54 protein-coding genes (1 of these 54 only partly in view) are annotated in these 57,247 nt (G+C 68.4%); 21 read left to right on the top strand and 33 right to left on the bottom strand.

The genetic code is table 11. The annotated features are described in order from the left end of the window. Positions 1-1,602: 1,602 nt before the first annotated feature. The 10 genes from EV648_RS43405 to EV648_RS27095 form a co-directional block, all read right to left on the bottom strand. Entirely contained in the window at positions 1,603-1,761 is a 159-nt protein-coding gene (locus EV648_RS43405; protein WP_199240151.1) for a DUF6760 family protein, read from the bottom strand. After that, positions 1,758-2,225, bottom strand: coding sequence for a hypothetical protein (locus tag EV648_RS27055; RefSeq protein WP_132297527.1), 468 nt, complete (start codon positions 2,223-2,225; stop codon positions 1,758-1,760). The genes EV648_RS43405 and EV648_RS27055 overlap by 4 nt, the downstream gene beginning before the upstream one ends. After that, on the bottom strand, positions 2,225-2,668 hold the full coding sequence (locus tag EV648_RS27060; protein WP_132193769.1) for a phage tail protein: 444 nt from the start codon (positions 2,666-2,668) through the stop codon (positions 2,225-2,227). The genes EV648_RS27055 and EV648_RS27060 overlap by 1 nt, the downstream gene beginning before the upstream one ends. Positions 2,669-2,697: 29 nt before the next feature. Then, a complete protein-coding gene (locus EV648_RS27065; RefSeq protein ID WP_132297530.1) occupies positions 2,698-4,254 on the bottom strand; it encodes a phage tail sheath C-terminal domain-containing protein in 1,557 nt (518 codons plus the stop codon). Positions 4,255-4,528: 274 nt separating this feature from the next. Beyond that, positions 4,529-5,149, bottom strand: a complete 621-nt coding sequence (locus EV648_RS27070) for a hypothetical protein (RefSeq protein ID WP_132297533.1) — start codon at positions 5,147-5,149, stop codon at positions 4,529-4,531. A 146-nt stretch (positions 5,150-5,295) separates the two neighbouring features. Beyond that, positions 5,296-6,045 carry a DUF4157 domain-containing protein gene (locus EV648_RS27075; RefSeq protein ID WP_132297536.1) on the bottom strand — a complete coding sequence of 250 codons (750 nt, stop codon included), beginning with the start codon at positions 6,043-6,045 and terminating at the stop codon, positions 5,296-5,298. Between the two features lie 32 nt (positions 6,046-6,077). Next, positions 6,078-10,028, bottom strand: a complete 3,951-nt coding sequence (locus EV648_RS27080; protein WP_199234845.1) for a hypothetical protein — start codon at positions 10,026-10,028, stop codon at positions 6,078-6,080. A 197-nt stretch (positions 10,029-10,225) separates the two neighbouring features. Further along, on the bottom strand, positions 10,226-12,745 hold the full coding sequence (locus EV648_RS27085; RefSeq protein ID WP_132297539.1) for an Hsp70 family protein: 2,520 nt from the start codon (positions 12,743-12,745) through the stop codon (positions 10,226-10,228). Positions 12,746-12,773: 28 nt separating this feature from the next. Then, positions 12,774-14,837 carry an ATP-binding protein gene (locus EV648_RS27090; RefSeq protein WP_199234846.1) on the bottom strand — a complete coding sequence of 688 codons (2,064 nt, stop codon included), beginning with the start codon at positions 14,835-14,837 and terminating at the stop codon, positions 12,774-12,776. Beyond that, positions 14,834-15,493 carry a DUF4255 domain-containing protein gene (locus EV648_RS27095; RefSeq protein ID WP_132297541.1) on the bottom strand — a complete coding sequence of 220 codons (660 nt, stop codon included), beginning with the start codon at positions 15,491-15,493 and terminating at the stop codon, positions 14,834-14,836. The genes EV648_RS27090 and EV648_RS27095 overlap by 4 nt, the downstream gene beginning before the upstream one ends. 198 nt (positions 15,494-15,691) lie before the next feature. Here EV648_RS27095 and EV648_RS27100 point away from each other — a divergent pair, with 198 nt between their 5' ends. Then, positions 15,692-17,272: a hypothetical protein gene (locus EV648_RS27100; RefSeq protein WP_132297544.1), complete on the top strand. Its 1,581-nt coding sequence runs from the start codon at positions 15,692-15,694 to the stop codon at positions 17,270-17,272. Here EV648_RS27100 and EV648_RS27105 read toward each other — a convergent pair. Next, positions 17,269-18,369: a hypothetical protein gene (locus tag EV648_RS27105; RefSeq protein ID WP_158294075.1), complete on the bottom strand. Its 1,101-nt coding sequence runs from the start codon at positions 18,367-18,369 to the stop codon at positions 17,269-17,271. The genes EV648_RS27100 and EV648_RS27105 overlap by 4 nt on opposite strands. Positions 18,370-18,403: 34 nt before the next feature. Between EV648_RS27105 and EV648_RS27115 the strand changes: the two genes are divergently transcribed. Next, complete coding sequence (locus EV648_RS27115) at positions 18,404-20,608, top strand: dynamin family protein (RefSeq protein WP_158294076.1); 2,205 nt, start codon at positions 18,404-18,406, stop codon at positions 20,606-20,608. After that, the gene (locus EV648_RS27120; RefSeq protein ID WP_132297553.1) at positions 20,601-22,064 is read left to right on the top strand and encodes a dynamin family protein; all 1,464 of its coding nucleotides are present in this window, start codon (positions 20,601-20,603) and stop codon (positions 22,062-22,064) included. Before EV648_RS27115 ends, EV648_RS27120 begins: the two co-directional genes overlap by 8 nt. A 17-nt stretch (positions 22,065-22,081) precedes the next feature. Here the strand turns inward: EV648_RS27120 and EV648_RS27125 are convergent, their stop codons facing one another. The 6 genes from EV648_RS27125 to malQ all read right to left on the bottom strand — a co-directional run bounded on the left by EV648_RS27125 (position 22,082) and on the right by malQ (position 27,448). After that, positions 22,082-22,708, bottom strand: coding sequence for a response regulator transcription factor (locus EV648_RS27125; RefSeq protein WP_132297556.1), 627 nt, complete (start codon positions 22,706-22,708; stop codon positions 22,082-22,084). Positions 22,709-22,777: 69 nt separating this feature from the next. After that, the gene (locus tag EV648_RS27130; protein ID WP_132297559.1) at positions 22,778-23,374 is read right to left on the bottom strand and encodes a GNAT family N-acetyltransferase; all 597 of its coding nucleotides are present in this window, start codon (positions 23,372-23,374) and stop codon (positions 22,778-22,780) included. 102 nt (positions 23,375-23,476) lie between these two features. Beyond that, complete coding sequence (locus EV648_RS27135; protein ID WP_241995631.1) at positions 23,477-23,875, bottom strand: DUF5130 family protein; 399 nt, start codon at positions 23,873-23,875, stop codon at positions 23,477-23,479. Continuing rightward, positions 23,862-24,143, bottom strand: a complete 282-nt coding sequence (locus EV648_RS27140) for a hypothetical protein (protein ID WP_132297773.1) — start codon at positions 24,141-24,143, stop codon at positions 23,862-23,864. Before EV648_RS27140 ends, EV648_RS27135 begins: the two co-directional genes overlap by 14 nt. 308 nt (positions 24,144-24,451) lie before the next feature. After that, positions 24,452-24,955 (bottom strand): hypothetical protein, encoded by a 504-nt coding sequence (locus tag EV648_RS27145; protein WP_132297562.1) that lies wholly within the window; start codon positions 24,953-24,955, stop codon positions 24,452-24,454. Positions 24,956-25,333: 378 nt separating this feature from the next. After that, a complete protein-coding gene (gene malQ / locus EV648_RS27155) occupies positions 25,334-27,448 on the bottom strand; it encodes a 4-alpha-glucanotransferase (RefSeq protein WP_132297565.1) in 2,115 nt (704 codons plus the stop codon). 198 nt (positions 27,449-27,646) lie between these two features. On the opposite strand from malQ, the gene EV648_RS27160 reads away from it, so the two are divergent. Continuing rightward, positions 27,647-29,137: a glycerophosphodiester phosphodiesterase gene (locus tag EV648_RS27160; protein ID WP_132297568.1), complete on the top strand. Its 1,491-nt coding sequence runs from the start codon at positions 27,647-27,649 to the stop codon at positions 29,135-29,137. Here the strand turns inward: EV648_RS27160 and EV648_RS27165 are convergent. Further along, entirely contained in the window at positions 29,134-30,129 is a 996-nt protein-coding gene (locus tag EV648_RS27165; protein WP_132297571.1) for a DUF2157 domain-containing protein, read from the bottom strand. The genes EV648_RS27160 and EV648_RS27165 overlap by 4 nt on opposite strands. Before the next feature lie 79 nt (positions 30,130-30,208). On the opposite strand from EV648_RS27165, the gene EV648_RS27170 reads away from it, so the two are divergent. After that, positions 30,209-31,051, top strand: coding sequence for a mechanosensitive ion channel family protein (locus EV648_RS27170; protein WP_132297574.1), 843 nt, complete (start codon positions 30,209-30,211; stop codon positions 31,049-31,051). A 68-nt stretch (positions 31,052-31,119) separates the two neighbouring features. On the opposite strand, the gene EV648_RS27175 is transcribed toward EV648_RS27170, so the two are convergent. From EV648_RS27175 to EV648_RS27190, 4 genes are read right to left on the bottom strand one after another with little or no spacing between them, the layout of a single operon-like run. After that, on the bottom strand, positions 31,120-31,551 hold the full coding sequence (locus EV648_RS27175) for an OsmC family peroxiredoxin (RefSeq protein ID WP_132297577.1): 432 nt from the start codon (positions 31,549-31,551) through the stop codon (positions 31,120-31,122). 21 nt (positions 31,552-31,572) lie between these two features. After that, positions 31,573-31,992 (bottom strand): globin, encoded by a 420-nt coding sequence (locus tag EV648_RS27180; protein ID WP_132297580.1) that lies wholly within the window; start codon positions 31,990-31,992, stop codon positions 31,573-31,575. Between the two features lie 13 nt (positions 31,993-32,005). Continuing rightward, positions 32,006-32,428 (bottom strand): thioesterase family protein, encoded by a 423-nt coding sequence (locus EV648_RS27185; protein ID WP_132297583.1) that lies wholly within the window; start codon positions 32,426-32,428, stop codon positions 32,006-32,008. Then, the gene (locus EV648_RS27190) at positions 32,425-32,871 is read right to left on the bottom strand and encodes a thioesterase family protein (RefSeq protein ID WP_241995632.1); all 447 of its coding nucleotides are present in this window, start codon (positions 32,869-32,871) and stop codon (positions 32,425-32,427) included. The genes EV648_RS27185 and EV648_RS27190 overlap by 4 nt, the downstream gene beginning before the upstream one ends. Positions 32,872-33,004: 133 nt before the next feature. On the opposite strand from EV648_RS27190, the gene fabG reads away from it, so the two are divergent. Together fabG and EV648_RS27200 are read left to right on the top strand one after the other, a co-directional pair. Next, the gene (gene fabG / locus EV648_RS27195; RefSeq protein ID WP_132297589.1) at positions 33,005-33,763 is read left to right on the top strand and encodes a 3-oxoacyl-ACP reductase FabG; all 759 of its coding nucleotides are present in this window, start codon (positions 33,005-33,007) and stop codon (positions 33,761-33,763) included. Positions 33,764-33,789: 26 nt separating this feature from the next. Continuing rightward, positions 33,790-34,245, top strand: a complete 456-nt coding sequence (locus EV648_RS27200; RefSeq protein ID WP_132297592.1) for a MaoC family dehydratase — start codon at positions 33,790-33,792, stop codon at positions 34,243-34,245. 13 nt (positions 34,246-34,258) lie between these two features. On the opposite strand, the gene EV648_RS27205 is transcribed toward EV648_RS27200, so the two are convergent. Continuing rightward, entirely contained in the window at positions 34,259-35,146 is an 888-nt protein-coding gene (locus EV648_RS27205; RefSeq protein WP_132297595.1) for a GNAT family N-acetyltransferase, read from the bottom strand. An 84-nt stretch (positions 35,147-35,230) separates the two neighbouring features. Next, positions 35,231-36,121 carry a GNAT family N-acetyltransferase gene (locus EV648_RS27210; protein ID WP_132297598.1) on the bottom strand — a complete coding sequence of 297 codons (891 nt, stop codon included), beginning with the start codon at positions 36,119-36,121 and terminating at the stop codon, positions 35,231-35,233. 161 nt (positions 36,122-36,282) lie between these two features. Between EV648_RS27210 and EV648_RS27215 the strand changes: the two genes are divergently transcribed. From EV648_RS27215 to EV648_RS27240, 6 genes are read left to right on the top strand one after another with little or no spacing between them, the layout of a single operon-like run. After that, complete coding sequence (locus tag EV648_RS27215; RefSeq protein ID WP_132297601.1) at positions 36,283-37,182, top strand: ABC transporter ATP-binding protein; 900 nt, start codon at positions 36,283-36,285, stop codon at positions 37,180-37,182. Beyond that, positions 37,175-38,059 (top strand): ABC transporter permease, encoded by an 885-nt coding sequence (locus tag EV648_RS27220; protein ID WP_132297604.1) that lies wholly within the window; start codon positions 37,175-37,177, stop codon positions 38,057-38,059. The genes EV648_RS27215 and EV648_RS27220 overlap by 8 nt, the downstream gene beginning before the upstream one ends. After that, complete coding sequence (locus tag EV648_RS27225) at positions 38,056-38,970, top strand: ABC transporter ATP-binding protein (protein WP_132297607.1); 915 nt, start codon at positions 38,056-38,058, stop codon at positions 38,968-38,970. Before EV648_RS27220 ends, EV648_RS27225 begins: the two co-directional genes overlap by 4 nt. Further along, positions 38,970-39,686 (top strand): ABC transporter permease, encoded by a 717-nt coding sequence (locus EV648_RS27230; protein ID WP_132297610.1) that lies wholly within the window; start codon positions 38,970-38,972, stop codon positions 39,684-39,686. The genes EV648_RS27225 and EV648_RS27230 overlap by 1 nt, the downstream gene beginning before the upstream one ends. A gap of 49 nt (positions 39,687-39,735) precedes the next feature. Continuing rightward, on the top strand, positions 39,736-40,500 hold the full coding sequence (locus EV648_RS27235) for a hypothetical protein (RefSeq protein ID WP_132297613.1): 765 nt from the start codon (positions 39,736-39,738) through the stop codon (positions 40,498-40,500). A 34-nt stretch (positions 40,501-40,534) separates the two neighbouring features. Then, a complete protein-coding gene (locus EV648_RS27240) occupies positions 40,535-41,077 on the top strand; it encodes a hypothetical protein (RefSeq protein ID WP_132297616.1) in 543 nt (180 codons plus the stop codon). Here the strand turns inward: EV648_RS27240 and EV648_RS27245 are convergent. Next, positions 41,068-42,045, bottom strand: a complete 978-nt coding sequence (locus tag EV648_RS27245) for a YafY family protein (protein ID WP_132297619.1) — start codon at positions 42,043-42,045, stop codon at positions 41,068-41,070. The genes EV648_RS27240 and EV648_RS27245 overlap by 10 nt on opposite strands. Before the next feature lie 84 nt (positions 42,046-42,129). Here EV648_RS27245 and EV648_RS27250 point away from each other — a divergent pair, with 84 nt between their 5' ends. Continuing rightward, complete coding sequence (locus tag EV648_RS27250) at positions 42,130-42,693, top strand: TIGR03086 family metal-binding protein (protein ID WP_241995633.1); 564 nt, start codon at positions 42,130-42,132, stop codon at positions 42,691-42,693. A gap of 20 nt (positions 42,694-42,713) precedes the next feature. Here EV648_RS27250 and EV648_RS27255 read toward each other — a convergent pair whose 3' ends face one another. The 3 genes from EV648_RS27255 to EV648_RS27265 are packed head-to-tail and all read right to left on the bottom strand — an operon-like array spanning position 42,714 to position 45,878. Further along, the gene (locus tag EV648_RS27255; protein ID WP_132297622.1) at positions 42,714-43,469 is read right to left on the bottom strand and encodes an SDR family oxidoreductase; all 756 of its coding nucleotides are present in this window, start codon (positions 43,467-43,469) and stop codon (positions 42,714-42,716) included. Further along, a complete protein-coding gene (locus EV648_RS27260; protein WP_132297625.1) occupies positions 43,469-44,689 on the bottom strand; it encodes an acetyl-CoA C-acetyltransferase in 1,221 nt (406 codons plus the stop codon). Before EV648_RS27260 ends, EV648_RS27255 begins: the two co-directional genes overlap by 1 nt. Before the next feature lie 43 nt (positions 44,690-44,732). Then, positions 44,733-45,878: an acyl-CoA dehydrogenase family protein gene (locus EV648_RS27265; protein WP_132297628.1), complete on the bottom strand. Its 1,146-nt coding sequence runs from the start codon at positions 45,876-45,878 to the stop codon at positions 44,733-44,735. Between the two features lie 74 nt (positions 45,879-45,952). Here EV648_RS27265 and EV648_RS27270 point away from each other — a divergent pair, with 74 nt between their 5' ends. Next, positions 45,953-46,552: a TetR/AcrR family transcriptional regulator gene (locus EV648_RS27270; RefSeq protein ID WP_132297631.1), complete on the top strand. Its 600-nt coding sequence runs from the start codon at positions 45,953-45,955 to the stop codon at positions 46,550-46,552. Between the two features lie 158 nt (positions 46,553-46,710). On the opposite strand, the gene EV648_RS27275 is transcribed toward EV648_RS27270, so the two are convergent. Beyond that, entirely contained in the window at positions 46,711-47,268 is a 558-nt protein-coding gene (locus tag EV648_RS27275) for a YceI family protein (RefSeq protein WP_132297634.1), read from the bottom strand. Between the two features lie 132 nt (positions 47,269-47,400). Here EV648_RS27275 and EV648_RS27280 point away from each other — a divergent pair, with 132 nt between their 5' ends. Next, positions 47,401-47,859 (top strand): MarR family winged helix-turn-helix transcriptional regulator, encoded by a 459-nt coding sequence (locus EV648_RS27280; protein WP_132297779.1) that lies wholly within the window; start codon positions 47,401-47,403, stop codon positions 47,857-47,859. Between the two features lie 47 nt (positions 47,860-47,906). Then, positions 47,907-48,296 carry a GDSL-type esterase/lipase family protein gene (locus EV648_RS27285; protein ID WP_132297637.1) on the top strand — a complete coding sequence of 130 codons (390 nt, stop codon included), beginning with the start codon at positions 47,907-47,909 and terminating at the stop codon, positions 48,294-48,296. Here the strand turns inward: EV648_RS27285 and EV648_RS27290 are convergent. Next, positions 48,274-49,644 (bottom strand): NAD(P)/FAD-dependent oxidoreductase, encoded by a 1,371-nt coding sequence (locus EV648_RS27290; protein WP_132297640.1) that lies wholly within the window; start codon positions 49,642-49,644, stop codon positions 48,274-48,276. The genes EV648_RS27285 and EV648_RS27290 overlap by 23 nt on opposite strands. 126 nt (positions 49,645-49,770) lie before the next feature. Here EV648_RS27290 and EV648_RS27295 point away from each other — a divergent pair, with 126 nt between their 5' ends. The 3 genes from EV648_RS27295 (at position 49,771) to EV648_RS27305 (ending at position 52,242) form a co-directional block, all read left to right on the top strand. Further along, a complete protein-coding gene (locus tag EV648_RS27295) occupies positions 49,771-50,220 on the top strand; it encodes a MarR family winged helix-turn-helix transcriptional regulator (protein ID WP_199234847.1) in 450 nt (149 codons plus the stop codon). Positions 50,221-50,340: 120 nt separating this feature from the next. Then, entirely contained in the window at positions 50,341-50,736 is a 396-nt protein-coding gene (locus tag EV648_RS27300) for a VOC family protein (RefSeq protein WP_132297643.1), read from the top strand. 201 nt (positions 50,737-50,937) lie between these two features. Beyond that, complete coding sequence (locus EV648_RS27305; protein WP_132297646.1) at positions 50,938-52,242, top strand: M48 family metallopeptidase; 1,305 nt, start codon at positions 50,938-50,940, stop codon at positions 52,240-52,242. 57 nt (positions 52,243-52,299) lie between these two features. Here the strand turns inward: EV648_RS27305 and ettA are convergent, their stop codons facing one another. Further along, entirely contained in the window at positions 52,300-53,982 is a 1,683-nt protein-coding gene (gene ettA / locus EV648_RS27310; RefSeq protein ID WP_132297649.1) for an energy-dependent translational throttle protein EttA, read from the bottom strand. A gap of 381 nt (positions 53,983-54,363) precedes the next feature. Further along, a complete protein-coding gene (locus EV648_RS27315; RefSeq protein WP_132297651.1) occupies positions 54,364-54,885 on the bottom strand; it encodes a single-stranded DNA-binding protein in 522 nt (173 codons plus the stop codon). A 224-nt stretch (positions 54,886-55,109) separates the two neighbouring features. Here EV648_RS27315 and EV648_RS27320 point away from each other — a divergent pair, with 224 nt between their 5' ends. Further along, on the top strand, positions 55,110-55,757 hold the full coding sequence (locus EV648_RS27320) for an SRPBCC family protein (RefSeq protein WP_241995634.1): 648 nt from the start codon (positions 55,110-55,112) through the stop codon (positions 55,755-55,757). A gap of 468 nt (positions 55,758-56,225) precedes the next feature. On the opposite strand, the gene EV648_RS27330 is transcribed toward EV648_RS27320, so the two are convergent. Beyond that, a protein-coding gene (locus tag EV648_RS27330) for a GTPase (protein ID WP_241995635.1) crosses the window boundary here: on the bottom strand, positions 56,226-57,247 show its 3' portion. It continues 649 nt past the right edge of the window; only the last 1,022 of its 1,671 coding nucleotides appear in the window; its start codon lies beyond the right edge, outside the window; its stop codon occupies positions 56,226-56,228.

Raw genomic sequence — 57,247 nt, forward strand, 5'->3', positions numbered from 1 at the left:
ACCACCTCAACGCGGCCCTGCTTGACCGATCCAGCCATCCCGGTTGCACCTTCGACAGCGCGTTGCACCTGGGCACTGCCCTCGGCTGCCTGTTGCACGCCGTCTGCACCTCCGCCGACCCTCTGCACGACCGGGCCAACCCCCACGATGCGTGCCGGATGCCCCTCGGCAGCAGCTTCCCGCCCCATCGACTCGGCCTCAACAACAGCCCTCTGCACTGCCATCTCACGCTGCCCGACAAGCCCAACCTCGCCACGCGTTCCATGCGACGGCTCGTCGACACCTGACCGCTGTACCTCCGGCGCAACCGGCTCGCCGCCATTCACCGTCCGCTGATGGACAGGCAGTACTCCGTCTAAGGCCCGCTGCGCGACCGCCGCATCAGCCACACTGTCCGGCCCCACGGCCACAGGCATCGCAGGCGCGGACGCCGCAGCCCAGTCCCCGGATCCGCCGGACAGGTTCCCGTCAGCTACGTTCCCGCCAGCCACGCTCCCGCCCGACACCAGTCCACCGGATACCACTCCACCGGACTCCGCCGCCCGCTGCACCGCGAACTCGGCCTGCAACCACCGGTGCGCCACCGGGTTCGAGTTCGCATTTACCGACGCCTCCGGCACCTCTCGCTGAACCTCCACAGCCCGCTGCGCCACCGGCCCAACCTCTGCCACCCGGTGCACCACGAGCTCAGCCTCAGCTGCCCGCTTCACCACCGGCTCTGCTTCAGCTGCCCGCTGAACGCTAGGTCCCGGCTCAGGACCACCGAGCGCAGACACGAACGGCGATTGACCAAGCGGCTCCGACAACCCAACCAGCGGCATCTCCCGCACTGGCGCCCCCACCACCTCGCCCCCTTGCCCAGCATGCGTCTGCTCATCAGCCGCGTGCTCGTGCTCGGTGTGGTCGTGCTGGGTGTGGTCGTTGTGGCTGTGATCATGTGACTCGACCGACCTCGAGACCACCGCCGCGGACGGCGCGGGCGGCGCTGATGGGACGGATGGCACGGTCGGCACAGACGTCGACGCCACCGGGTCGGGCGAGGTTTGGACCACCGGCAGGGAGCTCACCGGCACCGTAGTCACCGGGACCGGAGCCGTGAGGGCCGGGGACGCCGGGACCGGGCGTGGTTCTACTGCCGGGAGTTCCGAGGCAAAGAATGTGGTTGCAGCTGGCAACGAATACGCGCGCGGGACAGACGACGAGGAACCCCCGTCGACAGCTCTTTGCAGACCGACCGGCGCGCTGCCGGCCGCAGTACCGGAGATGTCTGCACTCGGCGGATGCGGAAAGCTCACCTTGGGAGCAACCTCCGACACAGGTGTTGCGTATCCACTGACCTCACCGGCCGGCGCGTCGACAACGAGCGAATGACCGAGCGGCGCCAAGAACCGTGGGTCCTGATGGGCGGCCAACGACTCGCGAAACGAAGCCGCCGCCGCGATCGGTGCGAGATCCTCGGTCGACCGCTGCAACGGCGGAAGCTCCCGCCACCCAGCCCGCACTTCAGCCGACCCGGCTCCAGACTCGCCGCCACCTACACCAGCGCGCACCCCGGTATCCGGCGAAGGCGTCGTGTTGCGGTGGAAGGGCCAGCGCATGGGGTCACCTCCCGGACTGGATGCGGGTGTTCAGCGAAGCGATCTCGTCGACGAAGCGGCGGCGTTCGGGGTGTTCGAGGTCGAGGATCTCCTCGCGGGACCAGTGGAAGTGGTAGGCGACGTACGCGACCTCGGAGTACAGCTGGTCGGGCGCGTACGTCACGATTCCCCCAGGCGACCACCGGCCAGGTCGACCGCGAACGCGTGTCCGCATTCGGGGCAGTTCACCCCGGCCCGGGTGTGTCCTTCCTGGTTGACGCGGCGATAAAGGTCCTGCAGGAAGGCGAGATCCGCCGCGAACAGGTCCTCGATCACCCCGGCATGGATGTCGGTGTGACTACCGAGCCGGGTGACGACCCGGCCGAGCAGGACGACCGTCAGGTACGCCGGGTTCTCGCGGACCCGGTCGTCCCGCAACGGCACCAGCTCGTCCCGCGCCGTCGCCAGCCGCATCACCCCGTCGCGATGCACCACGCCCGCCGGGTCCACGTATCCACGAGGCAACACGAACGGAAACTCGGTCCGCAAGGTGTCGCGCGCGGCCGGCGCGGCCGCGAGGTCCGCAGTACCGGCTGGTTGCGCGTACTCCGGGGCCTGGTCGAGCGTGCCGGACGTGGTGCGGCGCATCACTCCACCTCGAGCCGCTCGCAGGTGACGACCAGCTTCTCGGTCATCACCGAGGTGTCGCCGGCCTTCATGGTGCCGATCTCGAGGCTCTTCGGCCAGGCGTTGGTGAGCTTGTACCGCTTCAGCGGCGCGCCCTCGTAGTCGTACACGATGATCGCGCCACCCTTGCGGACCGCGCCCATCTTGCCGAACTGGGAATCCTTGATCCACTTGTCGAAACTCGTGTCCGACGACAGCCCGCGGGTCAGGGTGATCTCCGGCGCCTTCCAGCGGCCGGGCAGCTTCTTGATCACATACTTGCCGTCGGCACCGTTCTCCTTGAGCTCGATCACGTCCTGTTCCATCTTCAGGCCGCTGATCTCGGTGATGCTCTTGATCTGGATGCCGTCGAACTCCAGCCCGAAGGAGTGACCGACACCGGAGTCCATGTCCGGAAGTGGCATGACTGGTTACCTTTCTCGCTGCGTGGAGGTCACTCGCTGACCAGGCTGGTGCCGCCGGAGTACTGGGACAGGCGGAAGATGATGAACTCGGCCGGCTTGACCGGCGCGACCCCGATCTCGCAGACCACCTGGCCGGCGTCGATCCCTTCGGACGGGTTCGTCTCGGCGTCGCACTTGACGAAGAACGCGTCGTCCGGGGTCTGGCCGAACAGGGCGCCGTTGCGCCACTCGTTCACCAGGAACGCGGAGATGGTCCGGCGTACCCGGGCCCACAGCGCCTCGTCGTTCGGCTCGAACACGACCCAGTTGGTGCCGGCGAGGATGGACTCTTCCAGGTAGTTGAACAGCCGCCGGACGTTCAGGTAGCGCCAGGCCGGATCGGACGACAGGGTCCGCGCGCCCCAGACACGATTGCCCCGGCCCGGGAAGGTTCGCAGTACGTTGATGCCGACCGGGTTGAGCAGGTCGTGCTCGGCCTTGGTGATCTGTACCTCGAGGCTGACCGCGCCCCGGATGATCTCGTTCGCCGGCGCCTTGTGCACGCCGCGGGTGTCGTCGTTGCGACCCCAGATCCCCGCCATGTGCCCGGACGGCGGAATGAAGCCCAGCTGCCCGGTAGCGGGATCGGCGGTCTTGATCCACGGGTAGTAGAGGGCACCGAACGCCGAGTCGTAGCCGGCCTTGTCGACCAGCCACTCCTTCACCTGCTGGGCGTTGAGTCCGGGCGGCGAGTCGAGGATCGCGATCCGGTCGCCCATCAACTCGCAATGCGCGAGCATCGCCAGCTGGACCGCCTGGACCGTCTCGAGGTCGATCGAGCCCTGCTGGTACGCGCTCATCAAGTCGGGCACGCAGAGCATGGTGATCTCATCGACCGCCTCCAGCCCGCCGAACCCGGTCCGGTCGGACACGTCCCCGACGTAGTCCTCGGCGCTCAACCGCGGCGACGGTACTGCGGGCGCCGGCGGCGGAGCAGCCAGCGCGACCTCCCCGAGCGCCGGCTTCTCGAGTGCCGCGCCCGTGACCTCCTCGATCTTGATCAGCTTGGACTGCGCGTTCACCACGGTGGCGACATTGGTCTTGCCCCGGGACACGGTGAGCCGGTCGAACTCCTCGACCTGGTTGCCGTTCTGCTTCACCACGATCTTGAACATGTCCTCGGACGGGTTCTCCCCGCCGGCGTCGGTGATCTCGACGCTCACCTCCCCCGGTGCCTGAGCCGGGTCGAGCGCGACGACGCGGAACCGCCCGAGCATCGCCTGCGGACCGGCCGGCAACTCCTTGCGTCCACGGCCACCCTTGGCGCCGTCGCCGGAATCAGCCCCGCCACCGATCCGGACCACGTAGCAGTTGCCGCCGCCGTTCAGGAAGTATCCGTACACGGCCTGCGCCATGTACGACCCGGGGACGAATCCGCCGAACCTGTCCGTGAACGCCGTCCAGTTGCTGATCAGCGTCGCCTGGTTGAAAGGGCCGTCCTCGGCGAGCCCGACAAACGCGGCCACCGCCGTACCGACACCCTCGAGCGGGCGTGCGCCCGATTCGACTTCCTCCACATACACACCTGGTGACAGGTACGTCGGCATGCTGCCCCTCCTCGATCAGGTTTGCTCCAGCCTGAAGCCGCCACCTGCCCCCGTGCGCGACCGAGCGGACGCAGACCAGGGCACTCTCAATTGCCCGAAGGGGAAGTCGGCGGAGCCACCAGGGCAAGCGACAGGGTTGAAAGACGGGACCGCGGACAGGAACCGGGGACCGTGAACAGGAAATAACGTGTCCAACCCCCCCAACTTGGTGTCCGAACCCCCGCTTGGTGTCCGAAGCCCGCCTCGCGTCCAAAGCGCGCTCCGGTACGAGGGCTCAGCAGTCGAGGTCGATGGGCCGCACGAAGGGATCGATCGCGGCCGAGTGATTGTCGGCGTCGGTCGCGCGGTCGGCGGCCTCGGTGTCGTGCATCTCCTGCAGCTTGGTCGACATCTCGGTCTCCAGGCCGGCCTTTCCACAGCCCGTGATCGAGTACGGCCGCCGCGTGGTCCCGTTGTACGTCCGCAGCCGCCGTGCATGGTCCTGCTCATGCGGCCCGAGCACGTCGCGCAGGAACGACCTCACCCGCCGCTGCTGGCATTCGCTCAGTCCGTCCGGCACCGGTGGCATCCGAATGTCCACATCCACGTGGTACGTCACCGCAATCGTTCCAGTAGCCCGCAGACAAGGATCCTCGTCCGGGCAGTCACACCCCTTCGCCCGCACGACCTTCGGCTTGCTCACGACGCTGGTCCCGCCGTCGTAATTCCCCTTGGTCTCCCCATGCAGATTCACACTCACCGGCCCGCCACGAAGCGCGATCGACACAGCCCGATTCCCCACCGTCTGCTGCAACGCCAACACCCGCTCGTACTGCGTGCCGCCGCTGACCGCGCGCGCCACAGCCCCCGACGCCTTCCGCGCCGCCGTACCTCCAGACCGCTTGCGCACATACACATACCCAGTGCACCCGCTGGCCCCGGCCGCTGTCTACAAAAGCTCGGGTCCGCCCGCCGAATCGTGGATTTGAGGCGCGAGAAACCGATTGCCAGCGGCGCTGATCCACGACTGAGTGCCAGCTCACCGGGCTTGCGGACGTGAACTCAGGACTCTTCCTCTTGAGCTTCTTCCTCATCGCGCTGGACGAAGGCGCCCTGGACGGCCTCCTCTTCCTTCTCCTCCTCTGCCGGGGCCTCGTCCCGCTGCACAGGCGGCGCGCCGGCCTCATCCACATCACGCTGGACCGGGACCGCAGCAGCAGCCACGGGCACTGGCGTGGGAGCAGGAGCCGCCATCGCGCGCTCCGCAGTAGAAGAAGCCTCGCGCTCGAACCGGTCGGAAGGATCACTCACCTTGATCCCACCAGGAGCCGAAGACCCATCCACCGGCCCACTCCGCTGCTGCACCACATGCGTCAACTCATGCGCCAACATCACCTTCCCGGCATCCGAACCCGGGTCGTACTTATCCCGCTGGAACACCACATTGCTCCCCACGGTGTACGCATGCGCATTCACAGCCTTAGCCGACTCATGCGCCGCCCCATCGTCATGCACCCGAACATCCGAGAAGTCATGCCCCAACCGCCCCTCCATCTCCCCCCGAACCTCAGGCTCCAACGGCCGCCCCCCACCCGAAACCACGTCATGCACCGGCGACCTCTCCTCCTCAATCATCGCCGTCACACCACTGTTCCCAACCGCCCGCTGCAACCCCAATACCCCGGCTCCACCCAGCACATCAGTACGACCCTCAGCAGCAGCCTTCCCGACATGCTCGCTCACCTGCTCCTCAACCCGCCCACCTCTGGGCCGAAGCGCAGCCTCCTCCGAATCAAAGCTGTGTTCCCGCATCACGCACTCCTCCTGACTGTGAATCCTGTCCGTTATGGACCGAGCGTCCGATAGCCGCCGCTTCGCAGGGAGCTGATGGACTGAGGTGTTGTCGGATATGGACCCCAGTCATAGCGCTCACTCCACTGCACGACCGCCAGCCGGAGCTTCTCGTTCTCCAGGTTGTCCCGGAGGAGCAGCAGTTGGCCACTGCAGCTCGGGCACGGGCTGTGGGACAGGTTGATCTGAATGGTCCGGACCCGGTCGGCCCAGGTCGGATCTTTCTTGATGAACGCCACCACCTGAGAAAGGACTCTGGCCTCGGCATGGGTGTCCGGCGTCGCGTCTCCGGTGGCCCGAGTGACCAACTCAAGCTTCTGCTCGGTATGAGCCTTGGCGGCCTGTGCACCGAGCACGAATCCGCCGACCTGGCCGGTGGTTCTACTGTCCTCGCGGCTCATCGGGTGCGCGTCCCGGCGCGGGATCTCCCTGGTTTTCCTGGTGTCAGGATCGGTGTCGACCGGCCGACCCCCGCTCACCGGGTACGGATGCTCGCCCACAGCACAGTCGACCAGGAAGCTGGCCACGCACCGAACGCTGCCGGCCGCCTGCTTCCCACCCCCGGTGGTGTACGCGGGCACCCGGCCCGCCAGCGACATTTGCTGCTTATGGACCGCGTCGAACACACCTTTGAGCGCAGTGGCCAGCGTGGTCTGCTTCTTCGCCAGCTTGTTTCTCTGGTTGTAGGTGTCGCGCTCGTCGTACGGCATCTTGACGTCCGTCTGCAGCGTTGTCAGCTGCTCTCGCGCTCTACGAACGTGTTCCCTGGCCTGGGCTTTGGTGGTCTTCTGGACCGGCCCGCGGTCCGGGAACGCCTCCACCTGAGCCGCGTAATGATCGAGCAACGTGCCTGCCTCGGTAGGCGAGCTCGCCACCATCACTCGACGGGCACCACTCTTCTCGATCCATACCTTGTGAGACTCGCCGCCGGCGCGGAAGCCGAGCAGACCCGGTAGGACCGCGGCCCAGTCCTTGAGTTTCGCCTTTGCGCCTGCGACCTTGCCCTTGATGTAGGCCTTGCCGGCGGCGATCTTGGACTTGACCTTCTTGCCGATGCCTTTGAGGCCTCGGATGATGGGGCCGGCCAACTTGAGGCCTGTCTTGATGACGAAGTCGAGGGCCTTGTTGACCGGTTTTTGGAGCTTCTCGACGATCTCGCGGATCTTCTGGCCGATGCCGCCCAGGCCTATGACGCTGGCTAGGAAGCCGATGATGATGGGGACCATCTGGCCCAGGACGTCGTTGATCTTGTTCACTACGCCGGAGACGTTGCCGCGGACGATGTCGGCGACCGAGTCGATCACGGTGTTGACGAACTTCATGATGCGGCCGGCGTTGTTGACGAAGAACATCACCACGTCGTAGATCAGCTTGCAGGCCTTGATGAAGGCGGCGGCCGGGTTGAGCAGGCCGATCAGCCAGGTGATGCCGGCGGTGATGATCTTCGTGATGACGAAGTCCTTCACCTGTTCGAGGATCATCTCCTTGATATCGCCCAGCTTCTCCATCAGCATCTGCCACAGGCCCGCGATGCCTTCGCTGCGGAGCTTCTGGAAGATCTCGACGCCCTTCTCCATCGCCGCCATCGCCGGCTCGCCGATGTTCTTCACCAGCCGGTTGCGGATGTTGGCCCAGGTGAGGCCGAACAGCGACAGCAGCAACTGCAGGATGCCCTTGATGTCGAACTTGTCGGGCAGCTGTACGCCGCCCTCCGCCAGCGCCCCGAACAGCCAGCTCATCAAGCCCTTGCGCAGGTGGTCGAGGATGTTGTCCTTGAACTTGAGGATGCCGCCCTTGACCCCGGCGATCAGGTTGGAGAGGAAGCCGATCGGGTTCTTGACGATGTCGCCGACCACGCCGGCCACCCGGGCGAGCACGTTCTTCAGCATCGAGACGAGCTCGCGGATCGTGTTGATCACGGCCTTGATCGCGCCGATCGCCTTGTCCACCAGGCCCTTGTTCTCGGCCTGCAGCTCCTCGATCCGCTCGTCCAGTCCCTTGCGGGCCTCGGTGTACTTCGTCGCCAACGTGTCGACCAGGCTTTCCTGCTTGGAGTCGACGTCGCTCTCCAGCTGCTCGAACTTGTCGCCGATCTCCTTCGACGCCTCCGAGCCAACCTTCTGCAGATCCCTCGGCAGGCTCTTCACGTATGCCGCGATCTCGCTCCGGCCGGTCGCGATCCGTGCCTTGGCGGCGGTCAGGTCGTTGCCGACGATGTCCGCGACCCGGGAGATCACCCGGTCCATCTCCTTGAGGTACAGCTCCCGGCCGGCCACGTAGAACTCGTTGACCTTGTCAGGCATCCCCTTGATCTTGTCCCGCAGCCAGCGGAACTTGCCGGTCCACCCGCCATACCGGTCCTTCTTGTACGCCGACATCTTGGCCGCGACGTAGCTCTCGAAGGCGGCCCGGGCGGTCTTCTCACCGGACTCGAACTCCTTCTCGACCTTGGGGTCGATGCCGTCGAGGATCTTCTTCACGTCGGTCTCGGCGGCGGCGAAGATGCTCTGGATCTTCGTGGTGACCTCGGCGCGTTTCGCCTCGTCCTTCGACTTGGTCTTGCCCTTCTCCGCGACCAGCTTCGCCAGCGCAGCACCCTTGGCGCCCTGCATCCCCGCGACGCCGCCCTTGGTCTCCGCGACCGCTTCCTCTTTGTTCTGCTGGATGACCTGTTGTTCCTCGGCGCGGAAGGCGGCGGGTGCGGCATCGGCGTGCGCGGCCGCGGCCTGCTTGTCGGCGAGTGCGTCTTGGAACTGAGGCTCGTTCGACTGCGCCAACTGCGGCTCGCTGACCTCGGCTTCGGCCAGCTCCTGGTTGGCCTGGTGCTTGCCGGCCTCGAGGTTGGTCTGCTCCGGCGGCGCCGTCTTCGGTACTGCGCCGCCCGCCGGGATCGGGACCGCCTGCCCCGGCTGCTCGGTCTCCATCGGAGTGACCGGCTTCGCGACACCCTTGGACATGTCGGGCGGGGCCTCGGTGGCGGTCTCGATGTCCTTGGCCTGGCCTTCCTTGCCCTGGCCGACCATGCCCTTGATCTCGCCCTTGACCTCACCCGCCTTGCCGGACTCCTTGTAGTTGTCGGCTTCCTTCAGGGTCTTCGGCGACTTCGCCTCGATGGCCGTCTTGACCGCAGCGATGAAGGCCTTCTTGTCGAAGGTGCCCGCCTGCTGGGCGTCCATCGTGTCGGCCTTGGCCGCCTTGGCCTGGCCGGTGAGATCGTCGGTCGGGGCGAGCGCCGCGTCCTGGGCCTCCTTGGCCTTCGACGCCGCCGGCGGATGCGCCCTCTTGGCCTTGGCGAAGCCCTTCACGTTCCCCGTCACCTGGGTGAACGCGGGATCCTCTTCAGGCCGTACTCCGGTCGGCGCGGCCGGCGGCTGCAAGAGTTGATCGGCAGACAGCGGAGCCATCTCCGGCGCGGCCGCACCGCCCCCGCCGGCTGCACCACCCGCGGCCGCCGGGCCCGCAGTACCGGCGCCGCCTCCACCTGACTTGCCAGCCTTGGCAGCCTTCGCTCCTGCTTTGCCCAGCGGGCTGACCGCAGGGACCGGCTTCGGCGGCGGTACGGGTTTCTTCGGAGCCACCGCTCCAGGTCCGAATCCGGTCGTCGTCACGGCCAGCGCCGACGCGGGCGGCTTGGGCCCTTCCAGATCGACCGGCACACCGGCCGCTTTGGCTGCCTTCAGCCCCTTCTCCACGGTGTCGACGGCCGGTTCATCGCGCCGGACCTCTCGCAGCGCCGCATCGATGTCACCGACAGCGTCCCCACCCGGCGACCTGAGCTTCGCAGCCAGCAACGCGTTGACGGCCGCGTTCCCCGCACTCCGCTGCAACGCGAGCAAACCCTGCAGGCGACCCCGCGGCCCGCTCGCCGCCTTGCGCTTGACATCCGTCAGGGCGTCAGAGGCCTCGGCCCTGACTGAAGCTGCCGTCTGACGGGCGCCGACCATGCTTCGAGCCTCCCGGGTACGCCGCTGCCGACCAGCCGATGACCAGGCACATCCCCGGGCACTCCTCCCTGCCCGAAAGGGCATCTCCCCTGCTCAAGCCATACCGCCATCGCCATCGCCACCGCCCAGGCCTGGTCCCTGCGGCAGGTCAGGCCGTGTCCCGGGTCAGCTCGGTGTTGCACCGTCGCAGAGCCGGGCTATTTCGGCACGGAGATGGTGGTCTCGACGCGGTTGGTGCTGGTGCTGATCACCGAGATCGTGCCGGACTTGTTGTTGGCGATGTAGAGGTGTTGCCCGTCGGCGCTCTTGGCGATGTCTGTCGGGTTCTTGCCGACAGAGATGGGCGGGGCGAACGGGTGGAGCGTCGACGTGTCCATGACCGCGACCTGGTTGCGGTCATGGAGCGTGCCGTAGAGCCGTCGGCCGTCCGGACTGACCGCGACGTCCCAGGCGTTCGCCGGCAGCGTGATCGACGATGCAGTGACGGATCCCGACGACGTGTCGATCACGGACACCTCGTTCGAGTCGATGTGGGTGACGTACAGCCGGGAGCCGTCCGGGCTGACCGCCAGCGCATGAGGCTTCGCGGGTACCGCGATCGGTTTGCCGACGATCCGGTTCGTGGTGGTGTCGATCACGGAGACGGTGTTCGACTGGTAGTTCGCGACGTAGGCGCGGCTGCGGTTCGGCGAGAGCGTCACCTGCAACGGAGAGTCGCCGACGGGGATGGTGGCGATCGTCCTGCTCGCCGCCGTGTCGATGACGGACACGCTGTCCGAACCGGTGTTGGTGACGTAGGCCCGAGCGGCCGTCGGATGCACTGCGACCGCGAGCGGCATCCTGCCGACCTTGATCGGGCGGCCCTCCTTCGCGACCGCCGCGGTGTCGATCACGGTCACGGTGCCCGGATCAGCGGCGACGACGTACGAGCGGGTGCCGTCCGGCTGTACGCCCACACCTCGCGGCTGGTTGCCCACCGCGATCGGGCGTCCGGCGAGCTTGCCGCTGCCGACGTCGACCACCGACAGGGTGTTCAGGTCACTGTTGCTGGCGTAGATCCGGCGACCGTCGCTGCTGACCGCCACCCCGTAGATGCCCGGCGCGCCGGGAACCACACGGGTCGGGGCGGAAGTCGGTGCGGACGAAGGGGCGGACGTCGGCGCACTCGGGCCGGATGACTGCCCCGGGCTCGGGGCGGGCGTCGACGGGCCTTGCTGGGCCTCGTCACGGGGCTCGTCTCGCAGGGCGAGGGCGCCGACAACTACTACGGCCAGTACTGCGGCCGCGGCGAGGCCGATCGCCAGCCAGCGGTTCCGCCACCACGGATTGCGCTGGTCCGCGTCGGGGCCGGACGGTCCGGCGCCGGCAGGCCCGGTCCCCAGCAGCGTCGCAGCTGTGACCGGTTGGGTATCCACCTGGGCGGGGATCGACTGAGTGCCAGCCTGGCTGGGGATCGGCTGGGTCTCCGCCTGGGCTGGGATCGGCTGGGTCTCCGCCTGGCTGGGGATCGGCTGGGTGTCGGCCGCACTCGGGTCGGGCTGAGCGATAGGAGGCAGGACCTCGCGCAAGACTCGTGCGTCCGCCAGAGCTCGGGCGTCCCGGGCCGCCTGCCCGTCGCGTCGTACCGGAGCCGGCTGATCCACCGCGGCCTCGGGCGCGGCGTACAGGACGGCGCCGAGGGCGATGTCGTGCTTGGGGTGAGTGTCGAGGGCGGTCGCCGTGCCGAAGGTGCTCTGCAGCAGATGGCTGACCAGCGGAATCCGGGAGCTGCCGCCGACCAGAACGATCGCGGTGAGCTCGTCGCTGGAGACGCCCGCCACGCGCAGTGCCCGGCTGGTGGCGTCGACGGTGTCCCGCATCGACGGGCCGATCAGGTTCTCCAGCTCGGAGCGGGTCAGCCGTACCGACGTGATGCGGCCGGGCAGAGTCACCGGGATGACCGTGTCGACGTCGGCGGACAGCGCCTCCTTGGCCTCGACGCAGTCGCGCCGCAGCCTGGTCAGCGCCACCTTGGCCTCCGGCGTCGTCAGATCGAGGTCGGTGATCGCCGGGCCCAGCGACCCCACCACGTGCTGGAAGACGGCCTCGTCGAAATCCACCCCACCGAGGTGCTCGACGCCGTCCGGGCTGCCCAGGATCGTGAAACCGGTCCCCGTCTTCTCCAGCACACACACATCGAAGGTGCCGCCACCCAGGTCGTACACGACGACCCGGGCGCCGGGGTCGAGTTGCGCCCGCGCCGCGTACTGGACGGCGGCCGCCTGTGGCTCCGGACAGGTCCGGGCCGGTCCGACGTCCGCCATCGTGAAGACCTGGTCGAGCAGATCCCGCTTGTACTCACCCCAGTTCGCCGGGAAGGTCAGCACCACTTCGTCCGGCGCAGACCCCAGCCGCTCGGTGGCGGCCGCGACCACCCACGCCAGCAGCCGCGCGGTCAGCGCCTGCGGCGAGAACGGCGTGCCCGCCACCAGCAACGGAACCGGATCACCCATCCGCCGCTTGAACTCCCGCACCACCCGCGCGGGATCGATGGACCCTTTGCGCTCGGCCGCCTCACCGATCAGGAACTGGCCGTCCTCCTGGAGGAACAACACCGACGGGATCTGCAGGGCGCGATTCCCCAGCCCGAGCATCGACGGCGGCTTGCCGCTGCCCAGGTCGTACGTCGCCGCGGCCGTGAACGTGGTCCCGAGGTCGACGCCGAGTCGATAGCCCATCGTCAGTCCCCCCGGAGTCCCATAGCAGTCAGTTTGCGCGTGTCCCCGGCATTTGTCCGTCCAGCAGCGGGAAATACTCGCCGAACTCGCGTTCGAGGACCAGGCGGCCGAGTTTGCGGTACTCCTGGCCGACCGCCGTGATGAGATCCACCATGCGCACCGGTTGGCCGGACTCGGCGGCCAGGTAGGCGGCGCTCACCGAGGCCGACCGGATGTTGCCACCGGCCAGTTCGAAGGACTGCGCGCAGAACTCCAGCTCCAGGTCGTCACCGAGTGGCAGCGGTGGCGCCAGGCACTGTTGCCAGAGCCGGAGCCGCAGATCCGGGGTCGGCGCCGGGAAGTCGATGATCGCGTCGAGCCGCCGGGTGAAGGCGTCGTCGATGTTGGCCCGCAGGTTGGTCGCCAGGATCGCCAGCCCGTCGAAGCTCTCCAACCGCTGCAGCAGGTAGGCGCTCTCGATGTTGGCGTATCGGTCGTGCGCGTCACGGACGTCGCTGCGCTTGCCGAAGATCGCGTCTGCCTCGTCGAAGAACAGCACGGCGTTCACTCCGCCGGCCTCACTGAAAATCCGCTCGAGGTTCTTCTCGGTCTCGCCGACGTATTTGTCCACCACGGTCGCCAGGTTGACGGTGTACAGGTCGAGCCCGAGTTCGGTCGCGATCACCTCGGCCGACATCGTCTTGCCGGTGCCGGAATCGCCCGCGAACAAGGCGGTCACGCCCCGCCCGCGTCCCCCGCCGCGCCGCATCCGCCAGTCGGTCAACACCGTGTCGCGGTGCCGCGCCCGAGCTGCCAACCCCTGCAGCGCCCGCAGTACAGCAGGAGCAAGGACGAGGTCGGCCCACCCGACCTCCGGCTCGATCCTTCGGGCCAGCCGCTCGAGTCCGGCCGCGTTCTGAGCCCGTACTCCGCGGCGCAGGTCGTCTGCGGTGATCGCCGTGCCCGCGAGCAGGGCCGATGCCGCCGCCGTCTTGAACACGTTCCGCACCTGGCCGGGCCCCAGCGCGAGGTGCGCCGCCAGGATCTCGGGATCGAGCTCCGACTCGCTCAGGTGTCCCCGCCAGAGTTCGATCCGGTCATGCGCGCCGAGTACGGGCGCGTCCACCGTCAGCGGGGTCTCCGGACTCCACCGCGGGTCCCAGGTCGTCGTACCGATGAACAGGACAGGCACTTCCCAGCGGCTCAACCGGTGTAGCGACTCCAGCGATGCCTCGGCCAGTGCTTCCACCGGCCCGACGACCAGCCCCGCGTCCTGCAGCAACGCCTCACGCCCGGCGATCACGGCCAGGCCGAGCGGATCGGCGTCGCGCGCCATCAGGGTCAGGTCGATCGCGACGACGTCCCGCCCCGCGTCCACCAACGCCGCCGCCGCGATGGACTGTCCGGTACCGGCCTCGTGCTCGCGCAGATGAACCAGCCGCACGCCGGCCGCCATGCTCCGGCCGAGATCCGCGCTCGCGTCGGTCCTGTACGGCGTCAGCTCCGCCAGCATCGGCACCAGCCGGTGATCGGGCAGGTCGTCCCCGAGCAGGTGCGCGGCCACCCGGTCCGGTACCCGGATCGCGCGGGTCAGGAAAGGTCGCTCGGGGTCCTCCACGATCAGCAGGCCACGATCCACCAGCGGCCCGCTCGCCATCAGCCGGCCGCGTGCAACCGACGACATCGACGAGGCACCGGCGAGTTCCAGCGCGAGTCCCACGCTCGGACGCCGCCTGGTCACGTCGTCGTTGAGGTAGCCGTAGAGCCGTTCGAACCTGCTGTCGAGATCGGGCAGCAGCGCGATCACCAGCAGCTCGGTGTCCAGCTCCGACAACCCGGCGACGGCGGCCAGCCGGCGCAGCCGAATGACGTTGCCCTCAGCAATTAATTCGTCGGCTGAGCGTTCGAGTCCGGCGGCCGCGGCCTGATCCACGACCGCCACATGCGCCTCGCCGCTGAGCAGGCGGTCGACGAGTTCGTCGTTGACGTACAGGCCACGGAACGGGTCGTCCATCGCGGGATCATCCGCACGGCGCTGAGCCACCAGCGCCCGGATCCGGTCCTCGACCAGGCCCAGGCGCGCCAGGAGATAGTCCAGCCCGTGCGTGGTCACCCGGTCCTCTTGCGCGGCCGCCGGGGATTGGGGCGCTGCGGCTTGTTCGCAGTACGGCCTGCCTCTTCGCGCGGCGGCCAGCCATCTGTGCCACCCATCGACACCCGCGGCGGCTGGTCCACCAGCGTGGCCGCCTCGTAGACGCGACCAGTCGGGGTCGGTGCGCAGATCACCAGGTCCAGGGACGGTTTGAGCTCTCCGCCGAGTGCGGACCAGACATCGGCGAAGGAGCGGTCCTCCGGCGGCGGCAGCGCGATCGAGACCGGCACCGAGAGGCCTAGCTCGGCCAGGGGGCCGGTGAGCAGGTCCGTGGGCAGCGCGTCGTGCCGCAGGAAGCAGGAGAGCAGGCCGGACAGCAGCCGGTGCTCGTCCTCGGGCCGCTGGGTCCAGGCCGTCACCAGGTAGGACAGCTTGAAGTAGCGGGGTGGCAGGTGCCGCGCCGTGATCCGCTGGTCGTCGTCGTACTCGTTCAGCAGGCCGCGCTCGCGGCGGCGCAGATCCTCGCGGATGTCGTACAGGTAGACGTCGATCGTGGGAGCGTTGCGCCGGCTCGACCAATCCTTGGTAGGGGCGTCGAACACCACCTCGACGTCCCGCGCACCGATCGCCTCGCGCTGGATCAGAGCCTGCAGCGCCGAGTCCACCTCTTGGATCACGTGAACGAGTGTTCTGCCCGGGCCGCGCCGGCCCGGAGCGGGCAAGGGTCGAGCCTGGGGCACTGTCGGCTGCCCGATCGGGCAGGCCGGGCTGCACCAGCAGGCAGGCGGCTCGGCCTCCACTAGGTGCGTACTACGGGCTTAGCCTGAGACCGACACCGGAGATCGAGCCGGACGGCGAAGTGGGGGGAGGGCCGAGTGACGGACCCAGTGCTGGGGCTGGAGACCGCGCAGCTGACGGTCGAGCCTGGCGGGCAGGTTCGGGCGGAGTTCACCGTCCTCAACCCGGGCACCATCGTCGAGAGCTACACCCTGGACGTGGTCGGCGAGCAGCCGATCCCGTGGGCCGAGGTGCTGCCGCCGGTGCTGTCCGTCTATCCCCAGCAGCAGGAGACGGCGACGGTCGTCTTCAACCCGCCTGCCGGACCGACCGGTCCGGGTGGCACAGTGCCGTTCGGGATCCGGGCCAAGTCCCAGGTCGACCCGTCGAGCAGTGCCGTGGTGGAAGGCCAACTGGAGATCGGACAGGTCTTCGGGCTGCAGGCCAAGCTGACCCCGGTCACCTCGTCCGGCCGCTGGCGGGGGCTGCACACGATCCAGTTCAGCAACTGGGGCAACGCCCCGGCCCGGCTGCGGATCGTGGCGTCCGACCCGGACCAGGCGCTCGGGTTCCTGATCCGCCCGGAGGTGGTCGACGTGCCGCTGGGCGCCACGGTCACCGCGCGGATCAAGGCCCGCACCCGCAAACCCGTACTGCGCGGATCGAACAGCAGGCTGCCGTTCAAGGTGGTGGGCGAGCCCGATCCGCCTCGTCCAGTGGGAACGCCGGAGGTCCCAGGCGCCGATCCAGGTCGGCCGGCTGTCGACGGAGCCTTTACCCAGAAGCCGATCCTGTCCCGCGGTGTGGTGATGGCCGCCACGGTGGCGGGAGCCGCGCTGATCGGCGTACTGGTGTTCGCGCTGACCCGCGGCGGCCCCGCTGTCACACCGACAGGCGACGGCGTTACCGTGCCGGCCAAACCGGTGCTGACCGCGACCACAGCCGGACCTGCGGCGATCACCTTGGAGTGGGAGCTGCTGCGGAACGTCGATTCGTACACCCTGCAGTACATCGATCCGCTGAGCGGCCGGACCAACAAGACCGAGCCAGGCCTCGACGTCCAGCAGAACGCCAAGAACGTCGACAAGCTGGCATCGGCCACGAAGTACTGCTTCAAGCTGCGCGCGATCAACGGGAAGCTGGCGGGGCCGGAGTCCGAACCCGCCTGCGCCACTACGGCCAAAGCGGCTCCGACTCCTTCTGGCTCTCCTACGCCTGGCGCGTCTACTTCTGGCGGACCGACCTCCGGGGGGCCGACTCAGGGCGGGCCTACTTCGGGTGGAGCGACAAGTGGCGGTCCAACCGGCGCACCTACGTCAGGACCGCCTTCTTCCGCCGGGCCGACCACGGGGCCGGACTCCCCCGCATTCGCAGCCGGCCAGTGGATCGCCCTGGTCGACTCGTACCCGGCCGGGAGCGGCGTAGCCGAGCAGACAGCGCGGGATCTGGCCGCACAGCTGAAAGCCGGCGGTGTCGCCGCGCAGGTGCTGAACGCAGCCGGGCAGTACCCGGGGCTGACCAACGCGGCACGGCAGCCGTTGCGTGATGCCTGGGTGGTTTACGTAGGACCAGTGGGCGCAGCAGACCAAGCAGCGACGCTCTGCAGGTCGGAGGCAGTGCGGAAGGTGCGCAGTGGGGCTGCCTGTATCGCATTCCAACCGGCCGAGGCACCCAACTAGTGAGGCCGCGAGAGCACCGCAAGGCTGGTCAAGGCCGTCAAGGGCTGGCCGGCATCAGCCCGCGCCGGATAGGTCGCACCGATCGCGACCAGCAACTCCGTGACCGGAACACCGGTGTCCAGCGTGAGCTGCTGGAGCTCGCTGCTGTCCTTGAGCGGCAGCTCGGTGCATCGCCCGTCGTACATCACGAGCAGCACGCTCGGCCGGAACTGCAGTGGGCGCTTCGCGTCGGCTGCCGGCAGCCCGGCGGCCACGTCCAGGCGGCGAACGCGCAGCGGCTCGGTGAAGGTCAACTGGACCATCCCCTTGGCTGCGGGTTTCCCGTCACAACCGTCGAGCGGGGCGAGCGCGTCCGGCGCCCACGCCGTAGCCCAGGCATCGTCCACGGCGGCGGACCCGAGCGCGGCTGGATCGTATCCCTGGGCAACGGACTCCGGCGGACTCCCCGCGTAGCCGACCGGATCGGCGACTACGAGAGTGCCGCGAACGGCGTAGTACTTGTCCTTGGCCCAGCCCACCGGGTCCTTCCCGATCAGCGACAACAACACCAGTACCGCGACCACCAGGCCGACCCCGATGATCACCCGGCGCCAGCGATAGAGCGGTGGCAGGCTGCGGCGGTACTCACGACGGGCGCGGCGATCGGTCGGGTCCCAGAAGCGCTGCCACCAGGTCTGGGGCACCGCCGCTCTCTGCGCCTGGCTGCTCGGCTGGGTGGGCCGCAACGCCTTGCCGCACTTGCTGCAGAACCTGAGCGTCACCGCGTTGGGTTGGCCGCATTGGGGACAGGGCGGATCGCTGGACCTCCAGTCGGCGACTGGTTGGGCGGGGACGGTGGACTGTCCCTGCACGTTGGGCTGCCCCTGGACGTTGGGCTGCCCCTGGACGGTGGGCTGTCCCTGGACGCTCTGCGACTGGATCGGGTTCTTCGATGAGTAGGCAGAGGTCTCGGCGGACGGAACGGATTGGCGCGTGGCCGGCTGGTCGGCAGTGCTCGCCTCGTCCCAGCCCAGGTAGACCCCGCAGTACAGGCAGAAGGCCGAGCCGGCCGGGTTGCGTTCTCCGCACGCCGTGCAGACATCCTCGATGGTCCCCACCTCCCCAGCCCCACTGTGGCGGATCGGAGACCAGATGATCAACTGCGGCAACTGCGGACGTCCGAACCCCGACGACGCCATGTTCTGCACGTCCTGCAACCACTACCTGGCCTGGAGCGACCCAGAAACCACCAAACCGGCAACCGAGCCCGTAGCCGAGCCCGCACCGGTGGTCGAGCCCGCGCCCGAAGCCGAACCCGCGCCAGTGGCCGAACCCGCGCCCGAAGCCAAGCCCGCACCAGTGGACGAACCCGCACCGGTAGCTGAACCCGCACCTGTGCCCGAGCCCGCGCCGGAACCCGCCGTCGAGCCGCCGCCGACACCCGCTCCCCCGCGGCCAAGGCCGCGGACCAACGTGGGGCAACTCATCGCCGCCATTGACGAAGGCAAGACCCTGACCCAGGAAAGGAAGCGCCCGGACCTCGCGGCCCGGCTGGACTCGGCGAAGAGGAAACTCGACTCGCGGACGGTGACAGCAGTGGTGGTCGGCGAGTTCAAGCGCGGCAAGAGCACCCTGGTGAACGCGTTGCTGCAGACCGCCGTCTGCCCCGTCGACGCCGACATCGTGACCGCGGTGCCGACGCTCGTCCGGTACGGCGACCGTCCCGGCCTCACCGCTTACCGGCAAGCCAACCCGGGACAGGACCCCGTCGGTTTCCCGGCGCCCCTCAACCAGATCGCGCAACTGGTGTCCGAATCCAATGAAGTAGCCGAAGAGGGACGTCTGCAGTCCGTCACGGTCGAAGTCCCGCACCGCATGCTCCGGTCCGGACTGAGCCTGCTGGACACCCCGGGTGTCGGCGGTCTCGACTCCGTCCACGGCCAGCTCACTCTGGCCGCGCTGTCCGCGGCAGACGCGATCCTGTTCGTCACCGATGCCGCCCAGGAGCTGACGGCCCCCGAGCTCGAGTTCCTTCAGACAGCGGTCTCCCGTTGCCCCGCAGCCGCCGTGGTGATCACCAAGACCGACCTGTACGGACAGTGGCGTCGCATAGTCGAGCTGAACACGTCACACCTCGCCACAGCCGGCATAGACCTGCCAATCATCCCGGTGTCTTCCTTCCTCCGCCTGCGCGCCGCTCAGCGCCCCGAGCTCAACCAGGAGTCGGGATTCGCCCCACTGGTGGAGTTCCTGGCCACAGCAGTCGTAGTACCGGGTACTACGCGCGCGGCGGCCACCATCGCGCAGGAGGTCGACTTCGTCGCCACCCAACTAGCACAGGAGTCCGACGCCGAACGCGTAGTACTCACTAAACCGCAGAGCCGCCCGGAGGTGCTCTCCAAGCTCACCAAGGCCCGCGACCAGGCAGCCGGTCTCACCGCGGCCGGCGCCACCTGGCAACAGACCTTGTCCGACGGAATCGCCGACCTCGTCGCCGATGTCGAGCACGACCTGCAGAGCCGGCTGCGCACGGTGATGCGCGACGTCGAGACGATCATCGACCAGGGCGATCCGAACGAGACCTGGGGCGACACCGAGGTCTGGTTGCGCCGCCAGGTCGCCGTGGCCGGAGTGGCGAACCGGGACCTGCTGATCGAACGCGCCCGCGACCTCGGCGAGCGGGTCGCCGAGGCCTTCGACCTGGAGGCGGGGACCGAGGTCGAGGTCGAGCTGTCCCAGTTCAGCACCGACCTGGAGCAACTCGAGCTGGCCTCGGTCAGCACCCTGTCGATGCCCGGCGGCCGACTCGCGTCGCTGATGATGGCCGGCCGGACCGGGATCTTCGTCCCGATGATCGTGTTCAGCCTCGGCTCGCTGTTCCTGCCGGTGATCGCGGTCGCCGGGGTCGCGGCCACCCTCGGGGCAGGCATCGGCGGCAAGCTGCTGAAGGACGAACGCAAGCGCCAGCGCACCTACCGCCAGCAGCAGGCCAAGGGCGCGGTCCGCCGGTACGTCGACGAGGTCGCGTTCGTGATGAACAAGGACACCCGCGACAGTCTCCGCAAGACGCAGCGGCAACTGCGCGACGACTTCCAGGAACGGGCAGGCCTGATCCACCGGTCAGCCGCAGCCGCCCTGACCGCCGCCGACCGGACCGCCAAACTGCCACCCGCCGAACAGTCCGCCCGCGCCGCCGAACTCTCCGTCGAAGGCAACCGCCTGCGCTCACTCCGCTCCGGCCTTCGCGAGGTGGCGATGGCCGGCGCCCGCCCCGCCATCGGCGCGGCCGCCGGGATCGGTGTCGGCACGGTAGCTCACCAGATGATCGACGACGACCAGGTGGACGACGATGACTGACGACCTGTCCGCCGCGATCCTCGCCGTCCTCGACCAGGCCAAGCGTGCGGCCCGTACGGACGACGACCGTCAGCAACTCGCCGAGATCCACGCGCGCCTGACCGGCCCGCTCCGGCTGGCAATCGCAGGCAAGGTGAAGGCGGGCAAATCCACGCTCCTGAACGCCTTGCTCGGTGAGGAGTTGGCCCCGACCGATGCCGGCGAGTGCACCCAGATCGTCACCTGGTACTCCCTCGACGACCGGCCGCACGCGACCCTGTTCCCCCTCGAGGGCGAACCCCGCGAACGTCCCTACGACCGCGACAGCGGCGCACTGCAGGTCGACCTCGGCGGGTTGCGGCCGGCCGACGTCGATCACCTCGAGATCGGCTGGCCGACCAGCAGGCTGCGGGAGCTGACCATCCTCGACACCCCTGGCATCGCGTCGATCTCGGCCGACGTGTCAGCCCGGACCCAGCGAGTGCTGGCCGCGGACGACGGCCGGGTCCCGGTCGCGGACGCGATTCTCTACCTGCTCCGGCACACCCACTCCAGCGACATCCGGTTCCTCGAGTCGTTCCACGACGACGAACTGGCGCACGGTACGCCGATGAACGCGATCGGCGTGCTGTCCCGGGCCGATGAGATCGGTTCCTGCCGGCTCGACTCGATGGAGGTCGCCGAGCGGGTCGCCAAACGGTACGAAGCCGAGCCGAGACTGCATCGGCTGTGCCCGGTGATCGTGCCGGTCAACGGATTGCTCGGCCACACGGCGACCACCCTGCGCGAGGCGGAGTACGCGCTGTTGGCAACGATCGCGCGGGCGCCGGCCGAAGAGGTCGCCGAACTGCTGCTGACCGCCGACCGGTTCACCTCGACACCGACCGGGCTCCCGGTCACCGAGCTCGAACGCGGGCACCTGCTGGAACGGCTCGGACTGTACGGCGTGCGGTTGAGCGTCGAGCTGATCGGCGACGGTAGCGCGACCACCTCGTCCGAGCTGAGCACCGAACTCGCCGAGCGGAGTGGGCTGAACCGGCTGCGGGCGATCCTGGTTCGTCAGTTCGAGACCCGGAGCCGGGTGCTCAAGGCGTACTCCGCGGTGGCGGCACTGACGGATCTCCTGCGCTCGGGAGACTTCGAGACCGCCACCGAACTGCAGGCGCGGGTGGAAGAGATCAGTGCCGGAGCGCACGAGTTCCAGGAGATCCGGCTGCTGTCCGAGCTGAGGTCCGGTGGGGTCACCCTCAAGCCGGAGCGGGTCGAGCAACTCGATCGCCTGCTCGGCGGTTCGGGCCATGACCCGAGCGCGCGGCTGGGACTGGGAGCGGACGCCTCGGCGGACGAAGTACGCGAAGCGGCGTTGGCCGCGCTCACCTCCTGGCAGGCGTTCGCGACCCATCCGCTCACCAGCCGCCCCGGCCAACTGGCCGCCAGAGTCGCCACCCGAACCCTCGAGGGACTCCTCGCCGGCTAGACGGGACTCCTGGCGGGCTAGATGAGACCTTCGCGGACCGCGTAGGCGACCGCGTGCGAGCGGTTGCGGAGCTGGAGGCGCGTGGTGAGTTCGTGCAGCACGTTCTTCACAGTCCGCTCGCTGTAGTTGAGTTCTTCTGCGATCTCACCGGTGTCGAGGCCGTCCGCGACCAACCGCAGTACGTCGACCTCGCGGGGGCTGAGCCCGGTGAAGGTGAGGCCACGCGGGGCGAGCACCTGGCGTTGCAGGCGGCCGAGTTGCTCCATCAGCCGCCCCAGCAGATCGGACGGTATCTCGCCGTCCCCCGCGGCCACCCGCGCGATCGTGCGGACCAGCGCATCCGGGGTGGCATCGATCCGGCGCAGCAACCCGCCGACGCCGATCTCCGCGGCCACCACCAGCGCGGCCTCGTCGAGCACCGTCGCGACCAGCAGCAGCCGGGGCAGGTCGCCGCGGCGCAGCGCTCGCATCGTCCGGGCGGTGTTGTCGTCGAGCACATCGGTGACGACGACCGCGACGGCGGCCTCGTCCACCTCCATCTCGTGCACCAGCCGGATCTCGGGCCGCGACCGCAACTGGCTGATCACTCCCGCCCGCGAGATCGGGTCACTGCCGTGGACGTAGGTCAAGATCGGCGCGCTCATCAGGAACCCCTCCCCAAGGTCGAGCACCCACCGTCCCGCACCCCGCTCAACAGCTGTTCCACGCCCGCTCTACAAACGCTCCGCGGGTCGGGCGTCGGTGGCGAGGCGGGCGTGCAGATGGGAGTCGTGGCGCCTGCCGTCGGCCTCGACGTAGTAGTCGCGCATGGTGCCTTCCAGCAGGAATCCGGCCCTGATCGCGACCCGGCAGGATCCCTCGTTCACCAACGCGTGGTCGAGGGACAGCCGGTGCAGCCCGAGCCCGCCGTCGCCCGGTGAACTGAACGCCCACCACGCCGCCGCGTCCAGCGCCCGCGCCGCGAGCCGCCGCCCTCTCGCCTCGGGACTCACCCAGTAGGCGACGACCGCCTGGTCCGGGACCCGGTTCACGTCGCGAAGCGTGACAGACCCGAGCAGTACGTCGGTGGCCGCGTCCGCTACGGCGAACACCGCGTTGTTTCGCGACCACCCGTCGATCCGCGACTCGAGCCACTTCCACGCCCGCTTGTCAGCCGGCATCCGCAGTACGGCGGAACCCGCGGTCCACCGGAGGATGTCCGGGTCCGCCATCGCCGTCGCCACCGCGGCCTCGTCCCCCGCGACCAGCGGGCGCAGTACGAGCTCGTCGACTTCAATGCGCGTCGGCTTCAAGCCCACAGCTGTTTCCACCCGGCCTTTCTACCCGACTTGGTTTCGGACTTCTCGCGTTTATCCGGACAGCAGTTCGCCCGCTCCGGCAGGTGAGCGGGAGCGGGCGAAGGCGGAGCGGTCCTACTGCTTGTGGGGTTCGTTGGCGTGCAGGAGCGGGGCCTGGCGTGCGTGGTCGCCAAGTTGCTGGACGCCGGTGACCAGACCGCCGGTCAGGTCGCCCGTGGCGAACGAGGTCTGCATGCTGAGCGCTGCGAGACCGGCCGCGTGATCCGACAGCTGACGCTTGGCGGTGGCGCCGGTGACGATCTCCAGCCGGCGGCCGGCGGGGTCGACGTACACCAGGACGCTGCCGTCCGGGTCTTCCAGCTCGTTCAGCAGCTCGAGCGCGAACGGGCGCGTCTCCGAGTCAGCACCGCCGACGTACACGGAGAAGTGCAGGCCGGACACCTCCTCGGCATACCGGACCGCGCGCTCGATGTCGTACAGCTGCTCCGGGGTGAATGCGTCACCAGCTCGCACTTGCGCCTCCGGTCGTACGGGCGACGCCGGTGGAGGCGGTCGCGGAGTTGGGACCGGCGGGGAGCTCGGGCAGGTTGGCCGGGTCGGGCTTGGCGTTGAGGTCAGGCCCGCCGATCCAGACCGGCGGAGCCCACCACGACAGACCCGGCCGGTAGCGCGGACCACTCGCGATCGACGACGCGAAGACGAGCAGCGCCACCACCACGACGACCAGCGCAGGGATGCCGACGAACACCAGCAAGGTGTGGCCGGAAAGCAGAGTGATCACACCCCGAACCCTAGCTGGTACGCCTTGCATGAGGTCCACCAAGGCCTGCTGAACCGGGGCCTGGCTGTACCGAACGACAGGAGGATGTTGCTCGCGAGGTGAACCTCCACGCGTACCGATTCGGTTGGTGCGCAGTGGGAACGCAGTACTTCCTGTCGTTGCGTCCGCAGCTCGCCCGTCCTCAGCAATTGCCGGGCACCGCTTCACCTTCAAACACCGCGGCGCCGGGGCCAACACACCTGCACCACGAACTGCGCGGGCCCTCGCGCCCGCCCCGGAGATAGGGCGGGCGCGAGGGAGGCGACAGATCAGCAGCCGCCGCAGTTGTAGTAGGTGATGTCCCAGTGGCTGCCTTCGTTGGCGTAGATGTTGCCGGCGCCGGAGCGCCACTGCTGGGCGCCGTCACCGCGGTTGGCGATGCGGGTGAAAGTGTTGCGGATGTAGTTGCTGACGCAGGTGTAGACGGAGATGTCGACCTTGTAGCCGTTGCGGTGGCTGTAGGTGCCGCTGGCGTGGCCGACCTCGGTGCCGCCGGTGATGTTCACGGCGCAGCCGCTCGCCTGCTTGAGGGTCCGGACGCCGTACACCGTGCTGTCGTTGATGTTCGTGAACGAGGTGCAGGTGGAGACGTTCCAGTCGGAGCAACCGCCGGTGGACGACCAGGTGATGCCGGCCGCGCGGAAGATCGAGGCGGCCTGCGAGTGGGTCATCTTGGTGAGCGCGGAGGCCTGCTCGACCGCGATCACGCCGGGCAGCAACCCGACGAGCACGGCGACGACGGGCACGACGACGCGACGTACGAAGGATTTCATGGGAACTCCTGAAACTCGGGGCGGAGGGTTTCAAGGAGGGCCTTTCCCAGGAAAGTTGTTGACAAAACGTGAACAACGCAGAACGAGGGTCCGAACAAGGGCGCCGGAGAAGGCCGGACGGGAGCCGAGAGAACGGGGAGCCGGGCCGTGGCCAGTCGGCCCGGCTCCTCGACCGGGGACGCCTCAGATCAGAAGTGAACGTCCGAGCACTGATAGAAGGCGTTCGCGGTGCCCGCGATGGTCCAGACGGCCGCTGCCCGGGAAGCCCTTCGGGCCCTCGGTGCTCTGCGGCTCCCACTGGATCTGGCCGCAGTTCTGCACCGTGCCGTTCGCGCAGTGCTTGGCGCGAACGATTCGTGAGCACTCGCTTACAGAACGCTAGCTCGAAAGGCTGCCGATCAGGCGCCGGAGCCGCTGGTTGTTGGGCAGGTCCTCGATCAGCACCCCGCCGTCCGGCCCGCCCAGCGGGATGCGCCAGTTCGGGTATTCGTCGGTCGTGCCCGGCTGGTTCTGCGTCCGGCGCTCTCCCACGGCATCGGTCAGGGCGACGCCGACCAGCTTGGCCGGCGTGTGCGCCACATACCGATGAAGGGCTTCGACGATGCGCTCGACGTCCCCGTCCGCATTGCCGAGCAGGTGCCGTTCACGCAATGCGGTGAGCCACGAGTCCCGCTCGGCCTCGTCCACGGCCAATTCCTCAGCCACAGGCCTGGTCAGCAATCCGAGCCGGTCCCGGAGCTCCACGTGATCCCCAGCCAGATAGCCCGCGGTCGGCGGCAGGTCATGTGTGGTCACCGTGGCCAGACAAAGCTCACGCCACCGCTCGGGCGGCAGCGGGTTCCCGTCCGCGTCCCGCTCGAACCACAGCACCGAAGTGCCCAGTACGCCGCGCTCGGTCAGGTAGTCCCGCACCCAAGGCTCGACCGTGCCGAGGTCCTCGCCAACCACGACCACGCCGGCCCGGGACGCCTCGAGCACGAGGATCCCGATCAGCGCCTCGTGGTCGTACCGCACGTACGTGCCCTCGGTCGGCCGCTCGGGCGAGGTGACCCACCAGAGCCGGAACAACCCGAGGATGTGGTCGATCCGCAGGCCACCGCCGTGCCGGATCACCGCGCGGACCAGGTCACGCCACGGCGCATACCCCGTGGCAGCGAGGGCATCCGGGCGCCAGGGCGGCTGCGACCAGTCCTGCCCCTGCTGGTTGAACGCGTCCGGCGGAGCGCCAACGTGGATCCCGGCGGCCAGCACCCGCTGCAGAGCCCACGCGTCCGCGCCGTCAGGGTGTACGCCGACCGCGAGGTCGTGCACGATCCCGAGCGACATCCCGGCCGACTTGGCGCGCGCCTGCGTCCGGGCGAGCTGCTCGTCGAGCTGCCACTGCAGCCAGCAGTGGAACTCCACCGCGTCCGCGTTTTCATTGCGGAAGGCAACGACATCCGGCGCGGCCGGGTCCTGCAGCTCCTCCGGCCACTTGCTCCACTCCGGCCCGTGCAGGTCCGAGATCGCCGCCCAGGTGGCGAAGTCGATCAGCCCCTGCCCCTCGCGGTCGCAGTACGCGCCGTACTCCGCGATCCGTCCGATCGACGGGCGGACGCCGAAGAGCAGCTGCAGGGCCTCGCGCTTGGCGGCCCAGACGGTGTCCCGGTCGAGCGCGGTCGCGTCCTCGTTCAGCACGCGGGTCTGCAGGCCGAGGGCCCGGACCCGGTCGCGCTCGGCCGGCGCGAGGTCGCCGTACTCGTCGATGTCCTCGATCCGCAGGTACAGCGGGTTCGCGAACCGGCGGGAGGCCGGCAGGTACGGCGACGGCTCCATCCGCCCGGCGGTCTCCGCGGCGTGCAGCGGGTTCACCAGCATGAAGCCGGCGCCGAGGTCGTTCGCGGACCAGGCGGCCAGATCCGCGAGGTCGTGCAGGTCCCCGATCCCCCACGACCTGCGGGAGCGCACGGAGTACAGCTGGAGGACCCAGCCCCAGGTCCGGTGCAGCTTCTGCGGCTCGAGCCGCTGCGGCGTGACGATCAGCGTGCTGACGGAGATCTCCGGGTTGCTGCCGATCCGCGCGCACAGCCGGTGGTAGCCGAGCGGCAGGTCCCCGGGCAGCTGGAAGGTCGCCTCGCCGATCTGTACGCCGTCCACCCACTCCGGCTCGACCCAGTGGTCCTGCTGCGGGATGTCGCGGCGCTGGCCGCCGTCCTCCAAGTCGACCCACACCTCGGCAGCGGAGCCGTGCGGCAGATGTACTGCGAACCACGGCGTCCAGCCCTCGCGCATCACCACAGTGGCGGGCAACGTACGGCGCCAGCGCGCCAACTGGTGCTCCGCCAGCGCATCGGCGGCTCGCTCGGGACTGGAGGCGTCAACACCCAGAGCAGCCAGTACGGCGGAGACGACCTCGCTGGAGACCAGTACGTGTTTGCCCCGCCAGTCCCAGTACTCGGTCGCCACTCCATGCGCGACGGCTAGCTCTACAAGGGCCGGAGTGGGAGCAGTCACGCGTGCGAGTCTGCCGTATCCCGGGCCGGGCCACCGAACGGCGCGCGCCGCACACCCCAGACGCGTCACCGCGCGGAGGCGTCCGGGCACACCCAGTCCCCCTCCAGCCCGAACGCGAAGCGCGGCTGCCGTCCGACCGGCGGGAGCCTTTACCCTTCGGTGAGCGAACGGGCAGTCGCGCCAGCAGAGGGGGTATGGATGGAGAGGCCGCACGGGATCACACGGCGCACCACCCTGGGGTGGCTCGGCGCACTCGCAGTGGGCACGGCGGCCGCCAGTGGCTGCGAGGGCCCGTCCGCGAACAGCACCTCGGCAACCGGCGACTACAACCTCACGCACTGGGTCGCGGACCGCGGCGACAACTACCTGGTCGGCCACCGCGGCGCCGGCGACGTGTTCCCCGAGCACAGCATGGAGTCCTACCAGGCAGCGGTCGACTGGGGTGCCCAGGCGATGGAGATCAGCGTCGGCATCACCTCCGACAACGTGCTCGTCTGCCTGCACGACCTCACCCTCGACCGGACCACCACTCTGACCGGCAACCTGCGCGCCACCACGTACGACGCCATACGGGACGGGTGGCTCGACATCCCCCGGCTCGGCCCGGCCTGGCAGAACAAGGCCAAGATCCCGCTGTTCGAGGACGTACTGCGGACGTTCGGCGGCCGGGTGATCCTGTGCGTCGAGGCCAAGGACGACCGGGCGCACGGGCCGATGATGTCGATGATCGCCAAGTACGGGCTCGAGACGTCGGTGATGCTGAAGACCTACTTCAAGAGCAAACGGATCACCGAGGCCAAGGGCGCCGGGCTGGGCGTGTTCGCCTACTTCACCACGCCGGCCGAGATGACGGTCGACGCGATCCGGACGGTGGCGAGCAAGTTGTCGCCGGGCACCGACGCCATCGTGGTGCCGAACTCCGGCCCGGGCGGTTACCTCGCGCCCGAACTCGCCGACGCCGCCGTGGCCACGGGGCTCCCGGTCTGGCCGTATCCCCTGCACAGGCGCTCGGACGTGACCCACTACAAGGCGCTCGGCATGCCCGGCGCGGTCACCTCGAACATCGGCTACCTGCTCGCCAAGACCAAGGTCGACGTCACCGACCAGTGGGCCACCGGCGCTGTCGTGCCGGGCGAGCTCACCCGCGATCCGTACGACGAGCGGTTCGCTGTCGGGTGGGGCAAGGACGGCACCATCCTGCTCGGTGCCCAGAAGACGCAGCACTTCCTCACCCTCGGCAACCTCGGCCCGATCACCGCGCCGAGCTACTCGGTGGAGTTCCAGGCCTCTTACGCCACCCTGCCTGCAGACCCGACCGCCAACCTCACCCTGGCCTTCGGACATCAGGACGACGCGTACTACGAACACCATCTGGGCGCGGGCAGCGGCTACCACGCGGTCCTGCAGGCCGACGGGCAACTCGGTCTGTACGCGCACCGCAAGGGCAAGGCCGCGGGGACCAAGCTGGCCACCAAGAAGACCGCCGCGCCCTTCCGTGGCGAGTGGCTGTCCCTCCGGCTCGAGGTCACCCCGACCCAACTCACCTGGACCCGGCTGGACCAGTCCGCCAAGGTCCCGCCCAAAGTGACCGTCATCGACAAGGCGTACCGCGGCGGCTACCTGCACATCGGCCGAGGCTCCACCGACGGCGTCCTGGCCCTGCGCGGCCTGAAGGTGTCGACCCTCTAGCCAGGAACCCTTCGTTGGCGGCGACTCAGCAGCAGTACTGCGACCAGCAGCACCGCGCTGGCCACCACGAGCCCGATGGCCACCCCTGCCATGTTGTCGGTCAACTGGTAGAGCGCGGTCGGCCAGATGACCAGCAGGATGGAGCACCCGACCACCGCGTACGCCGAAGCGTGGCGGCGGCCGTACGCGACGAGCAGCGCCGCGGGTCCCGCGGTACCGACGACAAGGGCCATCACCTCGCCGCGGTCCTGGATCAGCCAGCAGATCGAGGAGCTGAACATGGCGGCACCCGCGAGGGACCAGGCGGTCACCTGATCCCGGACCAGGCCGAGGATCGCCATCACGAACGCCACCAGGATGAACCCGGTGCCGGCGACCCCGGCCGCGTTGGTGGTCGCCTGGCCGGCCGGCGTGAGCAGGTCCGCCGTAACCACCAGCACCCCGACCGCGAGAATCCCGAACGTTGCCACTAGCAACGATGAGCCGCCGAGCCACCAGACTCCCAGCGCGGCGATGGCCAGCGCCACGGCTACTCCGACGACGCGACCCGTCACGCCCTCGACCGCGACGTACACGGCGAAACCGGCCACGCAGCACCCGAGTGAGGCCAGCGCGGAGCTGAGTTGGTCACCTCTGCGGAGCAACGCGAGCACCACGGCGACACCGAGCAGGATGACGGCGGCGCTGGTTCCGGTGCCGATCCGGGCCGCACGGCCCATCTCGCCCCAGTTTGCGACCGTGAGAAGGGCCACAGCGCCCAGCAGCAAGGCACCGCCGATGTAGCCGAGCACCTCGGTCAAGGCCGACGAGTGCGTTGCGGTGGGTGGCTGCCGTGAGGTCCTGGGGGTGGTCGGCTCGGAAGACCCTTGTGTGGAGGCGGGAGCGGTGTCGAAGTCCGCAGCGGCGGCGGACCGCAGCGCGTCGGCCTGGTACTGACGCAGAACACCCGCGCTCACCAGCCTGGTCAGCTCGTCATCGAGCCGGCTCGGCATGACCGTTTCTCCTCCTCGCGCTTTCCGGGGTCTGGGGATGCGGCGATCCTGGCGGTGATCACTACAGTAGGGCGGCGAGATGCCTATTCTGCTCAGTTACCCCGTGTCCCTGCTCAGTCACCCTCTGTTCTCCGTGCCCCAGAGCTTCCCGACGTTCATCCGCAGAGGGAACGACGGCAAGCTCGAAGTGACCGACCAGATCATCACGGTCCCGGCCCGGATCCTCGGCCTGATCCTCGCCTTCTTCGTGCTCCGCTGGATCCTGCACAAGGCCATCCGCCGGTTCGCCCGGCCGCCCGGCAACGGCGCTGTCGCCGGGGTGCTGGCCAAGTCCAAGCGCGGTCAGGAATTCGTCGAGCAGACCCTGCTCAGCGAACGCCGGACCCAGCGGGCGGAGACCATCGCGTCACTACTCTGCAGCACCGTCACGATCGTGCTGACCGCGATACTGGTGGTGATGGTGATGGCCGAGCTCGGCTTCAACATCCTGCCGGTGGTCGCGTCCGCGAGCATCATCGGCGTGGTCCTCGGCTTCGGCGCCCAGACGCTGGTGAAGGACTTCCTGGCCGGCGTCTTCATGATCTTCGAGGACCAGTACGGCGTCGGCGACCTGGTCGACATGGAGAAGGCCACCGGCGTGGTCGAGGCGGTCGGCCTGCGGGTCACCCGACTGCGGGGCGAGGACGGCACCACCTGGTACGTCCGCAACGGCGAGGTGCTCCGGGTCGGCAACCTGACCACCCGCGACCCCGACGCGCCCACCACCAAGTCCACCGGCGTCGGCAGCGCCGCCGAGGCAGCCGACAACCCACCCCACCTGGACCAGCCGACCGAATCCACACCTCCGCGCGAAACCCGCCCGGTCGACCACACCACCGCCAGTCCAGGCGCAGGTCCCAGAGGCCACGAACCAGACGCCTGACAGAGGCGAGACAGGCGACGGCGCCGGTCCCCCGAGGGGGCCGGCGCCGTTCGTAGTACTGGCTGACGTCAGGCGGTGAAGGTGACGTCCAGGGTGATCGTGGTGCCGGTCAGCGCCTGGGAGACCGGGCAGTTCTTCTTGGCCTCCTCGGCGAACTGGGCGAACTCGTCCGCGGTCAGACCGGCGACCTTGCCGTTCACCGACAGAACGATGCCGGTGATGCCCTCACCCGGCTGGAAGGTCACGTCGGCGGTGGTGTCGATCGACTCCGGCGCGTGGCCGGCGCCGGCCAGCGCGTGCGCCAGCGCCATCGAGAAGCAGGTCGAGTGCGCGGCGGCGATCAGCTCCTCCGGGCTGGTCTTGCCCCCGGCCTTGTCCTGGGACCGGGCGGCCCAGGTCACGTCGAAGGTGCCGAGGCCCGACGACTCGAGGTTGACCTGACCGGCCCCCTCCAGCAGCGAACCTTCCCAGTGGGCCTTGGCGGTGCGGGTAGCGGCCATGCTCGTTGTCTCTCCTAAGGCTCAGTTGCCGGACACGTCGATCGCGCCCGGGTACTGCGGTTCGTCGGTGTTCACCATGCTTTGTGCCGCCATCACCAGGTACGTCCAGATCTCCTGGTCACGGTCCGGCTCCAGCTTGATCTCGTCGAGGGCGGCTCGCATGTGTCCCAGCCAGCGGTCCCGTGCGCTCGGGGTGACGGCGAACGGGTTGTGCCGCATCCGCAGCCGGGGGTGTCCGCGCTGCTCGGAATAGGTCCGCGGCCCGCCCCAGTACTGCACCAGGAACATCCGGAAGCGCTCCTCGGCCGGGCCGAGGTCCTCCTCCGGGTACAGCGCGCGCAACTCCGGGTCGGCGGCGACACCGCGGTAGAACGCGGCCACCAATCGGTGGAAGGTGTCGGCTCCCCCGACGGCGTCGTAGAAACTCTGTGGCTCGCTCATCGCTCCCAGTGTCTCAACTCGCCGAAACGTGCCGACCGAGGGCTGCCCGCTCGGTCTCGCCCAGCGGCCGCTTGGCCTGCGTCTCGCCGTCCACCGCGACGATCACCGAGACCGCCTTGGCGTAGACGATCTCGGCCTCCCCGCCCCGGTCGACGATCCGCGAGCCCAGCGTGTACGACGTGGTGCCGATCGACTCGACCCACACGTCCACGTCGTACGGCGGGTGCCGGAGCAGGATCGGGCGCAGGTAGTCGACGGTCTGGCTGACCAGCACACACGGGTACTCCGTGAAGTAGTCGCCCACGCCAGTGCCGACCACCTCGGCCAGGAACAGGATCCGGGCCTCCTGCAGGTAGTCGAAGTACCGGACGTTGTTCACGTGGTCGTAGGAGTCGATGTCCGACCAGCGGACCAGGACCGGATGGGTGAAGCTCATGAGCCCACCAGCTTCGACAGGGCCTCGCGCTCCACCGGGGAGATCCGGCGCAACCGGTTCGCGGCGAAGTCGAACGGGACCAGCCGGGTCCGCGCCTCGACGTACGTCCGGCGCGGTTCGGCGTCGAGGATCTCGTAGTCGACGGTGAAGGAGGCAGCCTTGATCTCGCTGATCCACAGCTCGATCCGGACCGGATCGGCGCGGAAGACCAGCGGGGCGCGGTACTGCACCTCGTGCCGGGCCACCAGCAGTCCCGTCTCCAGGTCGTCGGCGCCGAGTTCCTTGGCGGTCCGGAAGAGGAAGTCCACCCGGGCGTCCTGCAGATAGTCGACGTACCGGCCGTTGTTCACGTGGCCGAGCGCGTCCATGTCGCCCCAGCGGAGCGGGCAGTGATAGACGTGTCGGTTGTGGGGCTCGCTGTGATCATCGTTGTGATCATGCACACGGCGATCATCGCATCCGTGCCACAGCGTGTCCGACGAGGCGTGGGTAGTCTGCATCCCGGACACGCCCACCCGGGCACGGTGGTAGGACTGCACTGCGGCAGTGCACCTAGGCAGCGAAGGAGTTCGGCGGATGAGCGAGCAGCAGAGGGTGGCGATCGTCACCGGGGCAGCCCGGGGGATCGGCGCCGCCGTGGCGCAGCGGCTCGCCGCCGACGGCAACGCGGTCGCGGTGCTGGACCTGGACGAGGCGGCCTGCGCCGGCACCGTCGAGGCGATCACCGCCGCGGGTGGCAAGGCCGTCGCGGTCGGTTGTGACGTAAGCAAGTCCGACCAGGTCACCGCCGCCGTGGAGCGGGTCGTGGCCGAGCTGGGCGCGCCGACGATCCTGGTGAACAACGCGGGCGTGCTGCGCGACAACCTGCTGTTCAAGATGACCGAGGACGACTGGGACACCGTGATGTCGGTGCACCTGCGCGGCAGCTTCCTGATGTCGAAGGCGTGCCAGGCGCACATGGTCGAGGCGGCGTACGGGCGGATGGTCTTCCTCTCCTCCACCTCGGCGCTCGGCAACCGCGGCCAGGCCAACTACGCCTCCGCCAAGGCCGGTCTGCAGGGGCTGGCGAAGACCCTGGCGATCGAGCTGGGCAAGTTCGGCGTCACCGCGAACGCGATCGCGCCGGGCTTCATCGAGACCGACATGACGGCGGCCACCGCGGCCCGGGTCGGCGTCGACTTCGAGGAGTTCAAGAAGGCCACCGCGGCCACCATCCCGGTGAACCGGACCGGCAAGCCCGAGGACATCGCCGCCGCCGCGTCGTTCTTCTGCAGCGAGGAGGCCGGCTTCGTCTCCGGCCAGGTCCTGTACGTCGCCGGCGGCCCCCGCAACTGAGCTAGCTAGGAGTTGAAGAGACCGACATGGCGCAAACCTTCACCGGGGTCGACGAGGTCGCCCACGCGGTCGGCACCCAACTCGGCGAGACCGAGTGGCTCGAGATCACCCAGGAACAGGTGAACCAGTTCGCCGAGGCGACCGGTGACCACCAGTGGATCCACGTCGACGTCGCCCGCGCCGCCAAAGGCCCGTACGGCGGCACGATCGCGCACGGCTATCTCACCCTGAGCCTGATCGCCCGCTTCGGCGAGGAACTCTTCTCGATCAAGGGCGTCACCGCCAAGCTGAACTACGGCGTCAACAAGGTCCGCTTCCCCGCCCCCGTCCCGGTCGGCTCCCGAGTCCGGGCCAGCGCGTCGATCGCCGGCGCCCAGGAAACCCCCGCCGGCGTCCAGGTCTCCCTCCAATGGGTCATAGAACTGGAAAACTCCACCAAACCCGCCTGCGTAGCCGAAACCGTGGTACTCCTCGTCCGCTGACTGAAAAGTCTGTTCAGAGTGGGCAGACGAGGACTGAGTGGGTGGCGGTTCGGTGATAACCCAGCCATTCGTTGACGGCGATCATCGGCTCGTTGCCGGCGTAGTTCGCGGTGTAGGCACCAACCACCCCGGCATCGGCCGCCCGGCGCAGCGCCGCGCACTTCACCAACTTGGCCAATCCGCGACCCCGGTACTCCGGCATCGTCGCGGTCATCTGCGACCAGATCTTGTGGTGATCCCCGTTCCCGAGCGTGAACCCGACCACCTGATCCCCGTGCAACGCGGCGACACTGAGATCGAGGACCATCCCCGGCGCCTTCCACACCCCGGCCAGCCAATCCTCGTACGGCCTGCTGGTGATCTTCGCGTCCCCCGGTTTGGTGCGCTGGGCAACTTCATCGGCCTCGTAGACCGCCCGCGGATCCACCTCGTCCAGCGGCACCAACCGCACCGCCGACGGCACCTCCGGCATCGCGGGAGCCAGCCGCGGCTCGATCCCCGCGTAGTACACCTGCCGGGTCTGCTCATAACCCCAGCGTGATGCCCACTTCACCGACGCCGGATCCGCGAACACCCGCACACTCTGCGCGCCCGCGTTCTTCAGATGCGCGTGCGTCGCCTCCAGCAACTCCGTCCCGGCGCCATGCCCCCGATGCTCGGGATGCACCAGCACCCGCAGTTGCGCGCTGACCGGATCGGACCCCGCGATCAGCGCGGCGGAACTCCACCCGATCACCTCACCGTCCTGCACAGCGGCCAGGCTGAGCCGCGCCAGCGACCCGCCGGCCTGGCTGATGCTGGAGCGCACTCCCCCAACGGTGGACACCAGATAGGGCTCGACGAGTTCACAGAGTGCGACGGCGGATTCCGCGTCCGCGACGACGGCAGGCCTGATCTCCATCCGACCTCCTTCCACCCGAGTTCTGTGGAAGATAACGCGGTATCCGGGGCAATCAGGGACCGCAGCGTAAAAAAGTTACGCAATTCAGAGGGTTCGCAACAGTCCGGTCTGGGTCTGCACCCGGCGGTAACCGAGCCAGTTGTTCACGGCAAGCATCGGACCGTTCTCGTCGTCGTTGGAGGTGAACGCGCCGACGATGCCGGCGTCGGCGCAACGCCGCAGCGCCTCCCACTTGACGAGCTTCGCGAGCCCGCGACCGCGGTACGCCGGGATCGATCCGGTCATCGCCGACCAGGCCCGGTCGCCGTCGGTCTCGATCGCCGAGAACGCGGCCACCTCGTCGCCGGCCATCGCCGCCACGCCCAGGGACTTGTCCAGCGCCGGCGACTCCCACACCTCGCGAACCCAGTCGTCGTAGTCGATCGCGTCGGCCGGCGAGTCGCTCGGCTCATCCAACGTCGCCACCGCGTCCGCGGTGTAGGCCTGCCGCGCATCGAGGGTGTCCATCGTGACCAGTTCGATCCCCTCGGGCGTCGGCGGCCGCTCCGGCAACACCCGCGGATCGACCCCGGAGTAATGCATCTGCCGGGTCCCGTCGTACCCGAACCGCTTCGCGAACTCGACCCCGCCCGGCTCGGCGAACGCCCGCGCCCGTACTGCGCCGATCTCGGCGAGGTGATCGTGCAACGGCTTCGCCAGCGCGTCCGCGATCCCCTGCCGCCGGTGCTCCGGGTGCACGTAGATCGAGATGCCGGCCTGGCCTTCCTCGCTCGTCCAGGTGTTCAGCCCGGTCGCTCCCCACGCCACCAGGTCACGACCGGAGATCGCCACCAGGCCGAGGAACTTCTCGGCCGGCGAATGCACCTCGATCAGGTGACGTGTACTCGCCGGGGACATCACGGAGTACGAGAAAGTCGCGCGCCGCAGCGCGGACACCGCCTCGGCGTCGTCCGGTACCACGGGCCTGATCTCCATGGCGTGGACGATAACGAGCCGCCGTGCGCACCCGCCACGCATTTACCGGCACACACGATCGCGCCGCGTTTCGCCGTACCGGCGGCAGTTGGGACGTGATCGCAACAGCCGAGGGGTGCCTGTGATTCTGCCCAGACACCCTCGGGCCTTAGGGTTGGCCGGTGCCCGTGATCGCGACCGCATCGTTGACCAAGCGATACCCGCGTGTGACGGCCCTGGACGAGCTGACCGTCGAGGTGGGGTCCGGAGTGACCGGACTGGTCGGAGCCAATGGCGCCGGCAAGTCGACCCTGCTGAAGATCCTGCTCGGACTGATCGCCCCGACCGCCGGAAGTGCCATCGTGCTGGGACACGACGTGGTCACCGGCGGCGAGGCGGTCCGCGCGCTCGTCGGCTACATGCCCGAGCACGACTGCCTGCCGCCCGACGTGTCGGCGACCGAGTTCGTCGTCCACCTCGGCCGGATGTCCGGCCTGCCCGCCACCGCCGCCCGCGAACGCGCCGCCGACGTACTGCGGCACGTCGGGCTGGACGAGGCCCGGTACCGCCCGATGGGTGGTTACTCCACCGGCATGAAGCAGCGGGTCAAGCTGGCACAGGCGCTGACCCACGACCCCAAGCTCGTGCTGCTCGACGAGCCCACCAACGGCCTCGACCCCGCCGGACGCGACGAGATGCTCACGCTGGTCCGGCGGATCGGCACCGAGTTCGGCATCCCCGTGCTGATCACCTCACACCTGCTCGGTGAGCTCGAGCACGTCTGCGACCACATCGTCGTGCTGGACGGCGGCCGGTTGCTCCGGTCGGAGTCGAAGGCAGCCCTGACCGGCGAGACCGGAGTACTGGCTGTCGAGGTCCGCGACCTGAGCGGGCGCGACCGGCTCGGTGCGGCGCTGGAACGGGCCGGCGCGAGGGCGAGGGCCGAAGGGCCGCTGGTGCTGGTGGAGATCAGCGGCGAGGAGACGTACGACATCGTCCGCGACACGGTCGCCGAGCTCGGCCTCGGCCTGGTCCGGGTCGAACCGCATCGGCACCGGCTGGAAGAGGTCTTCAGTGTCTGACCGCACGGGTGTCATCCATGACATCGGCTACCGGCACTACGACGGACCGCGGCTCGGCCGGTGGGCGATCACGCAGGCCCTGATGGTCAGCAGCCTCCGGCACGCCTACGGAATCGGCCGATCCGGCAAGTCCAAGGTGATGCCGATCTTCCTGCTCGCGGTGATGGTGGTGCCGGCGGCGATCGTGGTCGGCATCGAGAACGGCCTGCAGTTCGACAAGCCGCCGGTCGAGCCGGTCGACTACATCTACCTGCTGCAGCCGGTGATCGCGCTGTACCTCGCCTCGCAGGCTCCCCAGCTGTTCTCGCGCGACCTCCGCTACCGCTCGATCGTGCTCTACCTGGCCCGGCCGCCGCGCCGTACCGACTACGCGCTGGCGAAGCTGACCGCGCTGGTCGCCGCCCAGATGATCCTGATCTGCATCCCCCTCGTCGTCCTGTACGCCGGGGCGTTGCTGGCCAAGTACAACTTCCTGCAGATGAGCAGGCAGTTCGTGGCCGGGCTTGCCGGGGCGTTGCTGCTGTCGATCCTGCTCGCCGCGATCGGCGGCCTGATCGCGGCGGCCACCCCACGCCGGGGATTCGCCGTCGCCGCGATCATCGCCGTACTGATCGTGTCCTTCACCGCGGCGACCACCACGATGGCGATCGTGGACGAGAAGGGCGACATGTCGAGCACGGCCGCGCGGTACGCGAGTCTGGTGTCGCCGTTCAACCTCACCGAGGCCCTGCAGACGTGGTTCCTGCGCAACGACCGCGACGGCAGCTGGATGCCGACCACCCAGCAGGGCCTGGTGTTCACCGCGGTCTACGTGCTGCTCGTCGCGGCGTGCGTTTGGGGCGTCAACGCGCGGTACGCGAAGGTGGCGCGCGGATGAGCGTGATCCGGATCGAGAAGGTCTCCCGCTGGTACGGCAACGTGGTGGCGATCAACGATGTCACCATGACGATCGGCCCTGGCGTCACGGGGTTGCTCGGCCCGAACGGCGCGGGCAAGTCGACGCTGATCACGATGATGGCGGGATTCCTGCCGCCCTCGACCGGCACGGTCACGCTCGACGGCGCCGAGGTGTGGCGCAACGAGGGCGCCTACCGGCACATCGGCCTGGTCCCCGAGACCGAGGCCGTCTATGACACGTTGACCGGCTCGCAGTTCGTGGTCGCGAACGCCCAGCTCCAGGGTCTGCCGAATCCCGGTGCCGCCGCGGCCGAGGCGATCACCACCGTCGCCATGGAGGACGCGGCCGGGCGCCGCATCTCGACGTACTCGAAGGGTATGAAGCAGCGGATCAAGATGGCCGCGGCGCTCGTGCACGAGCCGTCGGTACTGCTGCTCGACGAGCCGTTCAACGGGATGGACCCGCGACAGCGGCTGCACCTGATGGACCTGCTCCGCAGGATGGGCGCGGACGGGCGCACGGTGCTGTTCAGCTCGCACATCCTGGAGGAGGTGCAGCAGGTCGCGACCCACATCGAGGTCGTCGTATCCGGCCGGCACGCGGCCTCTGGCGACTACCGCGCCATCCGCACACTGATGACGGACCGACCGGTGCTCTACCGGCTGCGATCTTCCGACAACCGCCGGCTAGCCTCCGCACTGATCGCCGACCCTTGTACGTCGGGCGCCGACCTGGACGACTCCTCCCTGCAGGTGCAGGTGCTCGACTTCGAGCGCTTCAGCCGGCTGGTTCCCACGCTGGCGCGGGAGCTGGGCATCCGGCTGCTCGAGGTCGCGCCGACGGACGAGTCCCTCGAGAGCGTCTTCTCCTACCTCGTCGGGAGGCGCTGATGGTCGCCACGATCGCCCGGCTCACGCTGGCCACGCTCTTCGGCCACCGGCGCGGGTTACTGCTGTTCATCCTCCCCGTGGTGCTGCTAGCGCTCTGCGTGCTGCTCGCCTTGACGGTGGACGACACCGCCGACTTCAGTACCGCGTTGCTCCAGCAGTTCGGGCTCGCGGTGATCCTGCCGCTGGTCGCGCTGATCGCGGCGACCGGCGCGATCGCGACCGAGATCGACGACGGCTCGATCGTCTACCTGCTGAGCAAGCCGATCAAGCGCTACACGATCATCCTCACCAAGGCCGGCCTCGCCATCGGCGTCATCTTCGCCCTCGGCGCGATCCCGATGACGCTGGCCGGCATCATCCTCGACCCGTCCGACCTCCGGACGGCCCTTGCCTTCGGCATCGGCGCCCTGGTCGCCGGCATCGCCTACACCGCGATCTTCACCGCCATCTCCGTGATCTCGGCCAACGCCGTCACCATCGGTCTGCTCTACTCGTTGCTCTGGGAAAGCGTGATGGGACAGTACGTGGACGGCGCCAAGGCTCTTTCGGTCCAGCAGTGGTCCCTTGCGCTGATCCAGAAGCTCTCCGACGCTCCCCACGTCGAGTCCGCGGTCAAACTCCCGATCGCCATGATCCTCCTGCTGGCAGTCACCGCGGTCGGCCTGACCTTGGCCATCACCCGCCTCCGCTCGCTGGTGCTGTCCACCTCCGAATAACCTCCAGCAGCGTCTTGCTGGGGTGGCCGGCAGTGCGCATGCTGGCGTGGTGGGCAACTGGCGGCAGACCAGTGTTCGGGCGCTCGCCGTCTTCTATGCGCTGGTGTGGCTTCTGCCGGGCTTTGCCATCATCGACCTGACCGTCACGTGGAGTTCGTCCTGGCCGGTGATGCTGGAGGCTGGTTGGGGCCTCATGTTCGGCGCCCTGATCGCGGCGCCTTTGATTGCCCTCGTCCATACCCCTTTCAACACCGCCGCGATCGTCCAGTTGACCGTCGTCTGCCTCGTGACCGCCCTGGCGGCGGCTGTGTCGCTCGCCTGGCAGGCGGCCGTTCTCGACGGTGTCCTGGCCGTGCAGATCCTCTCCATCGTCCTGATCGCTTCTCCTCGCGCTTGGCGCGGACTCGGACCTTCACGCCTCTCAGTACCGCTGGCCGTGCTCGCGCTCGTCAGCATCGGCCCCTGGGTCGCCTATGCCTTCGAGATGTTCGCCGCGGATCGCGAGAACCGCCCGGACGGCGACTACACCAACGGCGTGGACCACTACTCCGTCCAAGGCGCGCTCGCGCTGGCCCTGGTCGCCCTGACCGCATTGGCGGCGTGGTGGCCGCATCGGTTCCTACTTGCCGCAATCGGAGTGGCGGTGTCCGGTATGTATCTGGGCATCGTCTCGGCGGCGCACCAGGGCACCCCTGGCGGCTTCAGCACGACCTGGTCCTGGGCGGCCGTGCTCTGGGGAGCCGCGGTCGGCGCCGCTGCGTTCCTGACCAGATACCAACAGCCATCCGCGGCAGGTCTCCGCTCCTTCGATTGACAGCATACTGTCATGTGGGAGGTATGCTGTCATCATGACTGATGTAACCAGGACTTCACCGGCCGAGAGGTTGGCCGGACTGATGGTGTCGGACGGGCCGCGGGAAGGGTTCGCCGAGGCGTTCGCGCCGTTCGCGCCGCTGATCGGCAGCTGGGATCTCGAGGTCAAGTGGTACGACGACGCGGGCGAGGTGGTGCGCGAGACCAAGGGCGAGTGGCACTTCGCGTGGGCTCTGGACGGGCGGGCGGTCGCGGACATCTGGATCACGCCGAGCCGTGCGCAGCGGGCGGTGGACGGCGACGGCGAGTGGGGGCTCACCATCCGGCTCCATGACCCCGAGCTCGGCGCCTTCCGCTCGACCTGGATGGGCCCCAAGCACGCGATGGTGATGACCTTCATCGGTCACCCAGGCGCCAACTCCATCACCCTGGAGGCCCGCGAACCCAAGTCCGCCAAGACCCGCTGGATCTTCACCGACATCACCCCCACCGGCTTCCACTGGCGCAACGAAGACGAAGCTGCCGACGGCACCATCACCGTCCGTCAGCGCTTCACCGCCACCCGCTCTCAGCTGTAGACCTCGACGGCGGCTGTGGCGAGGCGGAGGAGTTCGGCGCGCAGGTCTGGCGGCTGCAGGACCTCGACGTCTCCACCGAAGCCCAGGAGCACCCCGCAGGCTGCTTCTCGAACGCGGAAGCGCAGTGCCACGTGAGGCCAGACGTCGGCGGGGGCTGGAACGTCGCGGGCTTGCTCGCCCTTGGCCAGCATCGGGGTTGCCACACGTCTGACCAGCTCGGCTCGCTCCGGGCGGACTCGGACAACCACGTCGACCCCGGCAGGCAGGCTTCGCTCGAGTCCGGAGCGGAGGCGTTGCCACTCCGCCTGGAGGTCCAGGTCGGCAGGCCTGGCTGCCGGCTCCGCCCGTACGTCGATCTGCTGGATCCGCGACACCCGGTACATCCGGGCCACCCCGCGATGCGCGGCCACCAGGTACCACCGCCCCGCCTGTTCCACGAGCCCCCAGGGGTCGACGGTACGACGTACCGGGCGTCCTGCCGTCGCCGACGCATACCGCACGGACACTCTGCGGCGGGTCACCACAGCCTTCCGGAGCGCGGGTAGTGCACCGACCTCCTCGGCGTCGGCGAACCACCGTCGCCGGTCCACCACGATCGCTTCCGACAGGGCCTCGGCGTCGTCCTGCAGTTGCAGCGGCAGGGTGGACGACAGTTTGCCCATCGCGGACTGCAGCGCGTCCCGCAGCCCGAGCTCCTCCGACAGCGAGGCCCGGCCGGACCACGCGAACAACGCCTGCGCCTCGCGCGGAGTCAGCCCGCTCACGTCGGCCCGGTAGCCCGGCAGGAGCACGCACCCACCGTTGCGCCCGCGCTCGGTGTAGACCGGGACACCGGCGGCCGACAACGCCTCCATGTCGCGCATCACGGTGCGCGTGGATACCTCGAGCCGCTCGGCCAGCTCGCGAGCGCTCAGCCGGGGATGCCGTTGCAGCAACAGGATGATCTGCAGCAATCGGTCGGCTCTCATGCCGAGATGATGCCAGGAATACACGACAGAAGATGTCGTATATAGCACGCGAGAGTGGTTCCGACACCTACTACTGGAGGAATCGTGACGGACCCACGCCCGATGCTCGTGCTCGCCCTGGACCAGACCCAGGCCATGATCGACACCATCGGCGCCGACGACCTGGACCTGCCGACGCCGTGCCCGGAGTACGACGTCCGCACCCTGCTGGGCCACCTGATGACCGTGGTCGGCCGCATCGACCTGGCACTGACCGGGAACGACCCGCTGTCGATCCCGACGGTGACGCCTGGCGTGACGGACTTCCCGACCACCTGGAAGGAGCGCCGGGCGACTCTCGACGAGACGCTTTCCGACGGGTCGGTGCTCGGCCGCACCTGCAAGCTGCCCTGGGGAACCCTGCCGGGCGCCGCCGCCATCGCCGCCTACACCGGAGAGCTCACCACGCACTCGTGGGACCTCGCCAAGGCGACCGGCCGCACCGACCTCCTGGACGACTCGCTGGCCGAGTACTGCCTGCCGCTGGTCCAGCAGTTCATCCCGGCCGAGCCCCGAGGCGGCCACATCCCCTTCGGGCCCGTAGTACAGGTCGCGGACGAGGCACCGGCGTACGACCGGCTGGTCGCCTGGGAGGGCCGCAAGCCCTAGCCCGTCGCAAGCCCTGGGAGCTAGCTGACCATGCCTCCGTTGAGGGTCAGGCCGCCATCGATGGTGATGGTCTGACCCGTGATCCAGGAGGCCTCGTCGGACAACAGGAACCAGACCAGCGACGCGACGTCCTCGGGCCGGCCGAGCCGCTTCAGCGGGTACGTCGCCGCCACCTTGTCCTCGCGTCCTTCGTACAGAGCACCGGCGAACTTGGTCTTCACCACCGCGGGCGCGACCGCGTTGATCCGGATCGCCGGTGCCAGTTCCACCGCCAGTTCGGTGGTCACCCGGGACAGCATCGCCTTGGTCGCGCCGTACCAGCCGATGCCGGGTGACGGCGCCAGGCCCGCCACCGACGACAGGTTGACCACAGCACCGCCGTGCACGCCCATCCAGGCATCGCGGCAGGCCTTGACCCAGGCGATGGTCGCCAGCACGTTCGTGTCGACCATCTTGGCCGCCACCGCACTGTCGACGTCGAGCAGCGAGCCGTAGATCGGGTTGATGCCCGTGTTGTTCACCAGCAGATCGACAGACCCGTAGGTCGCCACTGCGGCGGCTACGACACTCGCCCGGTGCTCAGGGTCGGCAGCCTTGCCCTGAACGGCCATCGCGTACTCCCGGCCGCCCAGGGACTCCACTGCGTCGTCCAACGTCTCCTGGGTGCGACCGGTGATCACCACGCGAGCGCCATCGGCCACCAGACGCTTGGCGATCGCAAGCCCGATACCCCGGGACGCGCCGGTGACGATCGCCGTACGGTCCTTGAGGCTCATCAGCTGAGGCGCTCGAGGACGACTGCCATGCCCTGGCCGCCGCCGACGCACATGGTCTCGAGGCCGAACTGCTTGTCCTCGAACTGCAGGCCGTTCACCAGCGTGGTCATGATCCGGGCGCCGGTGGAGCCGAACGGGTGCCCGAGCGCGATCGCGCCGCCGTGCACGTTCAGCCGGTCCTCCTGGATGCCCAGCTCGCGGGCCGAACCGATCACCTGGACCGCGAAGGCCTCGTTGATCTCGACCAGGTCGATGTCGTTGATGCTCATCCCGGCGCGGGCGAGCGCTTGCTTGCTGGCCTCGATCGGTCCCAGGCCCATGACCTCCGGCGAGAGGCCGCTGACACCGGTCGAGACGATCCGCGCCAGCGGGGTCAGGCCGAGCTCACGAGCCTTGGTGTCGCTCATGATCACCACGGCCGCGGCGCCGTCGTTCAGCGGGCAGCAGTTGCCGGCGGTGACGGTGCCGTCGGGCCGGAACACCGGCTGCAACTGGCTCACCTTCTCCAGCGTCGTGCCCGCCCGCGGACCGTCGTCCTTGCTGACGACCGTGCCGTCCGGCAGCGTCACCGGGGTGATCTCGCGCTCGAAGAAACCGTTGTTGATCGCCTGCTCGGCCAGGTTCTGCGAGCGGACGCCGAACGCGTCCTGGTCGGCCCGGGTGATCCCCTTGAGCGTCGCCACGTTCTCCGCGGTCTGGCCCATCGAGATGTAGACGTCCGGGATCAGGCCGTCCTCGCGCGGGTCGTGCCAGGTGTCGTTGGTCTCGGCGTACTTCTCGGTGCGCTGGACCGCGTCCGCGAAGACGGTGTTGAACGAGCTCGGGTCGCCCACGCCGGCCGACCCGAAGTTCTTGTACCGCGAGACGCACTCGACGCCGGCGCTCACGAAGATGTCGCCCTCACCGGACTTGATCGCGTGGAACGCCATCCGCGCGGTCTGGGTCGACGACGCGCAGAACCGGTTGACCGTGGTGGCCGGGGTGTTGTCCCAGCCGAGCTGTACCGCGATCCGGCGGGCCATGTTGCCGCCGTGCTCGTCGTGCGGCTCGGCGCAGCCGACCATCAGGTCCTCGATCTGGTCACCGGTGAGACCGGCCTTCTCGATCGCGGCCTGGATCATCTGCACGGCCAGGTCGTCCGGCCGGATGTCCTTCAGCGAACCCTTGTAGGCCCGGCCGATCGGCGACCGCGCGGTGGAGACGATGACTGCTTCAGGCATTTCCGGCCTTCCTTGGATGGTTGCTATGGGCCCGGCAGAGGTCCTACAGACCGAGGTCGCGGCCGATGAGTTCCTTCATGATCTCGTTCGAGCCGGCCCAGATCTTGGTCACCCGGGCGTCCCGCCAGGCCCGCGCGACGCGGTACTCGTTCATGTAGCCGTAGCCGCCGTGCAGCTGGACGCACGCGTCCAGGATCTCGTTCTGGACGTGCGCGCTCCACCACTTCGCCTTCGCCGCGTCGACCGCGGACAGCCGGTCCTCGTCGTGCGCGACGATCGCGTTGTCGACGTAGGCCTGGGTCACCTCGGCCTTGGTGACGAGCTCGGCGATCAGGAACTTGTTGTACTGGAACGAGCCGACCGACTGCCCGAAGGCCTTGCGCTGCTTCACGTAGTCGACGGTCTCGTCGAGGATCTGGATCGCGTGCGCGATGTTCGACACCGCCGCGCCGACCCGCTCCTGGGCCAGCCGCTCCATCATGTGGATGAAGCCGCGGTCGACCTCGCCGAGCACGTTCTCGTCCGGCACGAAGACGTCGGAGAAGAAGAGTTCCGACGTACCGGACTCGGTCTGGCCGACCTTGTCCAGCTTGCGGCCGCGGGCGAAGCCCTCCATGCCCTCCTCGATCACGAACAGCGTGATGCCCTTGGCGCCCTTGCTCGGGTCGGTCCGGGCCGCGGTGATGACGAGGTCGGCCATGTCGCCGTTGGTGATGAAGGTCTTGGAACCGTTCATCACCCAGCCGCCGTCGGCCTTCTTCGCGGTCGTCTTCAGCGCGGCCAGGTCGGACCCGCCGGACGGCTCGGTCATCCCGATCGCGGCGACCAGCTCGCCGGAGCAGAACTTCGGCAGCCAGCGCTGCTTCTGCTCCTCGGTGCCCAGATCGACCAGGTACGGCGCGGCGCAGTCGAAGTGGATGCCGAAACAGCTCGACAGCGAGGCTGAGACCTTCGACACCTCCTCGGCGAACACCGCGTTGAAGCGGTAGTCCCCGACGCTCGACCCGCCGTACTCCGCCGGGACGTCGAGCCCGAGGAAACCCTGCTTGCCGGCTTCGAGCCAGGCAGCCCGGTCGATCGTCTTCTCCTCGAGGAACTGCTCCATCCGCGGCACCAGCGAGCGGTCGGCGTACTCCTTCGCGCTGGCCCGGAAAGCGTCGTGGTCCTCGTTGAAGATGATGCGCTGCATCCTTGGGCCTCCCGAGATTGAGACGAATCGCTAAGCGCTTGCTTAGCTTGGCGAATCTGAGGCAGGGTGTCAACGTGTCCGCAGTCACCAGTCCCCTCGTCTGGGAGCATGTCCAGCCCGCCGCGGCCAGGCGGCTGCTCACCGGCGCCATCGACGCCTTCGCCGAGCGCGGCTTCCAGGCCACGACCACGCGGGACATCGCCTCCCGCGCCGGGATGAGCCCGGCCGCGCTCTACGTGCACTACCCCTCGAAGGAACGCCTCCTGTTCGAGATCAGCCTGTACGGCCACCGCGCCGCGCTCGACGTACTCCGGGCAGCCGACACGGGTGACTCGCCGCGGGACCGGCTGGCGGGGATGGTGTCGGCGTTCACCACCTGGCACGCCGAGCACCACACGATCGCCCGGGTGGTTCAGTACGAACTGGCCGCGCTGACGCCGGAGCACCTGGCCGAGGTGGCGACGATCCGGCGGGCGATCTCCACCCAGATCGAGCAGGCTCTCACCGACGGCGTCAGCGACGGATCCTTCGCGGTCGAGGATCTCCCCGGCACGACGCTGGCGATCCTGTCGCTGTCGATCGACGTCGCCCGCTGGTACTCCCCCACCCGCCGCGACCCGGCCGGCCTCGGCGTCCTGTACGCCGACCTCGCGCTCCGGATGGTCCAGTCGTAGCCCCCGGACATGCCGAAGGCCCCGCGCTTCCCCTCGAAGGGGAGGCACGGGGCCTTTTCGGATCATCCTCGGCGCCGGTGGACCGGCGTACGAGTCGACCTGTCGCCGGCGGACCGGCGTACGGGGTCAGATCTCTCGCCGGCGGACCGGCGAAGGGGTCAGACCTGCAGGGCGGCCTGGACGTCCAGGTGGATGTCGACCTTGTCACCGATCAGCAGCTTGCCACCCTCGAGCGGCACGTTGAAGTCGATGCCCCAGTCCTTGCGGCTGATCGAGGCGGAGGCCTCGAAGCCGATGATCGCCTGGCCGTACGCGTTCTGCTCGGCGCCGAGGAACTCGACGGCGAACTCGATCGGCTTGGTGACGTCCTTGATGGTCAGCTCGCCGGCCAGGATGTAGTCGTCACCCTCGCTCTTCAGCGCGGTGCTGGTGAAGGACATCTTCGGGCTGTTCTCGGCGTCGAAGAAGTCACCGGAGCGCAGGTGACCGTCACGCTGAGCGTTGCGGGTGTGCACGGAACCAAGCTCGACGCTGACGTTGGCGGTCGAGTCCTCGAGCGAGTCCTTGACGACGATCTCGCCGCTGAAGTCCTCGAAGGTCCCGCGGACCTTGGTCATCAGGTGACGGACGGTGAAGCCGATCTCGGTGTGCGCGACATCGAGGGCGTAGGTGCCGGCCACCAGGCCGGGAATGGTGGTGGTTGCGGTCTCGCTCATGGGGTCCTCTCGGAAGTGAAGCAGATGGGGGCGACGCGATCTCTGGAAAGAAGTTAAAACTTCAACCGTCTGACCAGTAGACAAGAACTGTTTAAAAGTCAATTACATTCCCGGTACACTGTCCCCGTGACGATGACGACTGGGACCCGGTGGCTTGACTCCGAGCAGCAGGTGGCGTGGCGCGCGTACCTGCTGGGCACTGCGCGCCTGATGGCGAAACTCGACGACGACCTCCGTCAGTTCGGCCTGGGCATCAATGACTACGAGATCCTGGTCCGGCTGTCCGAGGCGCCCGAACGACGCCTCCGGATGGCCGAGCTCGCCGACCGGCTGCACCAGAGCCGCTCCCGGCTGACCCACACGGTGGGCCGGCTCGAGGCCTCGGAACTGGTCCGTCGGACCTCCTGCAAGAGCGACAAGCGGGGTGTCTGGGCCGAGCTCACCGACGCCGGCTTCTCGCTGCTCGAGCAGGCGGCGCCGTACCACGTGGACGGCGTCCGGGAGAACCTCGTCAACCTCGCCTCACCCGAGGACTTCGCCGCCATCGGCCGGGTCTTCGACGCTGTCTCCGAACACATCGGACAACGCTGAGCACTGACAACCCCATTCCCGCGGCTCAGGCCGACGGGCTCTTGCACATGCCTGATAGCGAACGGCTTGGGCGGGAGTTGCTGGGGATGGGTGAGCTGGTCGTGTTCCAGGGGGACTCGATCACGCACGGTGGGCGCGGGGAGACCGAGGATCCGAATCACGTCCTCGGGCACTCCTACCCGTTCCTGATCGCCGCCGAGGCGGGTGCGACCCACCCGGACCTCGGCCGGCGCTTCGTGAACCGCGGGATCAGCGGCCACACTCTCGCCGCGATGACCGCCCGCTGGCAGCGGGACGTGCTCGACCTGCGCCCCGATGTCCTGAGCATCCTGATCGGGGTCAACGATGTCGGCAGCGGGTCCTGGCCGACACCTGGATCGCCGCGGTCACCCGTACGGCGTAACGCAGTACGGGTCAGTTCGCCAGCGGCGGGGTGATCTCGAACGCGGCCTCGTCGCGATCGGCGCCGCGGTAGGCGAGCATCGAGTCGCGCATCCGGCGCTTGACCGGCGGCAGGTGGTTGACGGTCCGCATCGCCGTGCGCATCCCGGCGAGGACGACCCGGCCGACGACCGGCTTGTGCATCGGGTCGCTCGCGCTCATCTGCGCCTTCGACTTGATCACCGCGTCGAATCCGTACTCGATCATCTTCGCCTCGTACTCGCCGACCGCCTCGAGCAACTGCGCGCGGCCGTCCCGTACTTCGATCAGCTTGCGGCACAGGAGCATCGCATCGCGGAGCGCGGTGTTCGCTCCGACGCCGCGGCCGGGCGTCATCGTGTGGATGGCGTCGCCGAGCAGGGTCACGTTCGTGGTCTGCCACGGGTCGAGCGGGACGGAGGTCCAGATGTTCACGGGGAAGCAGGTGCCCGGATCTGTCAGCTCGAACAGCCTGCGCAGATTCGGGTGCCAGCCCGGCGTCATGTTCAGTGCGAGGTCGATCAACTCCTGCCCGCGTAGGTCCATCAGGTTGGCCGGCAGCTTGTCAGCCGACGCCGACAGACCCCAGTTGATGTAGTCGCGGGAGTTGTCGAACTGCAGGCCGGGCCACTGCCGGATCAGCTCCTCGGTGTTGCCGCCGATGCCCTGCTTCACATTGCCGTCGCGGTCCCACTGGAACTCCATCACGTGCAGGATGCAGGCCAACCCGTGCGGGGCGTTCACCATCGAGATGCCCTCGAATACCTTCGGGGGAACGAGTTTCGCGCTCTCCTCGGTGAGTGCCAGCTTGCCGGCGATCGCGATGATCCCGGTCTCCTCGGTCTTCGCCTGCGGCAGATACTGCCGCCGTACGCGAGAGCCCGACCCGTCCGCCGCGACCAGCAGCTCGCCGGTGGCCGTCGTACCGTCCGCGAAGTACGCCGTGACTCCCCCGTCGTCCGCGTGCTGCTCGTAGCGGACGAACTCCTTGCCGAAGTGGACCACGTCGTCGAGGCCGGTGAGGAGGACCTGGCGGAGCGTCATCCGGCTGATCGACTTCTCGCTCTCCACCGGATCGGTCGAGGGCGGGATGTCGAGCGAAAGGACCTCCTTGAAGTCCTCGGTCAGCATGTTGAAGTACTTCGGGTCGCGGGCGCGGGTGGCCACGAACGTGTCGTAAAGGTCCTTCGGCAGCAACGCGCTGAGCGCGCGACTGCCGTCGGGGTCGATCCCGACGCGATAGCCGTGCAGGCCGTCGGTGCGGAGCGCGTCCCGCTCGAACACGGCCGCCTCGACACCTGCCCGCGTCAGCCCGTGCGCCAGCGCGAGTCCGCCAGTCCCTCCACCGATCACCAGCACCTTCATCGTTCCGCCCTCCACTAAAATCAGTTCTCTCGGTTGTTCAAGTATCTCGTGGATCCGAGTATCTTGGGAATCCGAGAGAAATGCAAGGACCGTCGTGTCCGGGGTGTCGTGAACGTGGAGGTCGTGATGAGCACCAGAGAAGAACTCAGCGCCGAGCTGCAGGAGCGGATGATCCGCTTCATCGCCGACGTGATCCTGTTCAACCACGCCGTCTCGGCGAAGGTCGGCCTGGGCGCGAGCGACTCCCAGTTCATGACGCTCCTCCAGTCCTACGGCCCACTCACACCCCGGCAACTCTCCGAACACACCGGCCTCACCTCAGGCACAGTCACCGGCGTCATCGACCGCCTGGAGTCCCTAGGCCTCATCACCCGCCAACCAGACCCCACCGACCGCCGCAAAGTCCTGGTGACCCCGTCCTACGAGGCAATCCAGGAGAAGCTCGCCCCCCTCTACGCCGAACAACGCGCTCGCATGCACACCATGCTCGCCACCCGAACCGACGAAGAACTCCGCACAATCTCCACCTTCCTAGCTGACGCAGTAACCGCCGCCCAGCCCCCCAAAGACATCTGACCGGCCGCAACCCTCCGCAGATCGCCAGTCAACTCAGGCCGCCAGCCGTCTGCTGGAAGGGCGCCTCGGCCCGACGCGGCTCGTGTGGAGCGGGCGCGGGAGTGGCGATAGCGTCAGGAGATGGATGGTCTGAAGATCGAAGCGACGTCGATAACCATCGCGACCCCGGATCCCCGAGCGCTGGCGGCCTTCTACTCCCGCCTCCTCGACCTCCCGGTCACCGTCGAGGAAGGCCCTCGCCCGGGCGAACCCGAGGCCGACGGCTGGGCCCAGATCCGCAACACCTCAGGTCCCACCCTCAACTTCGAATACGAACGTGTGTGGACCACCCCGATCTGGCCCAGCAAACGCGGCACCCAACACGCCACCCAGCACCTCGACATCCACGTCTCCGACCTGGAAGCCGCCACCACCCACGCCATCTACGCCGGCGCCACCCTCGCCCCCTACCAACCCCAAGAAACAGTCCGAGTCCTCTTCGACCCCTCCGGCCACCCCTTCTGCCTCTTCACCTGATCCCCACTCGACCGCGACAGATCCCCATCCGCGAGACCAGGCCTAGCCGATCACCAACCAACGTCGCTCTGCACCGGCCGACGACCTCGAACCCACAGGCCCTCTCCTGCCTCAGCCCAGGTCCGCAGGCCGTACCCCCTGCGTGCCTGCCTGTCGACGCGCTTCCTTCCGCTCTTGGTTTGTTGCCCACAGAATGTCCTGGTGTCGAACCAGAACCCCGGGCGATGCCCGGACTGTGAGGGTGAACTGTCGGTGGTCGACGGCGGGCAGCCGTGGTGTACCGCTTGCGAGTGGAACCTCACCGTCTACGATCCGCAGGTCTTGCCGCCACGCGGCTGGCTCTGGCTCGAGCGGTGGGGCCATGGCGTAGCCACTCGCCTCGACAACCGGCTGTTCACCGAGAACCACCGATCGCCGGCCGAACGATCTCACTGGACTGCTGCACGGGTGCTGCTGGTCGCGATCTCGACCGTCCTCGTCCTCACAGCCTTGGGCTGCCTGATCGTCGGAGGCATGCTCATGCTCCGCGACTTTCCCAGCATCTGGGTCGTCCCGGGGCTCGGGTTGATCCTGCTCGGAATCGTGCTGCGGCCGCGGTTCGGCCGTGGGCCACGCAAGAGGCACCGGCTGCGCAGGGAGCAGGCACCAGTCTTCTTCGCCCTGCTCGACGAGGTCGCATCGGCCGCGGGAGCGCCGGTCCCCGACTCGGTGGTCCTCGCATCGGAGTTCAATGCATCGATGGCACGCTACGGCCTGAGAGGTCATCATTCGCTCTCGATCGGAATCCCGCTCTGGCTCGTCCTGACGCCGCAGATGCGAGTCGCGCTGGTGGCTCACGAGGTTGGTCACCTGGTGAACGGTGATCCCAGCCGCGGGCTGTTGGTGGAGCCCGCGCTGAGCACCTTCCGGCGGTTCGCCGAGGCGACCGGCGCCGAGCGAACGTTGGGCTATGTCTTCGATGCCGACCGCGGCGGGAACCGAGGGATCGGGCAGCTTCTCTTCGAGTTGGTGCTCTGGGTGATCAGCCGGGTGTTCCTCCTGATCCACATCGGCCTCAGCGCGCTCGGCCTCCGCGAACACCAGCGCGCCGAGATTCGCGCGGATGCGGTGGCCGCACATGTCGCCGGCAGCGAGGCGCTGACAGCTCTGCTGGATCGCAGTGCCCTGTCCGACGTCATCACCACGGCCATCGGCCACGCAGCGGAGACGAAGCCGCCACTGCGCTGGTCCGAACTCGCGGACAGATTGCATCAAGGCCGCACAGCCGAGATGACCCAGTACCGCCAGTTGACCCAGCGCGGGACGAGTCTGTGGTCATCCCATCCGCCGCTCGGCTTACGCTCCAGCCTCGTCGAATCCTGGCCCCAGGAGGAGCCAACCGTTGCTCTGACCGCGTCGCAGTGGACCCAGATCGACGAAGAACTCCGCCCTTGGTACACCGCTGCGCACCGAGCCGTCCTGGGCGCACGCGACTATCGCCCAGACTCCGAGGCGACCATCCGCTGATTCAGCACAAGGGCCCACGACCGACGGGAGTCGGTGTGGGCCCTCTGAGGACTGTTGTCAGTCGCGGGTCAACTTGCGGTAGGTGACTCGGTGGGGGCGGGCTGCTTCGGCGCCGAGGCGTTCGATCTTGTTGGCCTCGTAGGCGGCGAAGTTGCCCTCGAACCAGAACCACTTGGACGGGTCGTCGTCGGTGCCTTCCCAGGCGAGGATGTGGGTCGCGACGCGGTCCAGGAACCACCGGTCGTGGGAGATCACCACGGCACAGCCCGGGAACTCGAGCAGCGCGTCCTCGAGCGACTGCAGCGTCTCGACGTCCAGGTCGTTGGTCGGCTCGTCGAGCAGCAACAGGTTGCCGCCCATCTTCAGCGTCAGGGCCAGGTTCAGCCGGTTCCGCTCACCACCCGACAGCACGCCGGTCGGCTTCTGCTGGTCCGGGCCCTTGAACCCGAACGACGCCACGTACGCGCGGCTCGGCATCTCGAAGTTCGCGACCTTGATGTAGTCGAGCTCGTCGGACACCTGCTGCCAGACCGTCTTCTTCGGGTCCAGCCCGCCACGCGACTGGTCGACGTACGAGATCCGGACCGTGTCGCCCAGCTTCAGGGTCCCGTTGTCCGGGGTCTCCTCGCCGACGATCATCCGGAACAGGGTCGACTTGCCGACGCCGTTCGGGCCGACGACACCGACGATGCCGGCGCGGGGCAGGGAGAAGCTCAGGCTGTCGATCAGCTTGCGATCGCCGAAGCCCTTCTCCAGCTTGTTCGCCTCCAGCACCGTGCTGCCCAGTCGCGGACCCGCCGGGATGTTGATCTCGTCGATGTCCAGCTTCTTCGAGCGCTCGGCCTCGGCCGCGAGCTCCTCGTACCGCGCGAGGCGGGACTTGCTCTTGGTCTGCCGGGCCTTCGCGTTCGACCGGACCCACTCGAGCTCGCGCTCCAGGATCTTCTGCCGCTTCGCGTCCTTGCGGCCCTCGACGACGAGCCGCTCCTGCTTGGTCTCCAGGTACTTCGAGTAGTTGCCCTCGTACCCGTACGTGCGGCCGCGGTCGAGCTCGAGGATCCACTCGGCGACGTTGTCCAGGAAGTACCGGTCGTGGGTGATCGCCAGGACGGCGCCCGGGTACTTCTGCAGGTGCTGCTCGAGCCATAGCACGGACTCGGCGTCCAGGTGGTTGGTGGGCTCGTCCAGAAGCAGCAGGTCGGGCTGCTGCAGGAGCAGCTTGCACAGCGCGACCCGGCGACGCTCACCACCGGACAGGTTGTCCACCAGCAAGTCCGGCGGCGGGCAACGCAACGCGTCCATCGCCTGCTCGAGCTGAGCATCGACGTCCCATGCGTTGCGGTGATCGAGCTCGGTCTGCAGGTCACCCATCTCGGCCAGCAGCGTGTCGTAGTCCGCGTCCGGATCGGCCAGCTCGGCGGAGATCTCGTTGAAGCGGTCGAGCTTCCTCTTGGTGTCGCCGACCCCTTCCTCGACGTTCTCCAGCACCGTCTTGCCCTCGGTCAGCGGAGGTTCCTGCAGCAGGATCCCTACCGTCGCACCCTCGGCCAGCCGCCCCTCGCCGTTCGAGGGCTGGTCCAGCCCCGCCATGATCTTGAACAGCGAGGACTTGCCGGTGCCGTTCGGCCCGACGACCCCGATCTTCGCGCCGGTCAGGAAGTTCAGCGTGACGTTGTCGAGAACGACCTTGTCGCCGTGCGCCTTCCGGACATTGCGAAGCGTGTAAATGAATTCCGCCATGCCCCAGAGCCTATGCGCTCGCCCCCTCCCAACCCCAACCGACCGTCCACGCGCTAACCCACACCAGTTCGCCCACCCCCACAACAAGCCACCGCCACCTCCGCACGCGCACCCCGCGGTGACCCGGCTCACACCTCATGGACCGGCGCGCCACCGGGCACACGTGGTGCCTACCCTCTGTGCCCGATCGCGCGTGCGACCAACACGGACCGCATGCCGCTGGCTGACCTCGTGCCGGCGGCCGTCTGTGTGCCCGGCCGTGTGGAGTGCGGCCGGCCATCACGTGGGCCGCCGCTGCCGAGGACGGCGCGGTACACGGTGGCGCTGAAGCCGGCCGGGCGCCGCGCGCATCTGCCCGCAGTACGACGGCCTGCAGGCCCTTCAGGCTGCTTGTTGTTCTGAGGGATCGGGAAGGGCGGCTAGTTCTTCTGCGGGGAAGGGGTGCGGTTCGTCTTCGGGGTGGTCGGTTTCGGCTTGGGTGGAGAGGTCTCGCATCTCGGCATCGAGGGTGGACGGGGCTTCGGGGAGTTGGGTCTGGGGTGGGTTCTTGGTGAAGGTGGTTCTGCCTCGGGTCAGATCGTGGCCGACAGAGAAGGCGTCGAGGACGGTGCGGCTCTTCGTCTGGCCTTCTTCGAGCCACTCCGTGGTCTTGAGGCGGCCGGTGACGACGACCGGTTGGCCTCGCCGCAGGGATTCGTTGACGTTCTCGGCGAGGGTCCGCCAGCACTCCACGGTGAACCAGGTGGTCGGCCGGTCGACCCAGGCCTGTTTGGTCCGGTCGTACTGGCGTGGGGTGGTTCCGAGCCGGAAGGAGGCCAGCGCCACCCGGCCCGAAACCTCCTTGAACTTGATGTCGCTGCCAACCCGGCCCTGCAGGGTCAGATAGGTCTCGCCGACGCTCATGTCACGCACCTTCCCTTCGGTCTCTTCTGTGCTGACACCAGAGAAGATGCACGTCTCGCACCCCGATTCCCGCTCCGACTTCGAAACCTGGGGACAACTCGCTATCTCAGCCTTGACTTATATAAGCGGAACCCGGCAGTCTAGGTCCCGATCAGGCCATGTACCCCGGACCGCCCGGCGCTGAGGCGTCCGCAGGCGAGAGCCGTCCGAAGAGAGGGAAGACAGTGATCGACATCCTCGAGCAGATCAACGCGATCCATCGCCAGGTCAGTCAGACCGGTGAAGAGGTCCGCGTGGTGCTCCAGCGCACCTACCAGGCAGAGGTCGAGGAGGTCTGGGACGCGCTCACCGATCCCGAACGGATGCGCCGCTGGTTCATGCCGATCACCGGCGAACTGAAGGTCGGCGGCAGCTTCCAGCTCCAGGGCAACGCCGGCGGCGAGATCCTCGAGTGCGAGCCGCCGGAGCGGTTCAAGGTCACCTTCGGCGGGCCTGCCAGCATCGTCGAGATCAAGCTGACGCCGGGACCGGGCGAGACGACCAACCTCAAGATGGACCACTCGGTGCCCGCGGACTTCGGCGGTGCCGGCGGCGCGCTGTACGTCGGCCCCGGCTGGGACGGCGGTCTGATGGGCCTCGCGCTCTACCTCGACGGGAAGATCACCGAGGACATCGACCCGACCGAGATGGCCAACTCCCCCGAGGTCATCGAGTTCGGCAAGTACTCGATCCGCGCCTGGCTCAAGGTCGTCCGCGAATCAGGCCTGATCAGCGACGAGGAAGTCCAAGCAGCCGCCGAGGCCTCCGTCGCCCAGTTCACCCCCGGCACCTCAGTAGAAGACATCGACAACCTGGAAGACCCGCCCAAGTAACCCGCGCCCGTACTGCGGAACGGCCGACGCCCGGCGGCTCCGCAGTACGGGTTGAGAGCGGGGACGCCGGCGGTCGAGGCCCACTGGTGGGTTCGACCCTCTGCGATGATGGTCGGCGATGACCATCGACCGCCGAACGAAAGCATTGAACTCCCTGCACGGATTGGCCCTAGGTGACGCGCTGGGTTCCCAGTTCTTCGTCCCCGCCAACTGTGTTGCAGCGGACTGGGCGCATCGATCAGGACGAGTTGGCGACGAGCTTCGCCGATCACCATGACTTCGATCGTGGCTATGGACCGGGCATGAACCGGATGCTGCGGTTGGTTCGCCACGGCGGGTGTGGCGGGGAGCCGGCCTACCCGAACGCTGGCGCGCAGTCTGCGAGCCACTCCCCGACTGGGCCGGGACAACCTAAGCAGGAGCCGCCTGTCCTGCGGAACGCCAGCGCCGCGCGCTCCGCAGTACTGGTCAGGACCGGGCGATCGCCAGTTTGTCGCGGCAGATGCTGTAGGCGTCGAGTTCTTCGCGGGCCGGGGCGATGACGTGGCTGTCGGCAACCGTCTCCAGCTCGCCGCGGAGGGCCTTCGCGACCAGGCGGGCGCGGCGGCTGGCACCGGTGGAGGCGAACAGCCGGCAGGCGGCCGATACCGCGACGCCCAGCAGTGCTCCGCCGATCAGCATGATCGTGGCGTACGGGATCCCCTGCCACTTCGGCAGCGCCAGGTCCTCCACCTGCAGGAAGGCGGACAACAGCAGCCACACGGCTCCACCCAGCGCGACCAGGAAGAGCAGCCACTGCAGGAAGCGCGCCGCAGCCCACCAACTGGGGTTGTTGTTGGCCCCGAGGTCAGTCCGCGCTACTGCCTGGTCCAGCTCGTCTCCGAGGGACTCCTCGCGCTTGCGGATCGCAGTACGGACCGAGTCGGCCCAGGGGCGGGACAACCCACCTGCGGCCTTGTTGGTGATGTTGCGGACGGCCGTGTCCATCCGGGCCCGCTGGACGGGCGTTGCCGCTGGCAACGACGACCGCGCGATCGAGACCTCGTTGGACGCCGACTTCCGCAGCGCCTTGCTCTGCTGCCTCGGCACCTGGTCCAGGTGCAGCCGGCGCAGCGGATCGGGCCGAAACCGGCCGAGCCACTTCGTGACGGGCCAACCCGTCGCTGCACTGGCTCGCTGCAGGTACGACCGGCGCACGGCTTCGACGACGACAGGGACGCCACTCGCGTCGGCCAGCGCGTCCACCAGCTCGGTGATGTCGGACTTGGCGATCTCGGGCGTCTTGGCGTTGCCACACTGGCTCGCCATCCGGTCCGAGACCCGGTCGACGTCCGCGGCCAAGCGCTCGCGTGCGGCCCGCTTGGCGTTGACCCGCTTGACCAGCAGCGTCCGCAGATCGTCCAGCCCGGCACCGCTCACCGCCGACGTGGCAACTATCGTCGGGCTCTTCAGGCCGTCCGACTTCAGCAGCCGGGTCAGGTCGGCCACGC

Origin of the sequence: Kribbella sp. VKM Ac-2568 (genome assembly GCF_004345365.1) — a bacterium.
In the GTDB taxonomy this organism is placed as follows: Bacteria; Actinomycetota; Actinomycetes; order Propionibacteriales; family Kribbellaceae; genus Kribbella; species Kribbella orskensis.

Excerpts from the sequence above, each read along its gene's own strand:
- EV648_RS27055 (WP_132297527.1), bottom strand. The coding sequence starts at position 2,225 with ATGCGCCGCACCACGTCCGGCACGCTCGACCAGGCCCCGGAGTACGCG.
- EV648_RS27060 (WP_132193769.1), bottom strand. The coding sequence starts at position 2,668 with ATGCCACTTCCGGACATGGACTCCGGTGTCGGTCACTCCTTCGGGCTG.
- EV648_RS27065 (WP_132297530.1), bottom strand. The coding sequence starts at position 4,254 with ATGCCGACGTACCTGTCACCAGGTGTGTATGTGGAGGAAGTCGAATCG.
- EV648_RS27075 (WP_132297536.1), bottom strand. The coding sequence starts at position 6,045 with ATGCGGGAACACAGCTTTGATTCGGAGGAGGCTGCGCTTCGGCCCAGA.
- EV648_RS27080 (WP_199234845.1), bottom strand. The coding sequence starts at position 10,028 with ATGGTCGGCGCCCGTCAGACGGCAGCTTCAGTCAGGGCCGAGGCCTCT.
- EV648_RS27085 (WP_132297539.1), bottom strand. The coding sequence starts at position 12,745 with ATGGGCTATCGACTCGGCGTCGACCTCGGGACCACGTTCACGGCCGCG.
- EV648_RS27115 (WP_158294076.1), top strand. The coding sequence starts at position 18,404 with ATGATCAACTGCGGCAACTGCGGACGTCCGAACCCCGACGACGCCATG.
- EV648_RS27120 (WP_132297553.1), top strand. The coding sequence starts at position 20,601 with ATGACTGACGACCTGTCCGCCGCGATCCTCGCCGTCCTCGACCAGGCC.
- EV648_RS27125 (WP_132297556.1), bottom strand. The coding sequence starts at position 22,708 with ATGAGCGCGCCGATCTTGACCTACGTCCACGGCAGTGACCCGATCTCG.
- EV648_RS27145 (WP_132297562.1), bottom strand. The coding sequence starts at position 24,955 with ATGAAATCCTTCGTACGTCGCGTCGTCGTGCCCGTCGTCGCCGTGCTC.
- EV648_RS27160 (WP_132297568.1), top strand. The coding sequence starts at position 27,647 with ATGGAGAGGCCGCACGGGATCACACGGCGCACCACCCTGGGGTGGCTC.
- EV648_RS27165 (WP_132297571.1), bottom strand. The coding sequence starts at position 30,129 with ATGCCGAGCCGGCTCGATGACGAGCTGACCAGGCTGGTGAGCGCGGGT.
- EV648_RS27170 (WP_132297574.1), top strand. The coding sequence starts at position 30,209 with ATGCCTATTCTGCTCAGTTACCCCGTGTCCCTGCTCAGTCACCCTCTG.
- EV648_RS27175 (WP_132297577.1), bottom strand. The coding sequence starts at position 31,551 with ATGGCCGCTACCCGCACCGCCAAGGCCCACTGGGAAGGTTCGCTGCTG.
- EV648_RS27180 (WP_132297580.1), bottom strand. The coding sequence starts at position 31,992 with ATGAGCGAGCCACAGAGTTTCTACGACGCCGTCGGGGGAGCCGACACC.
- EV648_RS27185 (WP_132297583.1), bottom strand. The coding sequence starts at position 32,428 with ATGAGCTTCACCCATCCGGTCCTGGTCCGCTGGTCGGACATCGACTCC.
- fabG (WP_132297589.1), top strand. The coding sequence starts at position 33,005 with ATGAGCGAGCAGCAGAGGGTGGCGATCGTCACCGGGGCAGCCCGGGGG.
- EV648_RS27200 (WP_132297592.1), top strand. The coding sequence starts at position 33,790 with ATGGCGCAAACCTTCACCGGGGTCGACGAGGTCGCCCACGCGGTCGGC.
- EV648_RS27205 (WP_132297595.1), bottom strand. The coding sequence starts at position 35,146 with ATGGAGATCAGGCCTGCCGTCGTCGCGGACGCGGAATCCGCCGTCGCA.
- EV648_RS27210 (WP_132297598.1), bottom strand. The coding sequence starts at position 36,121 with ATGGAGATCAGGCCCGTGGTACCGGACGACGCCGAGGCGGTGTCCGCG.
- EV648_RS27225 (WP_132297607.1), top strand. The coding sequence starts at position 38,056 with ATGAGCGTGATCCGGATCGAGAAGGTCTCCCGCTGGTACGGCAACGTG.
- EV648_RS27230 (WP_132297610.1), top strand. The coding sequence starts at position 38,970 with ATGGTCGCCACGATCGCCCGGCTCACGCTGGCCACGCTCTTCGGCCAC.
- EV648_RS27240 (WP_132297616.1), top strand. The coding sequence starts at position 40,535 with ATGACTGATGTAACCAGGACTTCACCGGCCGAGAGGTTGGCCGGACTG.
- EV648_RS27245 (WP_132297619.1), bottom strand. The coding sequence starts at position 42,045 with ATGAGAGCCGACCGATTGCTGCAGATCATCCTGTTGCTGCAACGGCAT.
- EV648_RS27255 (WP_132297622.1), bottom strand. The coding sequence starts at position 43,469 with ATGAGCCTCAAGGACCGTACGGCGATCGTCACCGGCGCGTCCCGGGGT.
- EV648_RS27260 (WP_132297625.1), bottom strand. The coding sequence starts at position 44,689 with ATGCCTGAAGCAGTCATCGTCTCCACCGCGCGGTCGCCGATCGGCCGG.
- EV648_RS27265 (WP_132297628.1), bottom strand. The coding sequence starts at position 45,878 with ATGCAGCGCATCATCTTCAACGAGGACCACGACGCTTTCCGGGCCAGC.
- EV648_RS27275 (WP_132297634.1), bottom strand. The coding sequence starts at position 47,268 with ATGAGCGAGACCGCAACCACCACCATTCCCGGCCTGGTGGCCGGCACC.
- EV648_RS27280 (WP_132297779.1), top strand. The coding sequence starts at position 47,401 with ATGACGACTGGGACCCGGTGGCTTGACTCCGAGCAGCAGGTGGCGTGG.
- EV648_RS27285 (WP_132297637.1), top strand. The coding sequence starts at position 47,907 with ATGCCTGATAGCGAACGGCTTGGGCGGGAGTTGCTGGGGATGGGTGAG.
- EV648_RS27290 (WP_132297640.1), bottom strand. The coding sequence starts at position 49,644 with ATGAAGGTGCTGGTGATCGGTGGAGGGACTGGCGGACTCGCGCTGGCG.
- EV648_RS27295 (WP_199234847.1), top strand. The coding sequence starts at position 49,771 with ATGAGCACCAGAGAAGAACTCAGCGCCGAGCTGCAGGAGCGGATGATC.
- EV648_RS27300 (WP_132297643.1), top strand. The coding sequence starts at position 50,341 with ATGGATGGTCTGAAGATCGAAGCGACGTCGATAACCATCGCGACCCCG.
- ettA (WP_132297649.1), bottom strand. The coding sequence starts at position 53,982 with ATGGCGGAATTCATTTACACGCTTCGCAATGTCCGGAAGGCGCACGGC.
- EV648_RS27315 (WP_132297651.1), bottom strand. The coding sequence starts at position 54,885 with ATGAGCGTCGGCGAGACCTATCTGACCCTGCAGGGCCGGGTTGGCAGC.